This window comes from Enterobacter sp. N18-03635 (genome assembly GCF_004006055.1).
In the GTDB taxonomy this organism is placed as follows: Bacteria; Pseudomonadota; Gammaproteobacteria; order Enterobacterales; family Enterobacteriaceae; genus Enterobacter; species Enterobacter vonholyi.
In genome coordinates, this window is the sequence record NZ_CP034769.1 from 802821 (window position 1) to 860491 (window position 57671).

The 57671-nt window shown below is 55.6% G+C and carries 51 protein-coding genes (2 of these 51 cut by a window edge); 33 read left to right on the forward strand and 18 right to left on the reverse strand.

Annotated features, from left to right (window positions below; translation table 11 throughout):
* A protein-coding gene (hpt, locus tag ELK40_RS04490; protein WP_008501948.1) for a hypoxanthine phosphoribosyltransferase crosses the window boundary here: on the forward strand, nt 1–226 show its 3' portion. The gene continues 311 nt to the left of window position 1, outside the view; 226 of the gene's 537 nt are visible here — the last part of the coding sequence; its start codon lies off the left edge, out of view; it ends in the stop codon at nt 224–226.
* Between the two features lie 61 nt (nt 227–287).
* On the opposite strand, the gene can is transcribed toward hpt, so the two are convergent.
* Nucleotides 288–950, reverse strand: coding sequence for a carbonate dehydratase (gene can / locus ELK40_RS04495; protein WP_008501947.1), 663 nt, complete (start codon nt 948–950; stop codon nt 288–290).
* A 107-nt stretch (nt 951–1057) separates the two neighbouring features.
* On the opposite strand from can, the gene ELK40_RS04500 reads away from it, so the two are divergent.
* From ELK40_RS04500 to ELK40_RS04515, 4 genes are all read left to right on the forward strand, one after another.
* Nucleotides 1058–1984, forward strand: a complete 927-nt coding sequence (locus tag ELK40_RS04500) for an ABC transporter ATP-binding protein (protein WP_008501946.1) — start codon at nt 1058–1060, stop codon at nt 1982–1984.
* Nucleotides 1981–2751: an ABC transporter permease gene (locus ELK40_RS04505; RefSeq protein ID WP_023334536.1), complete on the forward strand. Its 771-nt coding sequence runs from the start codon at nt 1981–1983 to the stop codon at nt 2749–2751. The genes ELK40_RS04500 and ELK40_RS04505 overlap by 4 nt, the downstream gene beginning before the upstream one ends.
* Nucleotides 2752–2855: 104 nt before the next feature.
* On the forward strand, nt 2856–3296 hold the full coding sequence (locus ELK40_RS04510) for a PTS sugar transporter subunit IIA (RefSeq protein WP_127729640.1): 441 nt from the start codon (nt 2856–2858) through the stop codon (nt 3294–3296).
* 62 nt (nt 3297–3358) lie between these two features.
* Entirely contained in the window at nt 3359–4606 is a 1248-nt protein-coding gene (locus tag ELK40_RS04515) for a polysaccharide deacetylase family protein (RefSeq protein WP_115876423.1), read from the forward strand.
* A gap of 3 nt (nt 4607–4609) precedes the next feature.
* Here ELK40_RS04515 and panD read toward each other — a convergent pair whose 3' ends face one another.
* The 9 genes from panD to thpR all read right to left on the reverse strand — a co-directional run bounded on the left by panD (nt 4610) and on the right by thpR (nt 11547).
* On the reverse strand, nt 4610–4990 hold the full coding sequence (panD, locus tag ELK40_RS04520) for an aspartate 1-decarboxylase (protein ID WP_006810068.1): 381 nt from the start codon (nt 4988–4990) through the stop codon (nt 4610–4612).
* Between the two features lie 33 nt (nt 4991–5023).
* Complete coding sequence (gene panC, locus ELK40_RS04525; protein ID WP_111964013.1) at nt 5024–5875, reverse strand: pantoate--beta-alanine ligase; 852 nt, start codon at nt 5873–5875, stop codon at nt 5024–5026.
* Nucleotides 5876–5886: 11 nt separating this feature from the next.
* Entirely contained in the window at nt 5887–6678 is a 792-nt protein-coding gene (gene panB / locus ELK40_RS04530) for a 3-methyl-2-oxobutanoate hydroxymethyltransferase (RefSeq protein ID WP_045401071.1), read from the reverse strand.
* Nucleotides 6679–6800: 122 nt separating this feature from the next.
* A complete protein-coding gene (gene folK, locus ELK40_RS04535) occupies nt 6801–7280 on the reverse strand; it encodes a 2-amino-4-hydroxy-6-hydroxymethyldihydropteridine diphosphokinase (protein WP_127729642.1) in 480 nt (159 codons plus the stop codon).
* Entirely contained in the window at nt 7277–8674 is a 1398-nt protein-coding gene (gene pcnB, locus ELK40_RS04540; RefSeq protein WP_072254544.1) for a polynucleotide adenylyltransferase PcnB, read from the reverse strand. The genes folK and pcnB overlap by 4 nt, the downstream gene beginning before the upstream one ends.
* Before the next feature lie 42 nt (nt 8675–8716).
* Nucleotides 8717–9607 (reverse strand): tRNA glutamyl-Q(34) synthetase GluQRS, encoded by an 891-nt coding sequence (gene gluQRS / locus ELK40_RS04545; RefSeq protein ID WP_127729644.1) that lies wholly within the window; start codon nt 9605–9607, stop codon nt 8717–8719.
* 59 nt (nt 9608–9666) lie between these two features.
* Entirely contained in the window at nt 9667–10122 is a 456-nt protein-coding gene (gene dksA / locus ELK40_RS04550; protein WP_001155232.1) for an RNA polymerase-binding protein DksA, read from the reverse strand.
* A 176-nt stretch (nt 10123–10298) separates the two neighbouring features.
* A complete protein-coding gene (sfsA, locus tag ELK40_RS04555) occupies nt 10299–11003 on the reverse strand; it encodes a DNA/RNA nuclease SfsA (RefSeq protein WP_023310436.1) in 705 nt (234 codons plus the stop codon).
* Nucleotides 10993–11547, reverse strand: a complete 555-nt coding sequence (thpR, locus tag ELK40_RS04560; RefSeq protein WP_115876418.1) for an RNA 2',3'-cyclic phosphodiesterase — start codon at nt 11545–11547, stop codon at nt 10993–10995. The genes sfsA and thpR overlap by 11 nt, the downstream gene beginning before the upstream one ends.
* Before the next feature lie 73 nt (nt 11548–11620).
* On the opposite strand from thpR, the gene hrpB reads away from it, so the two are divergent.
* From hrpB to fhuB, 6 genes are all read left to right on the forward strand, one after another.
* A complete protein-coding gene (gene hrpB / locus ELK40_RS04565) occupies nt 11621–14050 on the forward strand; it encodes an ATP-dependent helicase HrpB (protein ID WP_127729646.1) in 2430 nt (809 codons plus the stop codon).
* 144 nt (nt 14051–14194) lie between these two features.
* Nucleotides 14195–16720, forward strand: a complete 2526-nt coding sequence (mrcB, locus tag ELK40_RS04570; RefSeq protein ID WP_127729648.1) for a bifunctional glycosyl transferase/transpeptidase — start codon at nt 14195–14197, stop codon at nt 16718–16720.
* Between the two features lie 235 nt (nt 16721–16955).
* Nucleotides 16956–19211 carry a ferrichrome porin FhuA gene (gene fhuA / locus ELK40_RS04575; RefSeq protein WP_111964006.1) on the forward strand — a complete coding sequence of 752 codons (2256 nt, stop codon included), beginning with the start codon at nt 16956–16958 and terminating at the stop codon, nt 19209–19211.
* A gap of 50 nt (nt 19212–19261) precedes the next feature.
* Nucleotides 19262–20059 (forward strand): Fe3+-hydroxamate ABC transporter ATP-binding protein FhuC, encoded by a 798-nt coding sequence (gene fhuC / locus ELK40_RS04580; RefSeq protein WP_127729650.1) that lies wholly within the window; start codon nt 19262–19264, stop codon nt 20057–20059.
* Nucleotides 20059–20949 carry a Fe(3+)-hydroxamate ABC transporter substrate-binding protein FhuD gene (gene fhuD / locus ELK40_RS04585; protein WP_127729652.1) on the forward strand — a complete coding sequence of 297 codons (891 nt, stop codon included), beginning with the start codon at nt 20059–20061 and terminating at the stop codon, nt 20947–20949. The genes fhuC and fhuD overlap by 1 nt, the downstream gene beginning before the upstream one ends.
* Nucleotides 20946–22928, forward strand: coding sequence for a Fe(3+)-hydroxamate ABC transporter permease FhuB (gene fhuB, locus ELK40_RS04590; RefSeq protein ID WP_127729654.1), 1983 nt, complete (start codon nt 20946–20948; stop codon nt 22926–22928). The genes fhuD and fhuB overlap by 4 nt, the downstream gene beginning before the upstream one ends.
* A 93-nt stretch (nt 22929–23021) precedes the next feature.
* Here the strand turns inward: fhuB and hemL are convergent, their stop codons facing one another.
* Complete coding sequence (gene hemL / locus ELK40_RS04595; RefSeq protein WP_127729656.1) at nt 23022–24302, reverse strand: glutamate-1-semialdehyde 2,1-aminomutase; 1281 nt, start codon at nt 24300–24302, stop codon at nt 23022–23024.
* Nucleotides 24303–24478: 176 nt separating this feature from the next.
* Here hemL and clcA point away from each other — a divergent pair, with 176 nt between their 5' ends.
* Together clcA and erpA are read left to right on the forward strand one after the other, a co-directional pair.
* Complete coding sequence (clcA, locus tag ELK40_RS04600; RefSeq protein WP_127729658.1) at nt 24479–25879, forward strand: H(+)/Cl(-) exchange transporter ClcA; 1401 nt, start codon at nt 24479–24481, stop codon at nt 25877–25879.
* Between the two features lie 79 nt (nt 25880–25958).
* Nucleotides 25959–26303: an iron-sulfur cluster insertion protein ErpA gene (gene erpA, locus ELK40_RS04605; protein ID WP_008501923.1), complete on the forward strand. Its 345-nt coding sequence runs from the start codon at nt 25959–25961 to the stop codon at nt 26301–26303.
* A 92-nt stretch (nt 26304–26395) separates the two neighbouring features.
* On the opposite strand, the gene ELK40_RS04610 is transcribed toward erpA, so the two are convergent.
* The 3 genes from ELK40_RS04610 to mtnN are packed head-to-tail and all read right to left on the reverse strand — an operon-like array spanning nt 26396 to nt 28538.
* Complete coding sequence (locus ELK40_RS04610; protein WP_115876409.1) at nt 26396–27019, reverse strand: TRIC cation channel family protein; 624 nt, start codon at nt 27017–27019, stop codon at nt 26396–26398.
* 27 nt (nt 27020–27046) lie between these two features.
* Nucleotides 27047–27847 carry a vitamin B12 ABC transporter substrate-binding protein BtuF gene (gene btuF, locus ELK40_RS04615; RefSeq protein WP_111963999.1) on the reverse strand — a complete coding sequence of 267 codons (801 nt, stop codon included), beginning with the start codon at nt 27845–27847 and terminating at the stop codon, nt 27047–27049.
* Nucleotides 27840–28538: a 5'-methylthioadenosine/S-adenosylhomocysteine nucleosidase gene (mtnN, locus tag ELK40_RS04620; protein ID WP_115876408.1), complete on the reverse strand. Its 699-nt coding sequence runs from the start codon at nt 28536–28538 to the stop codon at nt 27840–27842. Before mtnN ends, btuF begins: the two co-directional genes overlap by 8 nt.
* Nucleotides 28539–28620: 82 nt before the next feature.
* Between mtnN and dgt the strand changes: the two genes are divergently transcribed.
* From dgt to cdaR, 3 genes are all read left to right on the forward strand, one after another.
* Nucleotides 28621–30135, forward strand: coding sequence for a dGTPase (dgt, locus tag ELK40_RS04625; protein ID WP_127729660.1), 1515 nt, complete (start codon nt 28621–28623; stop codon nt 30133–30135).
* Between the two features lie 131 nt (nt 30136–30266).
* Entirely contained in the window at nt 30267–31703 is a 1437-nt protein-coding gene (degP, locus tag ELK40_RS04630) for a serine endoprotease DegP (protein WP_024907518.1), read from the forward strand.
* Nucleotides 31704–31849: 146 nt separating this feature from the next.
* Complete coding sequence (cdaR, locus tag ELK40_RS04635; protein ID WP_127729662.1) at nt 31850–33007, forward strand: DNA-binding transcriptional regulator CdaR; 1158 nt, start codon at nt 31850–31852, stop codon at nt 33005–33007.
* 93 nt (nt 33008–33100) lie between these two features.
* Here the strand turns inward: cdaR and ELK40_RS04640 are convergent, their stop codons facing one another.
* The 4 genes from ELK40_RS04640 to map all read right to left on the reverse strand — a co-directional run bounded on the left by ELK40_RS04640 (nt 33101) and on the right by map (nt 37989).
* Entirely contained in the window at nt 33101–33487 is a 387-nt protein-coding gene (locus ELK40_RS04640; protein WP_014168696.1) for a DUF3461 family protein, read from the reverse strand.
* Nucleotides 33488–33598: 111 nt separating this feature from the next.
* Entirely contained in the window at nt 33599–34423 is an 825-nt protein-coding gene (gene dapD / locus ELK40_RS04645) for a 2,3,4,5-tetrahydropyridine-2,6-dicarboxylate N-succinyltransferase (protein WP_008501915.1), read from the reverse strand.
* 32 nt (nt 34424–34455) lie between these two features.
* Nucleotides 34456–37131 carry a bifunctional uridylyltransferase/uridylyl-removing protein GlnD gene (gene glnD, locus ELK40_RS04650; protein ID WP_115876405.1) on the reverse strand — a complete coding sequence of 892 codons (2676 nt, stop codon included), beginning with the start codon at nt 37129–37131 and terminating at the stop codon, nt 34456–34458.
* Nucleotides 37132–37194: 63 nt separating this feature from the next.
* Nucleotides 37195–37989: a type I methionyl aminopeptidase gene (map, locus tag ELK40_RS04655; protein ID WP_023310454.1), complete on the reverse strand. Its 795-nt coding sequence runs from the start codon at nt 37987–37989 to the stop codon at nt 37195–37197.
* Between the two features lie 321 nt (nt 37990–38310).
* Here map and rpsB point away from each other — a divergent pair, with 321 nt between their 5' ends.
* From rpsB to accA, 17 genes are all read left to right on the forward strand, one after another.
* On the forward strand, nt 38311–39036 hold the full coding sequence (gene rpsB / locus ELK40_RS04660; RefSeq protein WP_003856207.1) for a 30S ribosomal protein S2: 726 nt from the start codon (nt 38311–38313) through the stop codon (nt 39034–39036).
* A 117-nt stretch (nt 39037–39153) separates the two neighbouring features.
* Nucleotides 39154–40005 carry a translation elongation factor Ts gene (gene tsf / locus ELK40_RS04665; protein WP_014882627.1) on the forward strand — a complete coding sequence of 284 codons (852 nt, stop codon included), beginning with the start codon at nt 39154–39156 and terminating at the stop codon, nt 40003–40005.
* A 150-nt stretch (nt 40006–40155) separates the two neighbouring features.
* Nucleotides 40156–40881, forward strand: a complete 726-nt coding sequence (gene pyrH, locus ELK40_RS04670) for a UMP kinase (protein ID WP_008501910.1) — start codon at nt 40156–40158, stop codon at nt 40879–40881.
* A gap of 167 nt (nt 40882–41048) precedes the next feature.
* On the forward strand, nt 41049–41606 hold the full coding sequence (gene frr, locus ELK40_RS04675) for a ribosome recycling factor (RefSeq protein ID WP_008501909.1): 558 nt from the start codon (nt 41049–41051) through the stop codon (nt 41604–41606).
* Between the two features lie 95 nt (nt 41607–41701).
* Nucleotides 41702–42901 (forward strand): 1-deoxy-D-xylulose-5-phosphate reductoisomerase, encoded by a 1200-nt coding sequence (gene ispC, locus ELK40_RS04680; protein WP_127729664.1) that lies wholly within the window; start codon nt 41702–41704, stop codon nt 42899–42901.
* Nucleotides 42902–43087: 186 nt separating this feature from the next.
* The gene (gene ispU, locus ELK40_RS04685; RefSeq protein ID WP_024907522.1) at nt 43088–43846 is read left to right on the forward strand and encodes a (2E,6E)-farnesyl-diphosphate-specific ditrans,polycis-undecaprenyl-diphosphate synthase; all 759 of its coding nucleotides are present in this window, start codon (nt 43088–43090) and stop codon (nt 43844–43846) included.
* A 12-nt stretch (nt 43847–43858) separates the two neighbouring features.
* Complete coding sequence (gene cdsA, locus ELK40_RS04690; protein ID WP_023310457.1) at nt 43859–44716, forward strand: phosphatidate cytidylyltransferase; 858 nt, start codon at nt 43859–43861, stop codon at nt 44714–44716.
* 11 nt (nt 44717–44727) lie between these two features.
* Nucleotides 44728–46080, forward strand: coding sequence for a sigma E protease regulator RseP (rseP, locus tag ELK40_RS04695; protein WP_111963994.1), 1353 nt, complete (start codon nt 44728–44730; stop codon nt 46078–46080).
* 29 nt (nt 46081–46109) lie between these two features.
* Nucleotides 46110–48527, forward strand: a complete 2418-nt coding sequence (gene bamA / locus ELK40_RS04700) for an outer membrane protein assembly factor BamA (protein ID WP_111963993.1) — start codon at nt 46110–46112, stop codon at nt 48525–48527.
* Between the two features lie 122 nt (nt 48528–48649).
* Nucleotides 48650–49144, forward strand: a complete 495-nt coding sequence (gene skp, locus ELK40_RS04705; protein ID WP_045907838.1) for a molecular chaperone Skp — start codon at nt 48650–48652, stop codon at nt 49142–49144.
* 3 nt (nt 49145–49147) lie between these two features.
* On the forward strand, nt 49148–50173 hold the full coding sequence (gene lpxD, locus ELK40_RS04710; protein ID WP_111963991.1) for a UDP-3-O-(3-hydroxymyristoyl)glucosamine N-acyltransferase: 1026 nt from the start codon (nt 49148–49150) through the stop codon (nt 50171–50173).
* Nucleotides 50174–50275: 102 nt separating this feature from the next.
* Nucleotides 50276–50731 (forward strand): 3-hydroxyacyl-ACP dehydratase FabZ, encoded by a 456-nt coding sequence (fabZ, locus tag ELK40_RS04715; RefSeq protein ID WP_010426706.1) that lies wholly within the window; start codon nt 50276–50278, stop codon nt 50729–50731.
* Between the two features lie 3 nt (nt 50732–50734).
* Nucleotides 50735–51523 carry an acyl-ACP--UDP-N-acetylglucosamine O-acyltransferase gene (lpxA, locus tag ELK40_RS04720; protein WP_023310462.1) on the forward strand — a complete coding sequence of 263 codons (789 nt, stop codon included), beginning with the start codon at nt 50735–50737 and terminating at the stop codon, nt 51521–51523.
* The gene (lpxB, locus tag ELK40_RS04725; protein WP_127729666.1) at nt 51523–52671 is read left to right on the forward strand and encodes a lipid-A-disaccharide synthase; all 1149 of its coding nucleotides are present in this window, start codon (nt 51523–51525) and stop codon (nt 52669–52671) included. The genes lpxA and lpxB overlap by 1 nt, the downstream gene beginning before the upstream one ends.
* A complete protein-coding gene (rnhB, locus tag ELK40_RS04730) occupies nt 52668–53264 on the forward strand; it encodes a ribonuclease HII (RefSeq protein ID WP_008501897.1) in 597 nt (198 codons plus the stop codon). The genes lpxB and rnhB overlap by 4 nt, the downstream gene beginning before the upstream one ends.
* 38 nt (nt 53265–53302) lie before the next feature.
* Nucleotides 53303–56785, forward strand: coding sequence for a DNA polymerase III subunit alpha (gene dnaE, locus ELK40_RS04735; protein WP_111963989.1), 3483 nt, complete (start codon nt 53303–53305; stop codon nt 56783–56785).
* Nucleotides 56786–56797: 12 nt separating this feature from the next.
* Nucleotides 56798–57671, forward strand: the 5' portion of a protein-coding gene (accA, locus tag ELK40_RS04740) for an acetyl-CoA carboxylase carboxyl transferase subunit alpha (RefSeq protein WP_008501895.1). 86 nt of this gene lie beyond the right edge of the window; only the first 874 of its 960 coding nucleotides appear in the window; the start codon lies at nt 56798–56800; the stop codon falls past the right edge of the window.

The window sequence follows — 57671 nt, forward strand, 5'->3', positions numbered from 1 at the left end:
CGGCAATACGCTGTCAAAAGTGCGCGAGATCCTGAGCCTGCGTGAGCCAAAATCGCTGGCGATTTGCACCCTGCTGGATAAGCCTGACCGCCGTGAAGTGCAGGTGCCGGTAGAGTTCGTGGGTTTCTCAATTCCTGACGAATTCGTCGTCGGTTACGGCATTGACTACGCGCAGCGTTATCGCCATCTGCCGTATGTTGGGAAAGTGGTATTGCTGGACGAGTAATTGCGGGCTGATGCCCTCACCCCGGCCCTCTCCCGCAGGGAGAGGGAGAACATCCCCGGCTTTATTTATGATTCACATGCTTAAGCTGAAGGTTGGCAATCCCCGAACGGTAACGCTGCTCCAGCGTTTCGCGGTTGGTGGCGGTCACTTCCAGATTGCGCAGCAGACCATCGTGAATTCCGTACGCCCAGCCGTGGATAGAGACCTTCTGCCCGCGTTTCCAGGCTGATTGCATGATCGTTGAGTGGCCCAGGTTATACACCTGCTCCATCACGTTGAGTTCGCAAAGGGTATCCATGCGACGCTCCTGCGGCATTTCACCCAGCAGTGAGCTATGTTTGAACCAGATATCGCGGATGTGCAGTAGCCAGTTATCAATGAGCCCCAGCTCCGTGTTTTCAACCGCCGCCTGCACGCCGCCGCAGCCGTAATGGCCGCAAATGATGATGTGCTCGACTTGCAGAACGTCAACGGCATACTGAACAACAGAAAGACAGTTGAGATCGGTGTGAATCACCAGATTGGCAACGTTGCGGTGAACGAACAGTTCGCCGGGCTCAAGGCCGGTCAGGCGCTCCGCCGGTACGCGGCTGTCGGAGCATCCAATCCAGAGAAAGCGTGGGTTTTGCGCCTGCGCGAGTTTTCCAAAAAATCCGGGGTCTTCCTCCACCAGCATTTTTGACCATAGTGCATTGTTGCTGATGAGTGTATCTATGTTGTTCATGGAGGTTAGCGACCTGTAACCGAGTAATTGCGTTGCGCTACTATAGGGTAACCCGACTTTTAATGAAACCACACAACGTGTGTCAGAACTGAAGGTAAGTTAATTTCATGGCAATTGCACTGGAGCTTGAGCAGCTTAAAAAAACCTATCCGGGCGGCGTTCAGGCGCTACGCGGAATAGATCTAAAAGTAGAGGCCGGTGATTTTTACGCGCTTTTGGGGCCGAACGGCGCGGGGAAATCGACCACCATTGGGATTATCAGCTCGCTGGTCAATAAAACGTCCGGCCGGGTGAGCGTCTTTGGTTACGACCTGCAAAAAGATGTGGTCAACGCCAAGCGCCAGCTGGGTCTGGTACCGCAGGAGTTCAACTTCAACCCGTTCGAGACGGTGCAGCAGATCGTCGTTAACCAGGCTGGCTATTACGGCGTCGAGCGTAAAGAAGCCCTTGAACGGAGCGAAAAATACCTCAAGCAGCTCGACCTGTGGGAAAAGCGTAACGAACGCGCACGGATGTTATCCGGCGGGATGAAGCGCCGCCTGATGATTGCCCGCGCGCTCATGCACGAGCCAAAACTGCTGATTCTTGATGAGCCAACGGCGGGTGTCGATATTGAACTGCGCCGCTCCATGTGGGGCTTCCTGAAGGATCTCAACGATAAAGGCACCACCATTATTCTGACCACCCACTACCTTGAAGAGGCGGAAATGCTCTGCCGCAACATCGGCATCATCCAGCACGGTGAGCTGGTGGAGAACACCTCGATGAAGAATCTGCTCTCCAAGCTGAAATCAGAAACCTTCATCCTCGATCTGGCGGCTAAAAGCCCGCTGCCGAAGCTTGAAGGGTATCAGTATCGCCTCGTCGATACCTCGACGCTGGAGGTGGAAGTGCTGCGCGAGCAGGGGATTAACAGTGTGTTCTCGCAGCTGAGCGCGCAGGGGATTCAGGTCTTAAGTATGCGTAACAAAGCGAACCGACTGGAAGAGCTGTTTGTCTCTCTGGTACAGGACAAACAAGGAGACAAGGCATGACGCATCTTTACTGGGTCGCGCTGAAAAGCATCTGGGCGAAAGAGATTAACCGCTTTATGCGTATCTGGGTGCAAACCCTGGTGCCACCGGTCATCACGATGACGCTCTATTTCATCATCTTCGGTAACCTGATTGGTTCCCGGATTGGTGAAATGCACGGCTTTACCTATATGCAGTTTATCGTGCCGGGACTGATTATGATGGCGGTGATTACTAACGCCTACGCCAACGTAGCGTCGTCATTCTTCAGCGCTAAGTTCCAGCGCAATATTGAAGAGCTGCTGGTTGCGCCTGTGCCGACGCACGTCATTATCGCGGGCTATGTTGGCGGCGGCGTAGCGCGCGGGCTGTGCGTGGGGATCCTGGTCACGGCGATTTCGCTGTTCTTCGTGCCGTTCCAGGTCCACTCGTGGCTGTTCGTCGCGCTGACGCTGCTCCTGACGGCAATCCTCTTCTCGCTGGCCGGATTACTGAACGCTGTGTTCGCTAAGACGTTTGACGATATCAGCCTGATTCCGACCTTCGTGCTGACGCCGCTGACCTATCTCGGCGGGGTGTTCTACTCCCTGACGCTGCTGCCACCGTTCTGGCAGGCGCTGTCGCACCTGAACCCGATTGTCTACATGATCAGCGGTTTTCGCTTTGGCTTCCTCGGTATTACCGATGTGCCGCTGTTTACCACGGTTGCGGTGCTGGTGGTGTTCATCATCGCCTTCTACCTGCTCTGCTGGTATCTGATCCAGCGTGGACGCGGTCTGCGCAGCTAATCTTTTGCCCGGCGACGTTTAGTTTGCCGGGCACTTTCTTTGACAGTTATCACCGAAAGCTAACCTTCACTTCGCTAAACTACTTGCCTGCTAAGGAGAGAGTTATGCTGGGATGGGTTATCACCTGCCACGATGAACAGGCGCAGGAAATGCTGGATAAGCTCGAAGCCAGATTTGGCCCGCTGGTGCAATGCCGGGCGGTAAACTACTGGCGGGGGTTGAGCACCAACATGCTTAGCCGCATGATGTGCGATGCCCTGTATGAAACGGACACCGGTGATGGTGTGATTTTCCTTACCGATAAATCGGGCGCGGCGCCTTACCGCGCAGCCGCTTTGCTCAGCCATAAGCACGCCTGCTGTGAAGTGATCTCGGGTATTAACCTCTCCCTGCTGACGTTAATGTATCCGCAGCGTGGATCCTTAAGCAGCGCTGAGTTTCGCCAGGCCATCGTGGCACAGGGCGTTCCGGGCGTCAGCAGCTTGTGGCATCAGCAGCAAAAAAATCCTCCTTTCGTCCTGCTCCACGATTTGTATAAGAATTAAACGTTGGTATTGATGTCTCATTTGTTACAATAGCGGCAGTTTTCCGCACCGATTAAGACACCATGCTACCGCGCATTCTTTTCCTGCTATTGATGCTCATTTCCGGCGTCAGCTCAGCCAGTTTACTCAGTCAGCAAACGCTGCCTGCCCAGTACATGCAAACCACCGAAGACGCGGCGATCTGGGCACAGGTGGGAAACAGCGTGATCAACGTCGGTAACGTGCGCGCCGGGCAGATCCTCGCCGTTGTGCCCGCGGCGGCGGACTACTATGAATTTCGCTTCGGTTTTGGCACGGGTTTTATCGATAAAGGGCACCTGGAGCCGGTTCAGGGGAAACAGCGCGTTGAGGACAGCCTCGGGGATCTCAATAAACCCCTGAGCAATCAGAATCTCATTACCTGGAAAGACACGCCGGTCTATAACGCGCCGTCGAGCGGTAGCGCGCCGTTCGGCACATTAAGCGCCAATCTTCGCTATCCCATATTAAACAAACTGAAAGACCGCCTGAATCAGACCTGGTTTCAGATCCGCATCGGCAATCGTCTGGCGTGGATCAGCAGCCTGGATGCGCAGGAAGATAATGGACTTCCGGTTCTGACCTACCATCATATTTTGCGTGATGAAGAAAACACGCGCTTTCGACATACGTCCACGACCACCAGCGTACGTGCGTTTAACAACCAGATGGCCTGGTTACGCGATCAAGGCTATACCACCCTGACGATGTACCAGCTGGAAGGGTACGTGCGTAACAAAATGAACCTGCCTGCAAAATCGGTGGTAATAACCTTTGACGACGGCCTGAAATCTGTCAGCCGCTATGCCTATCCTGTGCTGAAAGAATACGGCTTCAAGGCTACCGCATTTATTATCTCTTCCCGCATTAAAGGCCACCCGCAGAAATGGGACCCCAAATCGCTGCAGTTTATGAGCGTGCAGGAGATAAAGGGCATTCAGGATGTGTTTGATATTCAGTCACATACCCACTTCCTGCACCGCGTGGATGGGTATAAGCACCCGATTTTACTGAGCCGCAGCTATCACGTGATTTTGTTTGATTTTGAACGCTCGCGTCGCGCGCTGGCGCAGTTTAACCCGCGCGTGCTCTATCTTTCCTATCCGTTTGGCGGCTACGACAATAAAGCGATAAAGGCGGCAAATGATGCCGGTTTCCATCTGGCAGTGACGACGGTGAAAGGGAAGGTGAAGCCGGGGGATAATCCGTTCTTACTGAAACGCCTGTACATCTTAAGAACGGATTCGCTGGAAACAATGTCGCGGCTGATCAGCAATCAGCCGCAGGGATAATGCTTAAGCAACCTGAACCGGAATCGCCTTCGCGGTACGTTTCATGTCGTTGTCGCCTTCAAAATAGGCGACTTTCGGCTGCCAGCGGCGTGCCTCTTCATCAGACATCATCACGAAGCTGGCGATAATCACAATATCGCCCACGTCAGCGCAGTGCGCTGCCGCGCCGTTAACGGAGATGATTTTAGACCCGCGCTCGGCGGCGATGGCATAGGTTGAGAAACGTTTGCCGTTGTTAACGTTCCAGATATCAATCGCTTCGTTTTCAAGGATGCCCGCGGCATCAAGGAAATCCTGGTCGATGGCGCAGGAGCCTTCATAGTGCAGGTCGGCCTGGGTGACTTTCACACGGTGAAGCTTACCTTGCAGCATTTTGCGAATCATTACGTTTACCTTTCATCTTCAGGGTAGAGAAACCTACGCCAGTTCAACCACTTTGTTGTCGATTAGGCGGGCCTGACCAAGCCATGCCGCCACCAGAATGACCGCACGTTTGCTGGTCTGTGTAAGCTCCAGAAGCGTGTCGGCATCGCGAATTTGAATATCATCAGCGCGGAAGCCTTTATCGTTCAGCGCCTGTTCAGCCAGAGCAATAATCTCTTCGGCAGTTAACTCTTTCGCCAGAAGCTGTTCTGCCATGGTATTCATGACCTTGCTTAAGCCCGGCGCGATTTTACGCTGGTCGGCGGTCAGGTAGCCATTTCGCGAGCTGAGCGCCAGACCGTCTTTGGCGCGTACAATCGGTACGCCGACAATCTCGATATCGTAACCCATATCCGCAACCATCTTGCGGATCAGCGCCAGCTGTTGGAAATCTTTCTCACCGAAGCAGGCAACGTCCGGCTGCACCAGGTTGAACAGCTTGCTGACGATGGTCGATACGCCGCGGAAATGACCCGGGCGGCTCGCGCCTTCGAGCATTGTGGAAATGCCCGGGACGTCAACGTAGGTTGCCTCTTCAGTACCCTGCGGGTAAACATCCGCCGGTGCAGGTGAGAAGACGATATCCGCATGGCGTTTTTTGAGCTTCTCGCAATCTTCCTGCAGGGTGCGCGGATAGCGTGCCAGATCGTCGGCGCGGTCAAACTGCATTGGGTTAACGAAGATACTGACCACCACGATATCTGCACGGGCTCTTGCTTCGTCAACCAGCTTCATATGGCCGTCATGCAGGTTGCCCATGGTCGGGACCAGTGCGATACGTTTACCTTCCTGACGCGCACGACGGATATGCTGGCGAAGCAGCGGCAGGGTTTCAATGATTAGCACAACGAGACTCCTTAATGGAAACTGTGTTCTTCACCCGGGTAAACACCGGATTCAACGTCGGCAATATACTGCCTGACCGCAGCGCGCATGTCGCCCGCTTCGGTGAGGAAATTTTTGGCAAATTTTGGAATATGTCCGCCAGTGATGCCAAAGGCGTCGTGCATCACCAGAATCTGACCGTCAGTCACGTTGCCCGCACCAATACCAATCACCGGAATCGACAGAGCTTCAGTAATGCGCTTCGCCAGCTCAACCGGCACGCACTCCAGCACCAGCAGTTGGGCACCTGCGGCTTCCAGCGCCAGGGCATCATCCAGCAGCGTCTGGGCTGCATCACCACGGCCCTGCACTTTATATCCACCAAAGATGTTGACGGATTGCGGCGTCAAACCCAAATGGCCGCACACCGGCACGGCACGCTCGGTGAGCATCTTCACCGTATCCACCAGCCATGCGCCGCCTTCAACTTTGACCATATTAGCGCCCGCACGCATCACCGCTGCCGCGTTTTCAAATGCCTGCTCCGGCGTGGCGTAGGCCATAAACGGCAGATCGGAAAGCAGCAGGCAGGCTGGGGCGCCACGGCGCACGGCGCGGGTATGGTAAGCGATATCCTCAACCGTCACCGGCAGGGTGGAATCATGTCCTTGTACCGTCATCCCTAACGAATCTCCGACCAGCATGACGTTGATCCCCTCTTCGGCAAACAGTTTGGCGAAGCTGTAGTCATACGCGGTGATGGTGGCGAAGCGTTTTTTTTCCTGTTTGCATTTCTGCAGTAAGGAGATGGTGGTTGGTTTCATACTGTTTCCTGATAGCCCAAAGCGAATCTTTGCGCATTCTAACAGTAACATTCGAGGGAACAATGATTTTAGGTAATCGATTAGCCACAATTATTTTGAGGCTAATCAGCAGGGGAACCCGATCACCAGCGAGCGGGTCTTTCCGCATTGAGGCAGTCCAGAATGGACTTAAGTGGGGTGCCATCCGGGAAGATAAGATCGGGGGCGACTTCAAACAGCGGCCAGAGCATAAACCCGCGATTTTTCATGTCGTAATGCGGAACGGTGAGACGTTCAGTGTTAATGGTCTCGTGACCAAACAGCATAATGTCGAGGTCCAGCGTGCGCGGTCCCCAGCGCTCGGCTTTGCGAACGCGGCCCTGCTGCAGTTCGATGCGCTGGGTATTGTCCAGCAGCTCTTCTGGGCCCAGTTCAGTCTCAAGGATCACGGCGGCGTTCAGATAATCAGGCTGATCCTGCGGACCCAACGGCGGAGTGCGGTAGAACGAGGAGACAGCCACAATCTTGCTTTGCGGGATCTCACCCAGCGCCTTTGCGGCAGCATTCACCTGCTCCAGCGGAGAGGCTAAATTGCTGCCGATGGCGATATACGCGAGGGTCATGCTGTTCCTTCACGACGCGGCGCGCGTTTGCGCGGGCGACGATGACGGCGACGCGGTTCCGGCTCTTCATCCAGCCCGGTCAACATATCTTTCTGCTCTGGCGGGGCGGAGACCTGGAATTCAGCCCACCACTGCGCCAGACGCTGCAGCTCCTGGTTGCGTTCAATTTCCGCGCGCAGCGACAGGAGATCGAAGGCAGCGCGGAATTTAGGATGCTCCATCAGCTTCCAGGCGCGTTTGCCCTGACGACGGGACATGCGCAGCTGAAGCTGCCAGATGTCGCGCACCAGAGTGGTAATACGTTTCGGAATGGCGAGCGTGCGGCAGCCTTCGTCGAGCACGTCGTTGGCGGCCAGCGCGAACGCATCGTAATAGGCGAGTCCGCTCTCCTGGGTAATGCGCTGGGCCGTTTCCAGCAGCGGATACCAGAACATCGCGGCAAACAGGAACGCCGGGTTCACGCGCATGTCGTTGCGAATGCGGGTATCGGTATTTTTCAGCACCTGCGCAATCATCCGCTCCATTGGGCTGTCACCGTTTTCGGTGAAGTAGCGGGTAATGGTCGGGAATAGCGGCTGGAACAGGTTGTATTCGCGCAGCAGATTGTAGGTTTCAAAGCCGTGGCCGGCCTGCAGCAGCTTCAGGGCCTCTTCGAACAGGCGGGCAGGGGGCACGTCGTTAATCAGCGTCGCCAGACGCGGAATAGGCTCTGCCGTTTCCGGGCTGATGCGCATGTTCAGCTTGGCGGCGAAACGCACGGCGCGCAGCATACGCACGGGATCTTCACGGTAGCGCGTTTCCGGCGTGCCGATCAGACGGATCAGACCTTCTTTCAGGTCCTGCATGCCGCCGACGTAATCGCGCACGGTGAAATCCGCCACGCTGTAATAAAGGCTGTTGATGGTGAAGTCGCGACGCTGGGCATCTTCTTCGATGGACCCGAAGATATTGTCACGCAGCAGCATACCGTTCTGGCCGCGCTGTGACGTCGTGCGATCGGACGCGCCGGCTTCGTGGTGGCCGCGGAAGGTTGCCACTTCGATAATTTCTGGCCCAAACATCACGTGAGCCAGACGGAAACGGCGGCCAACGAGACGGCAGTTACGGAATAGTTTGCGCACCTGCTCAGGCGTGGCGCTGGTCGTCACGTCGAAATCTTTCGGTTTTTTGCCCAGCAGTAAATCACGCACCCCACCGCCCACGAGATAGGCCTCGTAGCCCGCTTTATTCAGACGATAGAGCACCTTGAGGGCATTTTCACTGATATCTTTGCGGGAAATTGTGTGCTGCTCACGCGGAATAACCGACATGTGTGGCTGTGCAATAGCATCGTTCGCCATGCTCTCTTCGCGGCTTAGCACTTTACGGCAAAAATTAGCGACTCGGGTAAAAATGGTACACCTCGTAGTGTGTTTTGTTATGAAAAAAGCGGCTAATCATAGCTCAGCGCAACGCATTTGAGAATGCTGGATTTTTGGCACTGCCGCGAGCGTCCAGTTGGCAACGGCCATTTTCAGCAGTTCGTCAATACGCAGATCCTGCCATTCGTTGGTTACATTCTGGTTGAGAAACCGCAGCGCGTCGATCAAAACAGGACGCGGATCGCCCTCTGGCAGGGCCGGGGCGTGGTTCTGCTTTGACAATTTTAAGCCCTGCGCATTAACCGCCAGCGGCAGATGGATGTAATCCGGGGCCGTCCAGCCAAACTGGTGATATAGCGAAATTTGTCGCACGGTGGGCTCGACCAGATCCGCCCCGCGCACAATCTCCGTCACGCCCTGAAAACGATCGTCGACGACCACGGCCAGGTTGTAGGCGAAAAGGCCGTCACGACGGTGAATAATAAAATCCTCACGCGCCAGACGTTCATCGGCATGAATCTCACCGGAGAGGAGATCGTTAAAGCGCGTCACCGGGGTGCGCTGCTTGATGCGCACGGCGGCATTTTCCGGGGGGAGATTGAGCGTACGACAGTGGCCATCATAGACCCCTCCTACGCTCTGGATACGGGCGCGGGTGCAGGTGCAGTTATAGGAAAGCCCCCGATCGCGAAGCCAGGCCAGACGTTCCCGATAAGCATCGTGACGTTTTGACTGCCAGAGCACCTCGTCATCCCAGTGAAGACCGTAATGTTCCAGCTGACGCAGAATAGTCTCTGCTGCACCGGGAACTTCACGCGGAGGGTCAATATCTTCAATGCGGACAAGCCATTTTCCCCGGCGGGCGCGAGCCTGCAGGTAGCTGCCGAGCGCGGCAATTAATGAGCCGAAGTGTAATTCACCGGAAGGAGATGGCGCGAAGCGCCCAATATAGTGTGATTCAGACATATCAACAGTAACAAGGCGGGAGAGACTCCCGCCTTTGGAGTGTGTAAACAGCGCTGGTGTTAACCGGCCATCTGTTTTTCGCGGATTTCGGCCAGCGTTTTACAGTCGATGCACAGATCGGCGGTTGGACGCGCTTCCAGGCGACGAATACCGATTTCAACACCGCAGGATTCGCAGTAGCCAAAATCTTCGTCTTCGACTTTTTTCAGCGTTTTCTCGATCTTTTTGATCAGTTTGCGTTCGCGGTCACGGTTACGCAGTTCGAGGCTGAACTCTTCTTCCTGAGCGGCACGGTCTACCGGATCCGGGAAGTTGGCAGCTTCATCCTGCATATGAGTAACGGTGCGATCGACTTCATCCCTGAGTTGATTACGCCATGCTTCAAGAATACGCTTGAAGTGCGACAGCTGGGCTTCGTTCATATACTCTTCGCCCGGCTTCTCTTGATACGGCTCCACCCCAGCGATGGCGAGAATACTCAGGGACGATGTTTTACGGTTTTGCCCTTCTTGCATGTTGCTTCTCCTTAACACGCACTATCGATCCCCGTGTTGGGGGAAAAATCAGGTCGCTATAAATAGCAGATGCTTTTCCGTATGGCAATTATCTAAACGTAACACTTGACAAGCCTGTGAGGAAAAGCGTATTTGCGCACGCGGCCAGAACACTTATTCGTCAATCGTCTAATCCCTTATAAGACAATGGGAAGAGAGGATCTCAGAGTCATATTATCGGCAGAAAGTTCCGCTTTATAAGCGAAAACCTCTACCCCCTGCTTTTGTGCCTCATTCAACAATTGCGCGTATTTAGGGTCAATATGGCGGGCAGGGGAGAAACGTTCAATGGCTGAATGCAACACCGCAAACAGCAATACGGCGCGTTTGCCCGCCGCCGCAACACTCATTAGCTCTCGCAGATGCTTCTGGCCACGTAGCGTTACCGCATCCGGGAAGTAGCCATTTTCCTGTTCCGCTAACGTCACTGATTTCACTTCAATATAGCACTCCGGCCTGTCTTCCGCCTGTAACATGAAGTCAATTCTGCTGCCCTCATCGCCATATTTCACTTCACTTTTATGCGTGCCATATCCCACCAGTTCGGGAATTGTGCCAAGGGTCAGCGCTTCCTTAACCAGCTGATTGGCGCGCTGGGTATTAACGCAAATAAATGCCCCGTTTTGAGTTTCGGTCATTTCCCAGGTATGGGCATATTTCCGTTTACTATTTTCTGATGTGGAATACCAGACCCTGTCACCCGGCGTCGCACATCCCGTCATGGCACCGGTATTGGGGCAGTGCAGGGTGAGCTGAACCCCTTCGGGGGTAATCACGTCGGCGAGGAAGCGTTTGTAGCGTTGGATTAACGTGGCGTGCTGCAGAGGAGGACTAAACTTCATCAGAATTCCTTTCGGTGTTGCCCAGCGTCCAGCGCTGTAGCGGCGTATAGCGGGTGCGTCCCTGTGCAAAGACGGATTCATAAAGCGCGAATGTGTTGACCGGAAACGCCCAGTGAAAACCCGGCGGCGGGATGGCAACGGCCTGACCGGCATCGCGCAGCAGAGTGATATGCGGATGAAACGGCTGTGGGCTCTGATAACAGCCGCTGCGCGCCGCCTGCGCGCGCAGCATGTTCGCCAGCTGCAATAATCCGCGCGGCGGCTGGCGCGTTCCCAGCCAGACCACGCGCGAACGCAGCCACTGACCCGCGTCGTCAAGTTGCAGCGTAAATTCCGGCTGGGCAATACGCCCGGCCATTGCGGCTAATGCCCGCTGTTTTTCGGCGCTGACGTCGCCCAAAAAGGCCAGCGTCAGGTGCAGGTTAGCCGCCGCAACAGGACGGCCCGCTTCCGGCGCGAAGTTGTCAGCACGCCAGCGAACAATTTGACGCTGTATCGTGGTGGGCAATTCAATGGCAAAAAACAGCCGTTTCGACTCAGGCATACGGAGGACTCGGTAATGATATGCGCCGATGCTACAATGTACGCCGACTAATGTTAACCCTCTGGAGCTGTTAGTGTCCTCATTGCCGGTCGCCGTCGTTCTTCCTGACCTTCTCGCTGCCTTACGCCACTCCCCGCAGGTTTTGCTGAATGCCCCGACGGGGGCGGGTAAGTCCACCTGGCTGCCGCTGCAGATTCTGAAAGACGGGAACATCAGCGGGAAAATTATCCTGCTGGAGCCGCGCAGGCTGGCCGCGCGCAACGTGGCGCAGCGCCTGGCGGAGCTGCTGAATGAAAAACCGGGCGAAACGGTAGGTTACAGGATGCGTGCCGAGACCTGCGTTGGCCCGACCACGCGTCTTGAAGTAGTCACCGAGGGCATTCTTACCCGCATGCTGCAAAACGATCCGGAGCTGAACGGCGTTGGGCTGGTGATCCTGGATGAATTCCACGAGCGCAGCCTGCAGGCCGATCTGGCCCTCGCGCTGTTGCTGGATGTTCAGCAGGGGCTGCGCGACGATCTCCGGCTTTTGATAATGTCGGCCACGCTGGACAATGAGCGGCTACGGCAGGCGCTACCCGATGCGCCTGTTATCAGCTCTGAAGGGCGGGCGTATCCCGTTGAACGCCGCTATCAACCGCTTCCGACCCACCAGCGTTTTGACGAAGCGGTCGCCATCGCAACCGCAGAACTGCTGCGTCAGGAACCCGGCTCGCTGCTTCTGTTTTTGCCGGGTGTCGGTGAGATCCAGCGCGTGCAGGAGCACCTTTCTACCCGCGTAGGCGGCGATGTGCTGCTTTGCCCGCTTTACGGCGCGCTGTCACTGCAGGAGCAGCGTAAAGCTATCCTTCCTGCCCCGGTGGGGCAGCGCAAGGTGGTGCTGGCAACCAACATTGCTGAAACCAGTTTGACCATTGAAGGTATTCGCCTGGTGGTGGATAGCGCGCAGGAGCGGGTGGCAAGCTTTGACCCGCGTACCGGGCTGACTAAACTCCTGACGCAGCGCATCAGCCAGGCGTCGATGGTGCAGCGCGCTGGCCGAGCGGGGCGTCTTGAGCCGGGTATCTGCCTGCATTTGACCAGCGCGGAACAGGCTGAACGTGCTGCACAGCAAAGCACGCCAGAAATTTTACAAAGTGATTTGTCTGGTCTGGTGATGGATCTGCTGCAGTGGGGCTGTCCGGATCCTGAACAGCTTACCTGGCTTGATTCTCCCCCTGTCGTTAACCTCGCCGCTGCGCGCACGTTGCTGACGCAGCTTGGCGCGCTGGAAGGCGAGCGTCTGACGGCGCGCGGCCAGAAAATGGCGGCGCTGGGCAACGATCCGCGTCTGGCCGCGATGCTGGTGGCTGCGCAAGGGGAAGATGAAATTGCCACGGCGGCAAAACTGGCGGCTATTCTTGAGGAGCCGCCGCGTGGAGGCAGCAGCGATCTGGGGCAGGCTTTTTCGCGCAATCAAGGAAACTGGCAGCAGCGGGCGCAGCAGTTGTGCAAACGCCTGAATAGCCGGGGAGGAGCGCCTGACAGCGATAAGATTGCCTTCCTGCTGGCCCAGGGCTTCCCTGACAGGATTGCGCGTCGGCGCGGGCTGGACGGTCGCTACCAGCTGGCAAACGGCATGGGTGCGATGCTGGACAGCGATGACGCCCTGACGCGTCATGAGTGGCTGATTGCGCCGCTCCTGCTGCAGGGCAGCCATTCTCCGGATGCGCGTATCCTGCAGGCGATAGCCGTAGATATTGACGCCCTGACGCGTACCTGTCCGCAACTGCTTCAGCAATCTGATACCGTGGAGTGGGATGACGCCCAGGGCACGCTTAAGGCGTTTCGTCGCAGCCGGATTGGAAAGCTGACGCTTGGAACGAAGCCGCTGGCGAAGCCGTCGGAAGAAGAGCTCCATCAGGCCATGCTGAACGGCATTCGGGAAAAAGGGCTGAACGCCCTGAACTGGACGCCGGAAGCGGATCAGTACCGCATTCGTCTGCACTGCGCCGCGAAGTGGCTGCCGGAATACGGTTGGCCTGCGGTGGATGACGAGACGCTGCTTGCTACGCTTGAGCGCTGGCTGCTGCCGCAAATGAGCGGCGTACACTCCCTGCGAGCCCTTAAGGCGCTTGATGTTAAGACCGCGTTACAGAATTTACTGGACTGGTCATTACGTCAACGTCTGGATAGTGAACTGCCAGGGCATTACACTGTGCCGACCGGAAGCCGGATTGCCATCCGTTATCATGAGGATAATCCGCCGGCGCTGGCGGTTCGGATGCAGGAAATGTTTGGTGAAGCCACCACGCCGTCCATTGCGGAAGGGCGCATGCCGTTAGTGCTTGAGCTGCTGTCCCCTGCGCATCGTCCATTGCAAATCACCCGAGATTTGGGGGCGTTCTGGGCGGGAAGCTACCGTGAAGTGCAGAAAGAGATGAAGGGGCGATACCCCAAACATGTCTGGCCGGACGATCCGGCGAATACGGCGCCGACGCGGCGAACAAAGAAATATTCGTGAAAGGGGAGTGCGGCCTGATGCCCTCACCCCGCCCCTCTCCTGCGGGGAGAGGGAGAAAACACATTTTGAGAGATTTCTTCTTTCACAGGCCTGTGAAAGAAAAGAAAATCTGGCCTTTGCGCCTGAAAGTTGCGGAGAAAAAGCATGGCGGGGAATGACCGCGAGCCAATAGGACGTAAGGGAAAACCAGCGCGTCCGGCGAAAGAAAAGGTAAGCCGTCGTCGCCTCAGAGATGAGGACTATGACGATGACTATGAAGACGATTATGAGGATGAAGAACCGATGCCGCGTAATGGAAAAGGCAAAGGGCGTAAGCCTCGGGGCAAGCGCGGCTGGTTCTGGCTGCTGCTGAAGCTGTTTATTGTTTTTGTCGTGCTGATGGCGATTTACGGCGTGTATCTCGATCAGAAGATCCGCAGCCGTATCGACGGTAAAGTCTGGCAGCTACCTGCGGCAGTGTATGGCCGTATGGTGAACCTTGAGCCAGATATGTCCATCACTAAGAACGAGATGGTTAAACTGCTGGAAGCCACCCAGTATCGTCAGGTGTCAAAAATGACGCGCCCTGGCGAATTTACCGTGCAGGCGAACAGCATTGAGATGATCCGTCGTCCGTTTGATTTCCCGGACAGCAAAGAGGGTCAGGTGCGCGCGCGTCTGACCTTTGACGGCGATCGTCTGGATACCATCGAGAACATGGATAACAACCGTCAGTTCGGTTTCTTCCGTCTCGATCCGCGTCTGATCACCATGCTTTCGTCAGCAAACGGCGAGCAGCGTCTGTTCGTGGCGCGTAATGGCTTCCCGGATCTGCTGGTCGATACCCTGCTGGCAACCGAAGACCGTCACTTCTACGAGCACGATGGCATCAGCCTCTACTCGATTGGTCGTGCGGTGCTGGCTAACCTGACTGCCGGTCGGACCGTGCAGGGGGCGAGTACGCTGACCCAGCAGCTGGTGAAGAACTTGTTCCTCTCCAGCGAACGCTCTTACTGGCGCAAAGCGAACGAAGCCTACATGGCCGTGCTGATGGATGCGCGCTACAGCAAGGATCGTATCCTTGAGCTGTATATGAACGAGGTGTATCTCGGTCAGAGCGGCGATAACGAAATCCGCGGCTTCCCGCTGGCGAGCCTGTACTACTTTGGTCGTCCGGTGGAAGAGCTGAGCCTGGACCAGCAGGCGCTGCTGGTGGGCATGGTGAAAGGGGCGTCCATTTATAACCCGTGGCGTAACCCGAAACTTGCGCTGGAGCGTCGTAACCTGGTGCTGCGTCTGCTGCAACAACAGCAGGTGATCGACCAGGAGCTGTACGACATGCTGAGCGCACGTCCACTCGGGGTTCAGCCGCGCGGTGGGGTGATCTCGCCTCAGCCTGCGTTTATGCAGCTGGTGCGTCAGGAGCTGCAAAGCAAGCTTGGCGATAAGGTCAAAGATCTCTCCGGCGTGAAGATCTTCACCACCTTTGACTCCGTGGCGCAGGATGCGGCAGAAAAAGCAGCGGTAGAAGGCATTCCGGCGCTGAAGAAACAGCGTAAGCTCTCCGATCTGGAAACCGCGATGGTGGTGGTTGACCGTAACACTGGCGAAGTTCGCGCGATGGTGGGCGGTGCCGAGCCGCAGTTTGCTGGCTATAACCGCGCCATGCAGGCGCGTCGCTCAATCGGTTCTCTGGCAAAACCAGCAACCTATCTCACTGCCCTGAGTCAGCCAAATCAGTATCGCCTGAATACCTGGATTGCGGATGCGCCGATCTCCCTGCGCCAGCCCAACGGCCAGGTCTGGTCACCGCAGAACGACGATAAACAGTTCAGCGGGCAGGTCATGCTGGTGGATGCGTTGACCCGTTCCATGAACGTGCCAACGGTGAACCTGGGCATGTCGCTGGGACTGCCGGCCATTGTCGATACCTGGCAAAAACTTGGCGTGGCGAAAGATCAGCTGCACCCGGTACCGGCGATGATCCTGGGCGCGCTTAACCTGACGCCGATCGAAGTGGCGCAGGCGTTCCAGACCATTGCCAGCGGGGGTAACCGCGCGCCGCTGTCTGCCCTGCGTTCGGTGATTGCCGAAGATGGCTCCGTACTGTATCAGAGCTTCCCTCAGGCGGAGCGTGCAGTTCCTGCTCAGGCCGCCTATATGACGCTGTGGACGATGCAGCAGGTAGTGCAGCGCGGTACCGGGCGTCAGCTGGGTGCGAAGTATCCGGGCCTGCATCTGGCAGGTAAGACCGGGACCACCAACAATAACGTCGATACCTGGTTTGCCGGGATTGATGGCCGTGAAGTGGTGATCACCTGGGTAGGCCGCGATAACAACCAGCCGACCAAGCTGTACGGGGCGAGCGGGGCGATGTCGATTTACCAGCGCTATCTGGCAAATCAGTCTCCGGTGCCGCTGAACCTTGTCGCGCCGGAAGATATCGTCGATATGGGCGTGGACAGCTCCGGTAACTTCGTCTGCGGCGGCGGGATGCGTACGCTCCCGGTCTGGACAACCAACCCGGATTCCCTGTGCCAGCAGAGCCAGCCTGAACAGCCGACCGGTAACCCGTTCGACCAGTCTTCTCAGCCACAGCAGCCGCAGCAGCAACAGCCGCAGCAGCAGAATGAGAAGAAAGACAGCGACGGCGTAGCCGGCTGGATTAAAGACATGTTCGGCGGTAACTAACCTTGTAAAGCCCTCTTCCCCGGAAGGGGGCTTTTTTTACCCGTAGACCTCATTTCGTTAACCCTCGTTTTAACTCTGATTAACCCTTCGTTTTCTCTTGATGATTTCTTAAACCCTTAATTCTCATAGGGCCGCTTACTGCTTGCTATGCAACCAGCGTTTCGCATATTATTCTGGCGCTCATAATAATAATTCTCGTTTACGTTATCATTCACTTTCACATCAGAGATTCAACATGGCGCTTTCCAATACTGCTCAGCCAATGAACACGTCGCTGCGTAAACTCGCGGTCGTCGTCGCTACAGCGGTTGCCGGCATGTCAACTTATGCACATGCTGCCGAAACCCCGAAAAAAGAAGAAACCATTACGGTAACAGCAGCTCCTGCGGCACAGGAAAGTGCCTGGGGCCCTGCTGCTACCATCGCCGCAAGGCAATCCGCGACCGGAACCAAAACGGATACCCCTATTCAAAAGGTTCCGCAGTCTATTTCTGTCGTCACTGCCGAAGAGATGGCGCTGCATCAGCCGCGCTCGGTGAAAGAAGCCCTGAGCTATACGCCGGGCGTTGCGGTAGGCACTCGCGGTGCGTCTAACACCTATGACTATCTGATTATTCGCGGCTTCGCAGCCGATGGTCAGACGCAGAATAACTACCTCGACGGCATGAAAATGCAGGGGAACTTCTATAACGACGCGGTGATTGATCCTTATATGCTGGAGCGCGCCGAGATCATGCGCGGTCCGGTTTCCGTTCTGTACGGTAAAAGCAGCCCTGGCGGGTTGCTGAACATGGTCAGTAAGCGCCCAACAACCGAGCCCCTGAAAGAGATCCAGTTCAAAGTCGGCACGGACAGCCTGTTCCAGACCGGGTTCGACTTTAGCGATGCAATCGACGATGACGGCGTTTACTCTTACCGTTTAACGGGCGTTGCGCGTTCTAATAATTCCCAGCAGGAAGGTAAGGGCGAGCAGCGTTACGCCATCGCGCCATCGTTCTCCTGGCGTCCGGATGATAAAACCACCTTCACGTTCCTCTCCTATTTCCAGAACGAACCTGAAACGGGCTACTACGGCTGGCTGCCAAAAGAGGGAACGGTTGATCCGCTGCCGAACGGCGATCGTCTGCCGACGAACTTCAACGAAGGCGCGAAGAACAATACCTATTCCCGTAACCAGAAAATGGTGGGATACAGCTTCGACCACGAGTTCAACGATACCTTTACCGTGCGTCAGAACCTGCGCTATGCGCAGAATAAAACTTCCCAAAACAGCGTCTACGGCTACGGCATGTGTTCCGATCCGCTCTACTCGAGTAATCCGGCATCCAGCCCTTGCGCGAGCGTTCCTCAGTCGCAGTGGGGTCATACGCTGACTCGCCAGTATGTGATCGATAACGAGAAGCTGGAAAACTTCACTGTTGATACGCAGTTGCAGAGCAAGTTCGCGACAGGTTCACTCGATCATACTCTGCTGACTGGGGTGGATTTCATGCGCATGCGTAATGACATCGACTCGTGGTTCGGCTATGCCGGTTCCGTTGCGCCATCTGATATCTATAACCTCGATCGTAGCGATTTCGATTTCGGTTCACATCCTGGACCGTCAGGTGCCTATCAGGTGTTGAACAAGCAAAAACAGACCGGCGTTTACGCTCAGGATCAAATTGAGTGGGACAAAGTCCTGGTAACCCTGGGCGGTCGTTATGACTGGGCCGATCAGGAATCCTACAACCGCGTGACGAACACCACCTCCAAACGTGATGATACCCAGTTCACCTGGCGCGGTGGCGTTAACTACCTGTTTGATAACGGTGTAACCCCGTACTTTAGCTATAGCGAGTCGTTTGAACCGGCTTCTCAGACCGGAGCGAACGGCAACGTCTTTGCACCGTCTAAAGGCAAACAGTACGAAGCGGGCGTGAAATACGTGCCGAACGATCGTCCGATCGTCGTCACCGGTGCGTTGTACCAGTTGACCAAAACCAACAACCTGATGGCGGACCCGGCGGGCTCCTTCTTCTCGGTACAGGGCGGTGAAATCCGCGCGCGTGGCGTAGAGGTGGAAGCGAAAGCGGCCCTGTCTGCAAGCGTTAACCTGGTGGGTTCTTATACCTATACCGATGCCGAATACACCACAGACACCACTTATAAAGGCAACACGCCTGCTCAGGTTCCAAAACACATGGCATCGCTGTGGGGTGATTACACGCTGTTTGACGGTGCGCTGTCTGGCCTGACGCTGGGTACCGGCGTGCGTTACACGGGTTCAAGCTATGGCGATCCGGCGAACTCCTTTAAAGTAGGCAGCTACACCGTTGTCGATGCGCTGGTCAGATACGATCTGGCACGCGTTGGCATGGCTGGCTCAAACGTCGCGCTACACGTGAACAACCTGTTCGATCGTGAGTACGTTGCCAGCTGCTTTAATACTTACGGCTGCTTCTGGGGTGCTGAACGTCAGGTTGTTGCCACCGCGACCTTCCGCTTCTAATCTCTCTTCGGGCACGGTTCGCCGTGCCCTTTTTATTTAAGTTGGCTGATATGCAGGATAATCAAACGCAACCCGACACCACCTTTACGCTTAACCATCTCTCCTTTCGCGTACCCGGGCGCACCTTGCTGCATCCGCTCTCTTTGACGTTTCCCGCAGGTAAAGTCACTGGCCTGATTGGTCATAACGGTTCCGGTAAATCTACGCTGCTCAAGATGCTGGGGCGCCATCAGCCGCCTTCTGAAGGCGATATTCTGCTGGATGACCAGCCGCTGGAGAGCTGGAGCAGCAAAGCGTTTGCCCGCAAAGTGGCCTATCTGCCGCAGCAGCTGCCGCAGGCGGAAGGGATGACGGTGCGTGAGCTGGTGGCAATTGGGCGTTATCCCTGGCACGGGGCGCTTGGGCGCTTTGGCGTTGCTGACAGAGAGAAAGTGGAAGAGGCGATTGCGCTGGTCGGGCTGAAACCGCTGGCGCACCGTCTGGTGGATAGCCTGTCCGGCGGCGAACGCCAGCGCGCGTGGATTGCGATGCTGGTGGCGCAGGACAGCCGCTGCCTGCTGCTGGATGAGCCAACCTCCGCGCTGGATATTGCCCATCAGGTCGACGTGCTGGCGCTGGTGCACCGCTTAAGCCAGGAACGTGGTCTGACGGTCATTGCGGTCCTGCACGATATCAACATGGCGGCACGCTACTGTGACTACCTTGTTGCGCTGCGCGGTGGCGAAATGATTGCGCAGGGTACACCATCCGAGCTGATGCGCAGCGAAACGCTGGAACATATTTACGGTATTCCGATGGGTATTCTGCCTCACCCGGCCGGGGCTGCACCGGTGAGCTTTGTCTACTGATGCTGAATAACACACGCATTAGCCGCCGTCGCCTGCTGACGGCGATGGCCCTTTCACCGCTGCTGTTAAAAATGAATACGGCGCGTGCTGCCACCGTCGATCCGCACCGTATTGTGGCCCTGGAGTGGCTGCCGGTCGAACTGATGATGGCGCTCGGCGTCACGCCCTACGGCGTCGCGGACATTCCCAACTATAACCTCTGGGTGAACGAGCCGAAGCTGCCGGACTCGGTAATCGACGTCGGCCTGCGAACGGAGCCAAACCTTGAGCTGCTCACCCAGATGAAACCCTCGTTCCTGTTCTGGTCTGCGGGCTACGGTCCCTCAGAGGAGGTCATGGCGCGCATTGCGCCCGGGCGCGGATTCGCTTTCAGCGACGGTAAAAAACCGCTGGCCGTAGCGAAAAATTCGATTAACGAGATGGCGCATTTCCTCAACCGCGAGGTGGAGGCCAAAAAACACCTCGACGAATTTGATGCCCTGCTCGACTCCCTGAAGCCGCGCTTTGCTCACCGGGGCGATCGTCCGCTGCTGATGGTGACGCTGCTGGATGCCCGCCATATGCTGGTCTTCGGTAAAAACTGTCTTTTCCAGGAGGTGCTGGACAGCTTCGGCATTCGTAATGCCTGGGAAGGGGAGATGACGTTCTGGGGCAGTACCGCCGTGGGTATCGACCGTCTGGCGGCGTTTCGCGACGTGGACGTGCTGTGTTTCGACCACGGCAACGAACGCGACATGCAAACTCTGATGGCGACTCCGCTCTGGCAGGCGATGCCGTTTGTGCGCGAGAAGCGCTTCCAGCGCGCTCCGGCGGTCTGGTTCTACGGCGCGACGCTGTCGGCCATGCATTTTGCCCGCGTGCTTGATAACGCTCTGGGAGGTAAAGCATGAGTACGCGTATCGCCCGCTTCCCGGCGCTGCTGTTATCCCTGCTTTTTCTGGTTGCGCTGGTATTAACCGGGTTCAACCTCTCTGCGGCCTTACCACGCGCACAGTGGGGGACCGCTCTGGCCTCGCCGGATATCGACAATATTCAGCAGATGCTGTTCCACTACAGCCTGCTGCCGCGTCTGGCAATCTCCCTGTTAGTCGGTGCCGGTTTAGGGCTGGTGGGCGTGCTGTTCCAGCAGGTTTTACGTAACCCGCTGGCAGAGCCAACCACGCTCGGCGTCGCGACCGGCGCACAGCTTGGGATCACCATCACCACGCTGTGGACGCTGCCGGGAGCGTTAACCTCGCAGTTTGCGGCACTCGCGGGGGCGTGCGTGGTGGGCGCGCTGGTCTTTGGCGTGGCCTGGGGCAAACGCCTTTCTCCCGTGACGCTTATCCTGGCCGGGCTGGTGGTGAGCCTGTACTGCGGGGCGATTAACCAGCTGCTGGTGTTGTTCCATCACGATCGGCTGCAAAGCATGTTCCTGTGGAGTACCGGCACGCTCACCCAGACCGACTGGAGCGTTGTAGAGCATCTCTGGCCGCAGCTGGCTGGCGGCGTCGTGCTGACGCTGCTGCTCCTGCGTCCCCTGACGCTCATGGGGCTGGACGATGGCGTGGCCCGTAACCTGGGGCTGGCCCTGTCGCTGGCTCGCCTGGCGGCGCTGACGCTGGCGATCGTATTGAGCGCCCTGCTGGTGAACGCGGTCGGCATCATCGGGTTTATCGGCCTGTTTGCGCCGCTGCTGGCGAAAATGCTCGGCGCGCGTCGCCTGCTGGCGCGTCTGATGCTGGCGCCGCTGATTGGGGCGCTGATCCTCTGGCTTTCCGATCAGCTTATTCTCTGGTTGGCGCAGGTATGGAGGGAAGTGTCTACTGGCTCTGTGACCGCGCTTATCGGGGCGCCGCTGCTGCTGTGGCTGCTCCCGCGCCTGCGCAGCATGAGCGCACCGGCGATGGACGCTGGCGACAAAGTCTACGCTGAACGTCAGTCGGTGCTGTGGTTTAGCCTTGCCGGTCTGGCGGTGCTGATTATCGCCTCGTTCGCGGCGCTTTCATTCGGACGCGATGCCTCGGGCTGGCACTGGGCAACGGGCGATTTACTCAACGACCTGCTGCAGTGGCGCTGGCCGCGTATCCTCGCTGCGCTGATCGCAGGCGTGATGCTAGCGGTGGCAGGATGCATTATTCAGCGTCTTACCGGCAACCCGATGGCGAGCCCGGAAGTGCTTGGGATCAGCTCCGGCGCCGCCTTTGGCGTGGTGCTGATGCTGTTCTTCGTGCCGGGGAATGCGTTTGGCTGGCTGATGCCTGCCGGCAGTCTCGGTGCGGCAGTTACGCTGCTGATTATCCTGATTGCCGCCGGTCGCGGCGGGTTTTCACCGCACCGCATGCTGCTGGCGGGGATGGCGCTCAGCACCGCGTTCACGATGCTGCTGATGATGCTTCAGGCGAGCGGCGATCCGCGTATGGCGAAGATCCTGACCTGGATTTCCGGCTCAACGTACGGCGCCACCGGCAGCCAGGTAATCTGGTCCGGGATGGTGATGCTCGTGCTGCTGGCGTTTGTGCCGCTGTGCCGCCGCTGGATGACCATTCTGCCGCTCGGCGGCGAAACCGCGCGCGCGGTGGGAATGGCGCTGACGCCAGCGCGTGTGGCCCTGCTGCTGCTGGCTGCGTGCCTGACGGCTGTGGCAACCCTGACGATTGGACCGCTGAGCTTTGTCGGGTTAATGGCGCCGCACATTGCCAGAATGATGGGATTCCGCCGGACGATGCCGCATATTGTTATGTCGGCCCTGACGGGCGGGGTGATGCTGGTGTTTGCGGACTGGTGCGGAAGAATGGTGCTGTTCCCGTATCAGATCCCGGCGGGTCTGCTGTCGACCTTTATCGGTGCGCCGTACTTTATTTATCTGTTGAGAAAGCAGAGTAGGTAATAAAAGTAAACGGCAATCCTTTGATTGCCGTTTTAGTGTTTGCTCCCTCTCCCCGTGGGAGAGGGTTGGGGTGAGGGCATCAAGCCGCACATCTTACAGTTTCGCAAACACCTTACGCGCCGCGTCAATGGTATTATTGATATCTTCTTCGCTGTGCGCCACGGACATAAAGCCCGCTTCGAACGCTGACGGCGCGAAGTAGACGCCTTCTTCCAGCATCAGATGGAAGAAGCGCTTGAAGCGTTCAACATCGCACTTCACCACGTCCTGATAACAGGTCACGGTTTTCGCGTCGGTGAAGAAAATCCCGAACATCCCGCCTACGTGGTTAACCACCAGCGGAATGCCGGCCTCTTCTGCCGCTTCCAGCAGGCCGTTTGCCAGCTGCGTGGTACGGTCGGTCAGGGTTTCGTGAATGCCTGGCTGAGCCACTTCGGTCAGGCAGGCAAAGCCCGCCGCCATGGCGATTGGGTTACCGGAGAGCGTGCCCGCCTGGTAAACCGGACCGGTTGGCGCCAGGGCTTCCATCACGTCCTTACGCCCACCGAATGCACCAACAGGCATGCCGCCGCCGATGATTTTACCGAGGCAGGTCAGGTCCGGCTCAACGCCGTAGTAAGACTGGGCACCCGCCAGCGCCACGCGGAAGCCGGTCATGACTTCATCGATGATCAGCAGCGCGCCGAACTCGTCGCACAGGGCACGCAGGCCCGGCAGGAAATCAGGCTGCGGTGGAATGCAGTTCATGTTGCCCGCAACTGGCTCAACGATGATGCAGGCGATCTCCTGCGGATACTGCTCGAACGCCGCGCGAACGGTAGCAAGATCGTTGTAGGTGCAGGTCAGGGTGTGCTTCGCGAAATCTGCCGGTACGCCCGGGGAGTTCGGCTGGCCGAGCGTCAGCGCGCCGGAACCCGCTTTCACCAGCAGGCAGTCCGCATGACCGTGGTAGCAACCCTCAAACTTGATAATCTTGTCGCGGCCGGTAAAACCGCGCGCCAGGCGGATGGCGCTCATGGTGGCTTCGGTACCGGAGTTCACCATACGCACCATGTCCATGGTAGGCACCAGTTCAGTCACCAGCTCCGCCATTTTCACTTCCATTTCGGTTGGCGCGCCGAAGCTCAGGCCGCGCTGGGCGGCTTCAATTACCGCGTTACGAATAGCCGGGTGGTTGTGACCCAGCACCATCGGGCCCCAGGAGCCGACGTAATCGATATAGGCTTTGCCATCGACATCATACAGATACGCGCCGTCAGCACGTTCGATAAACAGCGGCGTACCGCCCACGCCGGTGAAGGCGCGCACAGGTGAGTTCACGCCACCCGGAATAAGCTCGCGGGCTGCACTGTAGAGGTTTTCAGACTTGCTCATGGCGTCGTTCCTGGTTCGTATAAAATGGTTAAGCCCACTATTCTAAGTGATTCGGGGATGGTTATGAAATTTTTAGCCGGGTAATGCTTTAAGATTTGTTAAGTAATTTTCAGGAGACGGTAGGGCAGTCTCTGGTAAAATCCACGCGGCTTTTGTATGACGAATAAGAACAGGACATGAAATCAGATTCTCCGTCTTTTGAAGAACAACAGTTTACGCGCGCTCAGCACCGAATCAGCATTCGGCGGCTGCTTAACCGCGATAAAACGCCGCTGGCGATCCTTCTGGCTGCCGCCGTGGTGGGAACACTCGCCGGGCTGGTGGGCGTGGCGTTTGAAAAAGCGGTTAATGCCGTGCTCAACTGGCGAGTGGGCACCGTGGCCGGTTTCGCCAATAGCGAATGGCTGGTCTGGGTGTGGGCATTCGGGCTGTCTGCGCTGTTTGCCATGGTGGGGTATTTTCTGGTGCGTAAATTCGCGCCGGAAGCGGGGGGATCGGGCATCCCGGAAATTGAAGGCGCGCTGGAGGAGCTGCGTCCGGTGCGCTGGTGGCGGGTGATTCCGGTTAAATTCATCGGCGGCATGGGAACTCTGGGCGCGGGAATGGTACTCGGACGGGAAGGACCCACGGTTCAGCTGGGCGGGAACCTCGGCCGCATGGTGGGCGATCTCTTTCGGATGCGCAGCGCCGAAGCGCGCCATACGCTGCTGGCGACCGGCGCGGCGGCGGGGCTGTCGGCGGCGTTTAACGCGCCGCTGGCGGGCATTTTGTTCATCATCGAAGAGATGCGCGCGCAGTTTCGCTACAACCTGATCTCCATTAAAGCGGTGTTTACCGGCGTCATTATGTCGAGCATTGTCTTCCGCCTTTTTAATGGCGAAGGGGCGGTAATTGAAGTGGGGAAACTGACCAATGCGCCGGTCAACACCCTGTGGCTTTATCTGATCCTCGGCATGATTTTTGGCGTGGTGGGGCCGCTGTTTAACACCTTTATCCTGCGCGCTCAGGATATGTTTCAGCGCATTCACGGCGGCAACACGACGAAATGGGTGCTGATGGGCGGCCTGCTGGGCGGCATGTGCGGCGTGCTTGGGTTCATCGAGCCGAATGCCGCGGGCGGTGGCTTCGGGCTGATACCCATTGCGGCTGCGGGGAATTTCAGCGTAGGCCTGCTGCTGTTTATGTTTATCTCCCGCGTCATTACCACGGTATTGTGCTTCTCCTCGGGCGCGCCGGGAGGGATTTTCGCCCCGATGCTGGCGCTGGGTACGCTGCTCGGCACCGCGTTTGGTATGGCGGCTGAAGCGGGGTTTCCCGCCTATCATCTTGACGCCGGGACGTTTGCCGTCGCCGGAATGGGGGCGCTGCTGGCCGCGTCCCTTCGTGCGCCGTTGACCGGGATCGTGCTGGTGCTGGAGATGACGGACAATTACCAGCTCATTTTGCCAATGATCATTACCTGTCTCGGCGCGACACTATTAGCCCAGTTCCTGGGTGGAAAACCGCTATACTCCACCATCCTTGCGCGTACTCTGGCAAAACAAGAGGCGGAGCGGGCCGCCGCGCAGAATACTTGAATGAATTACCAGGGTATTAGATAATGACGAAAAGAATTGGGTGAATTTTACCCAATAGCAGTATTCATGGGAGCATAAGATGAGTGATGACGTAGCTGTGCCGCTGGAATTTACCGAAGCAGCAGCCAATAAAGTGAAAACCCTGATTGCCGACGAAGACAATCCGGATCTGAAACTGCGTGTTTATATTACCGGTGGTGGCTGCAGCGGCTTCCAGTATGGTTTTACCTTTGACGACCAGGTTAACGACGGCGATATGACTATCGAGAAACAAGGCGTCGCGCTGGTGGTTGACCCGATGAGCCTGCAATATCTGGTGGGCGGTTCGGTGGATTACACCGAGGGTCTGGAAGGTTCGCGCTTTGTGGTGACCAACCCGAACGCCACAAGCACCTGCGGGTGTGGGTCTTCGTTCAGCATCTAAGAGAGTGCGGGCTGATGCCCTCACTCCGGCCCTCTCTCACAGGGAGAGGGAGAAATACTAAAAACGGTAACCTGACGGTTACCGTTTTGCTTTTATCTTGCATTATCATCCAGCGCAAACGTCGGCAGCTTCAGGTGCCAGCGTATCGCCGCTAAACGTATCACCAGCGTCACGACCATCCCCAGCATTGCGGCGTTTTCCAGCGGAATTGCAAAGGTGTAGTACGCGGTCGCGTGGACAATGCCGCCCGCAATACAGGCCGTCGCGTAAATTTCAGTACGCAGGATCATCGGCACTTCACGCGCCAGAATGTCGCGAATGATGCCGCCGCCCACGCCGGTTAATACGCCCATGCAGATTGCCACCATCGGACCGGTGCCCGCATTAAACGCCTTATTGACGCCAATACCGACAAACACGGCCAGACCGACGGCATCCAGTACCGGCAATATCCATTTTGGTAATCGGCGGGGCTGGCGAACCAGCACAATGGTTAACAGGCAGGTGACCATTGCGACCACCAGATCGGTCGGATCTTTCACCCAAAACACCGGCCCATTCGCCAGCGCCATATCGCGGATAGTCCCGCCGCCGACGGCGGTCACGACGCCCAGCACCAGCACGCCAAACGGATCCATGCGCAGTTTTCCGGCGAGCAGGACGCCGGAGATAGCAAAAACGGCTGTGCCAAGAATATCCAGCCAATAAACGAGCATCGTTAAATCCTCGAAAAGGGTCTTATGTTAGTGACTCTCTGCCAGCGCGGCACAGAGCTGTTTTGCGGCGAGGATAATACGCGGGCTGGCGCGTTCAAACCAGTCGCTGTTGAGGGGGATCACCGGTATTTTTAGCTGTCTTTGCCAGAATTGCTCAATTTTGGGAATTTCGCTCGCATTTCCGACCACGACGATGGCCTGTGGCTGGCGCGCCAGAACCTGCTCACGGCTTACCTGAGGCCACGGCACCCGGCTGGCTGCAAAGATGTTTTCACCGCCACAGACTTCAAGCACCTGGTTCTGAATCGACCCTTTCCCGGTGGTGAACAGCGGCTGGCTGCCAAACTGAAGGAAGATGCGCTTTTTAACAGGGGTATCGTATCGGGATTTCAGCGCCGCATAGTCGCTCAGCATCTGTTTTGCCGCGGCCTCTGCTTTTTTGGGCGTAGGGCTATAGGGTGCCAGGGCGCGGAGCGCCTGAGCGACCTGCTCAATGCTGACGGCATCTATCCACATCACCTTTATGCCAAGGGAAGTGAGCTGGTTGACCTGCCGCTCGGCGTTGCCGCCACGCCAGGCCAGCACGAGATCCGGTTTAAGCGCCACTATGCGCTCAAGGTTCATCCCCTGCCAGGTTGCCACTTGTTCAATACCCGCGGCCTGCGGTGGGTAATCCGAAAAGCTGCTCACGCCAACGGGGGTGATCCCGGCGGCAAATGCCAGTTCCGTATTCGCGGGAGAGAGGGTAATTACGCGCGGTAGCGCATAAAGCCACAGCGGTGCGAAAAGAAGCAGGGCGGCAAGCGCCCTGAGGGTATGTTTAGCCACGTGCCAGATTCTGCACCAGGCGTTCCACCATCACGGTGGACTGTTTTGCCGCAACGGTCAGGAACTCGTCGAAGCTGATGTGGGACTGCTGGTCTGCCACGTCAGAGATGGCGCGAACCACCACAAACGGTACGCTGAAGTTATGGCAAACGTGAGCAATCGCGGTCGCTTCCATCTCAACGGCTACCGCCTGAGGGAAGTTATGACGGATTTTCGCCAGACCCACGGAACCATTGATGAACGCATCACCGCTGACAATCAGACCGCGTACCGCGTTGAGGTTGAGCTCCGCAATGCAGGTCTCTGCCGCCGCAATCAGTTTGTCGTCAGCCTTAAATCCTGCCGGGCAGCCAGGAAGCTGGCCGTACTCGTAACCGAACGCGGTGACGTCCGCATCGTGATAGCGCGCTTCGTCGGAAACAACGATATCACCCACCTTCAGCGTCGGCGCCAGGCCGCCCGCAGAGCCGGTATTAATGATTACGTCCGGCTTGCAGCGCTCAAGCAGCAGGGTGGCACCCAGCGCCGCAGCGACTTTACCGATGCCTGATTTCAGCAGAGCCACGTCAACACCGTTTAGCTGACCGGTATAGATCTCACAACCACCCAGAGAGAGGGTCTGACGGTTCTCAATTTTGTCACGCAGGAGCGTAACTTCTTCTTCCATTGCACCAATAATGCCGATTTTCATAGATTTACTCGCGATGTGCCTTGTTAAGATGCATAGTCTATCATGCGGTTAAGGGGAAACGCATTCTCAGGCGGGGGAGCACATGTCACCAATCGATTTTCGCACCAAAATTAACTGGCACCGACGTTTCCGTTCGCCGCAGGGCGACAAGAGCGAACATGAGATCCTGCGTATCTTTGAAAGCGATCGCGGGCGGATCGTTAACTCGCCCGCCATCCGCCGTCTGCAGCAAAAGACCCAGGTCTTTCCGCTGGAACGTAACGCCGCGGTGCGCACGCGTTTAACCCACTCCATGGAGGTGCAGCAGGTCGGGCGCTACATTGCCAAGGAGGTTTTGAGCCGTCTCAAAGAGCAGCGTTTACTGGAAACCTATGGTCTGGACGAGCTGACGGGGCCTTTTGAGAGCATCGTTGAGATGGCCTGCCTGATGCATGACATCGGCAACCCGCCTTTCGGTCACTTTGGTGAGGCGGCTATCAATGACTGGTTTAAACAACGGCTTTACCCTTCGGATGCGGTGAGCCAGCCGCTGAGCGACGATCGCTGCATCGTACGCGATTTACGCCTGCGTGAAGGCGAAGAGGGGCTGAACGATCTGCGCCGCAAGGTACGTCAGGATCTCTGTCATTTTGAAGGCAACGCGCAGGGGATCCGTCTGGTCCACTCCCTGATGCGCATGAACCTGACCTGGGCACAGGTCGGCTGCATTCTAAAATATACGCGCCCCGCGTGGTGGATGGGGGATCCCCCCGCGTCCCACAGTTATTTAATGAAAAAACCGGGCTATTACCTTTCCGAAGAGGCCTATATTGAGAGGCTGCGTAAAGAACTTTCATTGACGCCAAACGGTCGTTTTCCATTGACCTGGATTATGGAAGCCGCCGATGATATCTCCTATTGCGTGGCCGATCTGGAAGATGCCGTTGAGAAAAGAATTTTCAGCGTCGAGGAGCTTTATCAGCATCTTTATGCGGCCTGGGGTACTCACGAAAAAGGCTCGCTGTTTGCGCAGGTTGTCGAAAATGCCTGGGAAAAATCGCGCTCAAATACATTAAGCCGCAGTACGGAAGACCAGTTCTTTATGTATTTGCGGGTCAATACATTAAATAAACTGGTGCCATACGCGGCGTCGCGCTTTATTGATAATTTGCCGCTCATTTTCAGCGGGGAATTCAACCACGCGCTGCTGGAAGATGACAGCAGTTTCAGCCAGCTCCTTGAACTTTATAAACATGTTGCGATGCGGCATGTATTCAGCCATCCGGATGTCGAGCAGCTAGAGCTGCAGGGCTATCGGGTAATCAGTGGGTTACTGGAAATTTATTCCCCATTGCTCCAGCTTTCGGTCGACGAATTCAGCGAGCTGGTGGAACACGAGCGCGTGCGCAGAATACCCATCGAATCGCGGCTTTATCAAAAACTCTCTACCCGGCATCGTCTGGCGTATGTCGAAGCGATTGGCAAGCTGGAACGCAACTCTCCCGAATGGCCGGTAATGGAATATTATTATCGCTGCCGTCTTATCCAGGACTATATCAGCGGTATGACGGATTTGTATGCCTGGGATGAATACCGCAAGCTGATGGCGGTGGAATAATCCCGGAGTTTTGTAAAGACGGCCAATAAATTTTTACCTTTTCCATAAACTTATCGCCGGAACTAAGCGGTATAAAACGAATCTGAGTTACACAGCAATTTTGCGTTACCTGTAAATCGAGATTGAGAAACATGAAAAAAACCACATTAGCAATGAGTGCACTGGCTCTGAGTTTAGGTTTAGCGCTGTCTCCTCTGACTGCTACTGCAGCCGAGACCGCGTCGTCGGCAGCAACCGCGCAGCAGATGCCAAGCCTGGCACCGATGCTCGAAAAAGTGATGCCATCGGTGGTGAGTATTAACGTTGAGGGCAGCACGACCGTCAATACGCCGCGTATGCCGCGTAACTTCCAGCAGTTCTTCGGCGACAACTCGCCGTTCTGCCAGGACGGTTCGCCATTCCAGAGCTCTCCGTTCTGTCAGGGCGGCGGTGCCGGGGATGACAGCCAGGGCGGCGGCCAGCAGCAGAAATTCATGGCGCTTGGCTCGGGGGTAATCATTGATGCAGCGAAAGGCTACGTCGTTACCAACAACCACGTTGTCGATAACGCTAACAGCATTAAGGTTCAGCTGAGCGATGGCCGTAAGTTTGACGCCAAAGTGGTCGGCAAAGACCCGCGCTCCGACATCGCGCTGATCCAGATTCAGGATCCGAAAAACCTGACGGCAATTAAAATTGCCGACTCCGACGCGCTGCGCGTGGGTGACTACACCGTGGCGATCGGTAACCCGTTCGGCCTGGGTGAAACCGTGACATCCGGTATCGTCTCTGCGCTGGGTCGTAGCGGCCTTAACGCGGAAAACTACGAAAACTTCATCCAGACGGATGCAGCGATCAACCGCGGTAACTCCGGCGGTGCGCTTGTGAACCTGAACGGTGAGCTGATCGGTATCAACACCGCGATCCTGGCACCGGACGGCGGCAACATCGGGATCGGCTTTGCTATCCCAAGTAACATGGTGAAAAACCTGACCGCGCAGATGGTGCAGTATGGCCAGGTGAAACGCGGCGAGCTGGGTATCCTCGGTACGGAGCTGAACTCCGAACTGGCGAAGGCAATGAAAGTTGACGCCCAGCGCGGGGCATTCGTCAGCCAGGTGATGCCGAATTCCTCTGCGGCGAAAGCGGGCATTAAAGCAGGGGATGTGATCACCTCCCTGAACGGTAAGCCGATCAGCAGCTTTGCCGCCCTGCGCGCCGAAGTGGGCTCAATGCCGATTGGCAGTAAAGTGACCCTCGGCCTGCTGCGCGACGGTAAGCCGGTTAACGTGAGCCTGGAGCTGCAGCAGAGCAGCCAGAATCAGGTGGATTCCAGCACCATCTTCAGCGGGATTGAAGGTGCCGAGATGAGCAATAAAGGCGCAGACAAAGGCGTGGTGGTGAATAACGTGAAAGCGAATTCACCGGCAGCCCGTATCGGCCTGAAAAAAGGCGATGTGATCATGGGCGCTAACCAGCAGCCGGTTAAAAACATCGCTGAACTGCGCAAAATTCTCGACAGCAAGCCTTCCGTGCTGGCGCTGAATATCCAGCGTGGTGATACCTCTCTTTATCTGCTGATGCAGTAATCCTCTGAAGCCCCTGTTCGCAGGGGCTTTCTCGTTTCTGTGACTGTAACCACAACTCCATACTTTTCCCTCTCTCTTTGTGCATTTGCACAATGCAGCCGCAGCTGAACTTCCCTATGCTTGAGCTCTGCTCACGGGAGGGTTGCATGGCTGGCTGGCATCTTGATACCAAAATGGCGCAGGATATCGTGGCGCGCACCATGCGCATCATTGATACCAATATCAACGTGATGGATGCTCGCGGGCGCATTATCGGCAGCGGCGATCGCGAGCGTATTGGGGAATTGCACGAAGGTGCGCTGCTCGTGCTTTCTCAGGGGCGGGTAGTGGATATCGACGATGCGGTAGCGAAACACCTGCACGGCGTCCGTCAGGGCATCAATTTACCGCTGCGCCTTGAAGGTGAGATTGTGGGGGTCATCGGCCTCACCGGCGAGCCCGAGTCGCTGCGAAAATACGGTGAGCTGGTCTGCATGACGGCAGAGATGATGCTGGAACAGTCGCGCCTGATGCACCTGCTCGCTCAGGACAGCCGCCTGCGCGAAGAGCTGGTGATGAACCTTATTCAGGCGGAAGAGCATACGCCTGCACTGAGTGAATGGGCCCAGCGTCTGGGGATCGATCTAAACCAGCCGCGCGTGGTGGCGGTGATTGAGGTCGATAGCGGCCAGCTTGGCGTGGACAGCGCGATGGCCGAGCTGCAGCAGCTGCAAAATGCGCTGGCGACGCCGGAGCGCGATAACCTGGTGGCGATCGTTTCTCTGACGGAAATGGTGGTGCTCAAACCGGCGCTCAATGCGTTTGGCCGCTGGGATGCGGACGATCATCGTCGTCGCGTGGAGCTGCTGATCTCCCGGATGAAGGAGAATGGTCAGCTGCGTTTTCGCGTTGCGCTGGGCAACTACTTTACCGGGCCGGGCAGTATCGCCCGCTCCTGGCGTACCGCGCGAACCACCATGATGGTGGGCAAGCAGCGGATGCCGGAGAGCCGCTGTTATTTCTATCAGGATCTGATGCTGCCGGTGCTGCTCGACAGCCTGCGCGGGGGCTGGCAGGCCAATGAGCTGGCGCGGCCATTAGCGCGTCTGAAAGCCATGGACAACAACGGCCTGCTGCGCCGGACGCTGCAGGCATGGTTCCGCCATAACGTGCAGCCGCTGGCAACCTCGAAGGCGCTGTTTATTCACCGCAATACACTGGAGTATCGGTTAAACCGGATTTCGGAGCTGACGGGGCTGGACCTGGGGAATTTCGACGACAGGCTGCTGCTGTATGTGGCGCTGCAGCTGGACGAGCAGAGATGACTGAGTGTGGTCTGGTGCCCTCACCCCATCCCTCTCCCACGGGGAGAGGGCGCAAACACTATAAAACGGCAATCAAGGATTGCCGTTTTGCTTTTATTTCCGGGTTAATTTCTCAAGATCCGCTTCAATCTCGCTGATCTTGTTAGTCACAACACTTTCCAGGTGACGCAGATCGTCAAGGATCTTACGCTTGAGATCGACTTCGGTGCGGTCGCGCTGGCAGATCTGATCGAGTTCATCGATCACATAGCGCAGGTTAGGGCTGATTTCCTGTACTTCTTTGTATCCCTGACCTACGCCGTCAGCAACAACGGTCTTACGCTGGCGTGGGTATTTAAACTTCACGCTTTTGGCGAAAAACTCTCCTTTGTCCTTGTGAAAATAGATTTTCAAAATATCGTTGTTGGCTTCCTGGCGGAGGCTGTAACGATCAATTTCATCAGGATTGGTAATGCCCAGACTTTTCAGATTATCGTACATAGCGGTACCCTTGATCTCAACATAACCTTTGAATAATTAACGAAAAAATCTATTTTCGCCACCCTCAGATATAAAAAAAGCGGGGTTGCCCCCGCTTTTTGTTATACCCGATTAATCGATGGTGCGCAGCAATTCATTGATGCCCACTTTACCGCGCGTTTTCGCATCCACTTTCTTCACGATAACCGCACAGTAGAGGCTGTATTTGCCATCTTTTGACGGCAGGTTACCGGAAACCACCACGGAGCCCGCCGGAACGCGACCGTAGTGAACTTCGCCGGTTTCACGGTCATAAATACGGGTGCTCTGACCGATGTAAACGCCCATGGAGATCACGGAGCCTTCTTCAACGATCACGCCTTCTACCACTTCAGAGCGGGCGCCGATGAAGCAGTTGTCTTCGATGATGGTCGGGTTAGCCTGCAGTGGCTCCAGAACGCCACCGATGCCCACGCCGCCGGACAGGTGAACGTTTTTACCGATCTGCGCGCAGGAACCGACGGTTGCCCATGTGTCAACCATCGTGCCTTCGTCAACGTAGGCACCGATGTTCACGTAGGATGGCATCAGCACGGTATTGCGTGCGATGAATGCGCCCTGACGTACTGCCGCAGGCGGTACCACGCGGAAACCTTCTTTCTGGAAACGCGCTTCGTCGTAGTCAGCGAATTTCATTGGCACTTTATCGAAGTAGCGGCTTTCAGCTCCGTCGATAACCTGGTTATCGTTGATGCGGAAAGAGAGCAGCACGGCTTTCTTCAGCCATTGATGAGTGACCCACTGACCGTCGATTTTTTCTGCCACGCGCAGCGCGCCGGAATCCAGAAGGGAAATCACCTGGTTTACCGCTTCACGGGTCACGGTATCCACATTTGCCGGGGTAATCTCGGCGCGACGCTCAAAAGCGGACTCAATAACGTTCTGTAACTGCTGCATTGTTTACTCTTTCCATTTCACTAAAAAACATATCACCCTTTATCGTTTGGATTGAGGGCTGCTGTCAACCGTTGTTGCACTTCAAGCTGCAGGTCATTATTAAGGGCACGCCGGTCGGCGGTGGCGATTATAAATAAATCTTCTACTCGCTCGCCAATGGTTGTAATACGGGCCCCATGAAGCGAAATTCCCAGATCGGCAAAAACCTGGCCGACGCGGGCAAGCAGCCCTGGCTGGTCGAGCGCGATCAGCTCCAGGAACGATTTTCGGTCGGTGTGAGTCGGCAGGAAATTGACCTCGGTATCGACGGTAAAGTGGCGCAATTTCGCAGGCTGGCGACGCGGCTGCGGAGGCTGCCAGCTGCGCTGGGTAATCGCCTGCTCCAGACCAAAACGTATCCCTTCATGCCTGTCCGCCGAGAGCGGGCTCCCGTCCGGCTCAAGCACGATAAAGGTGTCCATGGCCATGCCGTCGCGGGTGGTGAAAATCTGCGCGTCGTGAACGCTCAGGTTACGTCTGTCCAGCTCGGCGCAGACGGCAGCAAACAGATAAGGCCGGTCCGGGCTCCAGATGAAAATCTCCGTTCCGCCGCGCGTGGCCTGCGGGCTTAGCAGGATCATCGGCTGGGACAGATCGTGCTTGAGCAGGTGCCGCGCGTGCCACGCCAGCTGGTTTGGGCTGTGGCGGACAAAATAGTTGGCGCGGCAGCGGGCCCAAATCTGATGTAGCGCCTCTTCATCAATGTTATCCATCCGCAGCAGCGCCAGCGCCTGCAGCTGGTGATGACGTACGCGCTCGCGCATGTCCGGCGTGTTCTGCATCCCGCGACGCAGCTGTTTTTCTGTGGCGAAGTACAGCTCGCGCAGCAGGCTCTGCTTCCAGCTGTTCCACAGGGTTTCGTTGGTGGCGCAAATATCCGCCACCGTCAGGCAGACCAGATAGCGCAGACGGTTTTCAGTCTGAACTTCTTCGGCGAACTGCTTAATGACTTCCGGGTCCTGAATATCCCGACGCTGCGCGGTGACCGACATCAGCAGGTGATGGCGCACCAGCCAGGCCACCAGCTGCGTTTCACGCGAGTTCAGGCCGTGCAGTTCGGCAAATTTCAGTACGTCCTGCGCGCCCAGCACCGAATGGTCACCGCCGCGACCTTTGGCGATATCGTGGAACAGGGCGGCAATCAGGATCAGTTCCGGATGGGTCAGGCGCGGCCACAGCTCCACGCACAGCGGGTGGCGGGAGCGCGTCTCTTCTTTCGCAAAGCTCTCCAGCTTGAGCATCACGCGGATGGTGTGTTCATCCACCGTGTAGGCGTGGAACAGATCGAACTGCATTTGGCCGACAATGTGCGACCACTGCGGCATATAGGCCCACAGCACGCTGTGGCGGTGCATCGGCAGCAGGCCGCGGCTTACGGCACCCGGGTGGCGGAGCATGCTCAGGAACAGCGAACGCGCTTCCGGGATATAGCACAGCGGCTGCGTCAGATGACGGCGCGCATGGCGCAGATGGCGCAGGGTGGTGGAGTAGATCCCGGTGATGGTGCTGTTGCGCACCATGGTATAGAACATCCGCAGGATCGCTTCCGGCTCGCGAATAAACAGCGTTTCGTCGCGCAGATCGATAAGCGTGCCGCGCAGCTGGAATTCGTCATCAATCGGGCGCGGCTTTTCGTCGGCCGTCAGGGCCAGAATGGCCTCGTCGAACAGCTGCAACAGCATCTGGTTCAGCTCGGTCACCCGTCGGGTGACGCGGAAGAAATCCTTCATCATCTGCTCAACCGGCTCGTTACCTTCACCCTGGTAATTCAGGCGCTGAGCCACGCTGAGCTGGCGGTCAAACAGCAGACGGTTATCGTAGCGCGTAACTTCCAGATGCAGGGCAAAGCGGATGCGCCAGAGCAGGTGCAGACACTCGTTTAGTTCGTTACGCTCGGCCTCGGTTAAAAAGCCGAAGCCGACCATCTCGTCCATCGAGGTGGCGCCAAAATGGCGGCGGGCGACCCACTGTAAAGTGTGGATGTCGCGCAGGCCGCCTGGGCTGCTTTTTATATCGGGTTCAAGATTATAGCTGGTGCCGTGATAGCGCTGGTGGCGCTGGTTTTGCTCCTCGACCTTCGCGGCGAAGAACTTTTCTGACGGCCAGAAGCCGTCGCTGAAGATGTGTTTTTGCAGCTCCAGGAACAGGGCAACGTCACCAATCAGCAGGCGGGTTTCAATCAGGTTGGTGGCGACGGTCAGGTCCGACAGCCCCTCCAGCAGACACTCTTCCAGGGTGCGCACGCTGTGGCCCACCTCCAGCTTCACGTCCCAAAGCAGCGTCAGCAGTTCGCCAATTTTTTGCGCCTGTTCGTCCGGCAGCTTTTTGCGGCTTAAGATCAGCAGATCGATATCGGAAAGCGGATGCAGCTCACCGCGGCCGTAGCCCCCGACGGCAACCAGCGCAACATCACTGATTTGCCCAAACCCATAATCGATCCACAGGCGCTGCAGCAGCTGGTCGATAAATTCGGTGCGCGCTTCAATGAGCTGCTCGGCCGACACGCCTGCGTCGAACGCGCTGCCCAGCCAGCGATGGAAAACATCCATATGGGCTTTAATATGCGCGCAGGTCAGCTCGTGCGACGGCCAGACGCCCGGGTTATCGGGCTGGTCGGGGAGGGTGGGAAGTGCTGTGTTAGCATACTGTTCGGGTAAAAGATTACTCATCGTGCGCCACCCATAAGAAAAAGCTATAGCCATTAAAAAAGCCGGCATTTGCCGGCTTTTTTATCATTCGTCGTGCGTCAGTATCGCCGGGATGGTGTCATCCTTGCGCAACGTCATAATTTCGCAGCCGTTGTCTGTTACCACAATAGTATGCTCGTACTGTGCAGACAAGCTTCTGTCTTTGGTTTTCACCGTCCAGCCGTCTTTCATGGTACGGATGCGGTAATCACCCGCGTTGACCATCGGTTCAATGGTAAAGGTCATGCCTTTTTGCAGCACCACGCCGCCGTCGTCTGCATCATAGTGCAGAACCTGCGGCTCTTCATGGAAGACGCGACCAATGCCGTGACCGCAGTACTCGCGAACCACGGAGAAACCTTCTGCTTCCACAAACTTCTGGATTGCCGCACCGATGGTACGCAGGCGAATACCCGGTTTAACCATTTTCAGCGCCAGATAGAGGCTCTCTTGCGTCACTTTGCACAGACGCTCGCCAAGAATAGTCGGCTTGCCAACGATGAACATTTTTGAGGTGTCACCGTGGTACTCGTCTTTAATGACGGTCACGTCGATGTTAACGATGTCGCCGTCTTTCAGCAGTTTTTCATCGTCCGGAATACCGTGACACACCACTTCATTAATAGAGATGCAGACGGATTTCGGGAAACCGTGGTAGCCGAGGCAGGCGGAAACCGCGTGCTGCTCGTTCACGATATAGTCGTTACAGATACGGTCCAGTTCACCGGTGCTGACGCCCGGCTTCACGAACGGCTCGATCATTTCCAGCACTTCCGCGGCCAGACGACCGGCGACGCGCATCTTTTCAATTTCTTCAGGTGTCTTAATAGAGATAGCCATGTAATCTGTCCATCGGTGTCGATTTTTTCGACAATACTAGTCTAAGTGTCGTCAATGGTATCAGTCAGGCACGCTCCGTGCCAAATTGAGAATCATTAACAGCACACTCCGCCAACAACTGTTGGTTTCTGGTCGTGTTTTGTGGTATAAAGCGCGCCGGACTTCCGATCCATCTCAGATACACAGGCTGGACGGAAGCGACAAATCTCACTTTGTGTAACAACACACACGTATCGGCACATATTCCGGGGTGCCCTTCGGGGTCGGTAATATGGGATACGTGGAGGCATAACCCCAACTTTCAATATAGAGGTTTTAAACATGGCAACTGTTTCCATGCGCGACATGCTCAAGGCTGGTGTTCACTTTGGTCACCAGACCCGTTACTGGAACCCGAAAATGAAGCCTTTCATCTTCGGCGCGCGTAACAAAGTTCACATCATCAACCTTGAGAAAACTGTACCAATGTTCAACGAAGCCCTGGCTGAGCTGAACAAGATCTCTTCCCGTAAAGGTAAGATTCTGTTCGTTGGTACTAAGCGCGCTGCAAGCGAAGCTGTGAAAGATGCTGCTAACAGCTGCGACCAGTTCTTCGTGAACCATCGCTGGTTGGGCGGCATGCTGACCAACTGGAAAACTGTTCGTCAGTCCATCAAGCGCCTGAAAGATCTGGAAACCCAGTCTCAGGACGGTACTTTCGACAAGCTGACTAAGAAAGAAGCGCTGATGCGCACTCGTGAACTGGACAAGCTGGAAAACAGCCTGGGCGGTATCAAAGATATGGGCGGCCTGCCAGACGCGCTGTTCGTAATCGATGCAGACCACGAGCACATCGCTATCAAAGAAGCTAACAACCTGGGTATCCCGGTATTCGCTATCGTTGATACCAACTCCGATCCGGACGGTGTTGACTTCGTTATCCCGGGTAACGACGACGCAATCCGTGCTGTTAGCCTGTACCTGAGCGCTGTAGCTGCTACCGTTCGTGAAGGCCGTTCCCAGGATCTGGCTTCTCAGGCGGAAGAAAGCTTCGTAGAAGCTGAATAATAAGGTTTTACCCCTTATTAGTACCGTGTATGAATAGGGGCCCATTACCGGCCCCTTTTTTCAATTTACACTGTTTGGCCCCCGGCCGGGCAGTTCACATCTCCCGAGGATTTAAGAATGGCTGAAATTACCGCATCCCTGGTAAAAGAGCTGCGCGAGCGTACTGGCGCAGGCATGATGGATTGCAAAAAAGCGCTGACTGAAGCGAACGGCGACATCGAGCTGGCAATCGAAAACATGCGTAAATCCGGTGCGATCAAAGCAGCTAAAAAAGCAGGCAACGTTGCTGCTGACGGCGTGATCATCACTAAGATCGACGGCAACTACGGCATCATTCTGGAAGTTAACTGCCAGACTGACTTCGTTGCTAAAGATGGCGGTTTCCAGGCATTTGCTAACAAAGTTCTGGACGCAGCTGTTGCTGGTAAAATCACTGACGTTGAAGTTCTGAAAGCACAGTTCGAAGAAGAACGTGTTGCGCTGGTTGCTAAAATCGGTGAGAACATCAACATCCGTCGCGTATCTTCTCTGGAAGGTGACGTTCTGGGCTCTTACCAGCACGGTGCACGTATCGGTGTTCTGGTTGCGGCTAAAGGCGCTGACGAAGAGCTGGTTAAACAGCTGGCAATGCACATCGCTGCAAGCAAGCCAGAATTCGTTAAGCCAGAAGACGTGTCTGCTGAAGTGGTTGAGAAAGAGTACCAGGTTCAGCTGGACATCGCGATGCAGTCTGGTAAACCAAAAGAAATCGCAGAGAAAATGGTTGAAGGCCGCATGAAGAAATTCACCGGCGAAGTTTCTCTGACTGGCCAGCCATTCGTAATGGACCCAAGCAAGTCTGTTGCTCAGCTGCTGAAAGAGCACAACGCTGACGTAACTGGCTTCATCCGCTTCGAAGTGGGCGAAGGCATCGAGAAAGTTGAGACTGACTTCGCAGCAGAAGTTGCTGCAATGTCCAAGCAGTCTTAATGATTGAAAAGGAGCCGCCTGAGGGCGGCTTCTTTTTGTCACCCGTCACAGGAAATCAGACAGGCTCCAGTATCGCTGTACTGATTTGCGGCATATCATGTCGCCAGAATTAACCCCCATCTTAATCGTTGACAGTCTCAGGAAAGAAACATGGCTACCAATGCAAAACCCGTGTACAAACGCATTCTGCTTAAGCTGAGTGGCGAAGCGCTGCAGGGATCGGAAGGCTTCGGTATTGACGCAAGCATCCTTGATCGCATGGCACAGGAAATCAAAGAACTGGTCGAACTGGGTATCCAGGTTGGCGTGGTCATTGGCGGTGGCAACCTTTTCCGTGGTGCTGGTCTGGCGAAAGCGGGGATGAACCGCGTTGTGGGCGACCACATGGGTATGCTGGCAACCGTGATGAATGGCCTGGCGATGCGTGATGCGCTCCATCGCGCCTATGTGAACGCCCGCCTGATGTCCGCTATTCCACTGAATGGCGTATGCGATAATTACAGCTGGGCAGAAGCCATCAGCCTGCTGCGCAACAACCGCGTGGTGATCCTCTCCGCCGGTACGGGTAACCCGTTCTTTACGACCGATTCCGCTGCCTGCCTGCGCGGTATCGAGATCGAAGCCGATGTGGTACTGAAAGCGACCAAAGTTGACGGCGTGTTTACTGCCGACCCGGCAAAAGATCCTTCTGCCACCATGTACGATCAGCTGAGCTACAGCGAAGTGCTGGATAAAGAGCTGAAAGTGATGGATCTTGCCGCCTTCACGCTGGCTCGCGACCACAAACTGCCGATCCGTGTCTTCAACATGAACAAACCAGGCGCACTGCGTCGCGTGGTCATGGGCGAAAAAGAAGGCACTTTGATCACGGAATAATTTCCGTCGACGATAAATACAGGTAAGATTCCGCTTTATTTTGTAGTGGTATCTTACCCGGGCACGCCTTTGGCGTTGTCATGAATTAAACGCGACTATACTTAGCACACCTGTAGCGCTGTGCTGGCGGATAGTCTGCCTGAGACAAGTTTTCAAGGATTCGTAACGTGATTAACGACATCAGAAAAGATGCTGAAGTACGCATGGAAAAATGCGTAGAAGCGTTCAAAACCCAAATCAGCAAAATCCGTACTGGCCGTGCTTCTCCAAGCCTGCTGGATGGCATCATTGTTGAGTACTACGGTACGCCAACTCCTCTGCGTCAGCTGGCGAGCGTAACGGTAGAAGATACCCGTACGCTGAAAATCAACGTGTTCGATCGTTCTATGGGCCCGGCGGTTGAGAAAGCGATCATGGCGTCTGACCTTGGTCTGAACCCAAGCTCTGCGGGTGCTGACATCCGCGTTCCACTGCCACCGCTGACCGAAGAGCGTCGTAAAGATCTGATCAAAGTGGTTCGTGGCGAAGCTGAGCAGGGTCGTGTATCCGTGCGTAACGTCCGTCGCGACGCGAACGATAAAGTAAAAGCGCTGCTGAAAGAAAAAGAGATCAGTGAAGATGACGATCGTCGTTCTCAGGACGACATTCAGAAAATGACCGACGCTGCCATCAAGAAAATTGATGCGGCGCTGGCAGATAAAGAAGCGGAACTGATGCAGTTCTGATTTCTGTCGTACACTGATAAACGCCGTTCAGAGGGACTTCGGGTCTTGCTGGCGGCGTTTTGCTTTTATCTGGTCTAACTTTTTTCGGGCATCTCATGAAGCATTTAACACTCCTCGGCTCAACTGGTTCCATCGGTTGCAGCACTCTCGACGTTGTTCGCCATAATCCTGAACTTTACACCGTGACAGCGCTGGTGGCCGGTAAGAATGTGCAGCGAATGGTTGAGCAGTGCCTGGAGTTTACGCCCCGCTATGCGGTGATGGATGACGAAGAGAGCGCGCGTCTGCTCAGAGCACGGCTGATTGAACAGGGCTGCCGAACCGAGGTGCTGAGTGGCCAACAGGCGGCCTGCGAGATGGCGGCGCTGGATGAGGTGGATCAGGTGATGGCGGCCATTGTCGGGGCGGCAGGATTATTGCCGACGCTTGCCGCGATTGATGCCGGTAAGGACGTTCTGCTGGCCAATAAAGAGTCGCTAGTCACCTGCGGACGCCTGTTTATGGACGCGGTGAAGCAGCGCGGCGCGCGTCTTCTACCGGTCGACAGCGAGCACAACGCGATTTTTCAGAGTTTACCGCAACCTTTTCAACAGAACCTGGGGTACGCTGACCTGGAGCAGAATGGCGTCGTGTCGATTCTGCTTACCGGGTCTGGTGGCCCGTTCCGTGAAACGCCACTGTCTGAACTGCGCGCCATGACGCCGGATCAGGCGTGCCGTCATCCGAACTGGTCGATGGGGCGTAAAATCTCCGTTGACTCTGCCACCATGATGAACAAAGGTCTGGAATACATTGAAGCGCGCTGGTTGTTTAATGCGTCAGCGAAACAGATGGAAGTACTGATTCACCCGCAATCGGTCATTCATTCGATGGTGCGTTATCAGGATGGCAGCGTGCTGGCGCAGTTGGGCGAGCCGGACATGCGTACGCCGATTGCCCATTCAATGGCGTGGCCAAATCGAGTGAAATCCGGCGTGAAGCCGCTTGATTTCTGCAAGCTAAGTTCCCTGACGTTCAGTGAACCAGATTACGATCGCTATCCTTGTCTGAAGCTTGCGATGACTGCCTTTGACCAGGGGCAGGCGGCGACAACGGCACTTAATGCAGCCAATGAAATTACCGTTGAGGCATTTCTGAATCAGCAAATTCGTTTTACCGATATCGCGTCGTTAAATTTATCGGTACTGGAGATGATGGATTTGCGCGAACCACAAAGCGTGGAAGAGGTGCTGGCGGTGGATGCAGCTGCGCGTAATATTGCGCGCCAACAGGTGACACGTCTCGCAAGCTGGTGATAAAGCAAGCACTAGTCGTCGTGCTATTTGTTAGCGTTGGGCTTCAGTGATATAGTCTGCGCCACCTGATCGCAGGTATTTGACTTAATGTGGTCAGGTGAGCCGTGGTTTGACACGGCTTTTTTATGTATAGGCTTCAGTATTCCTGAGTACCGTTAAATCCTTTTCAGGGACAAAAAACGCGTTATGTTGTCTGCGAATCAACCAATAAGCGAAAATTTGCCAGCTCATGGCTGCCGTCATGTAGCAATCATTATGGATGGCAATGGCCGCTGGGCGAAAAGACAAGGGAAGATACGAGCCTTTGGGCATAAAGCGGGGGCGAAATCCGTTCGTCGCGCCGTTTCTTTTGCCGCCAACAACGGCATTGATGCGTTAACGCTCTATGCTTTTAGCAGTGAAAACTGGAATCGGCCTCTGCAGGAAGTGACTGCGTTGATGGAATTGTTTGTGTGGGCGCTAGACAGCGAAGTAAAAAGCCTGCACCGCCACAACGTCCGCCTGCGTATCATTGGCGATACCAGTCGTTTTAACTCACGTTTGCAGGAACGGATTCGTAAAGCAGAAGCGCTGACGGAAAATAATACCGGTCTTACGCTGAATATTGCGGCGAATTACGGCGGACGCTGGGATATTATCCAGGGCGTTCGGCATCTGGCCGAACAGGTTCAGGAAGGGCTGTTGAGACCCGACCAAATTGATGAAGAGGCGCTGAGCAAGCAAATCTGCATGAATGAACAGGCTCCCGTGGATTTGGTAATTAGGACAGGGGGGGAACATCGCATAAGTAACTTTTTGATATGGCAAATTGCCTATGCCGAACTTTACTTTACGGATGTTCTTTGGCCCGATTTTGATGAACAAGACTTTGAAGGTGCGCTGCATGCCTTTGCCAATCGAGAGCGTCGTTTCGGCGGCACCGAGCCTGGTGGCGACAAAGCCTGATGGGGGTAGCTTTTGCTGAAGTATCGCCTGATTTCCGCTTTTGTATTAATACCCATTGTCATTGCGGCGCTGTTTTTACTGCCCCCGGTGGGATTCGCTATTGTCACGCTGGTGGTGTGTATGCTCGCCGCGTGGGAATGGGGACAGTTTAGCGGCTTTACCTCGCGCACTCAGCGAGTATGGCTTGCGGTACTTTGTGGCTTTATCCTGGCCATAATGCTGTTTACGTTGCCTGAATATCACCATGATATTCATCAGCCACTGGTTGCCGGTTCCTTGTGGATATCGTTGGCCTGGTGGGTTGCCGCGCTGTTGCTGGTTCTTTTTTATCCAGGTTCTGCGGCATTATGGCGTAATTCAAAAGTGCTGCGACTGATTTTTGGTTTGCTCACAATTATTCCTTTTTTCTGGGGTATGGTTGCGCTGCGAGCCTGGCACTACGACGAAAACCACTACAGCGGTGCGATCTGGCTGCTTTATGTAATGATTCTGGTCTGGGGTGCTGACTCCGGGGCCTATATGTTTGGTAAACTGTTTGGCAAACATAAGCTGGCACCGAAGGTTTCTCCGGGCAAAACCTGGCAAGGATTCATCGGCGGCCTGTTTACGGCAGCGATCATCTCCTGGGGCTACGGCGTCTGGGCGAATCTTGAAGTGGCACCGTCAATACTGCTGGTGTGCTCGATTTTTGCTGCGCTTGCCTCCGTGCTCGGTGATTTGACCGAAAGTATGTTTAAGCGCGAAGCAGGGATTAAGGATAGCGGACACCTGATTCCAGGGCATGGCGGTATACTGGATCGCATTGATAGCCTGACAGCGGCTGTTCCAGTGTTTGCGTGTTTGCTTTTACTGGTATTCGGGACGATTTAACGGAAGGTTTTATGCTGAGCATTCTCTGGAATCTGGCGGCGTTCATTGTTGCACTGGGTGTACTGATTACCGTGCATGAATTTGGCCATTTCTGGGTTGCTCGCCGCTGTGGCGTGCGCGTAGAGCGGTTTTCCATCGGTTTTGGTAAATCACTCTGGACGCGCACAGACCGTCATGGCACAGAATTTGTCATCGCCCTTATTCCGCTGGGCGGCTACGTCAAAATGCTCGACGAACGCGTCGAGCCTGTCGCTCCTGAGCTGCGACACAGCGCATTCAACAATAAAACCGTTGGACAACGCGCCGCCATCATTGCTGCCGGACCGGTAGCCAACTTCATCTTTGCGATTTTCGCTTACTGGCTGGTGTTCATCATCGGCGTTCCTGGCGTGCGTCCTGTGGTAGGTGAAATTGCCCCCAACTCCATCGCGGCGAGTGCGCAAATTACATCCGGGATGGAACTTAAAGCGATTGATGGCATCGAAACCCCTGATTGGGATGCCGTGCGACTGCAGCTGGTAGCCAAAATTGGCGATCCGCAGACCACCATCAGCGTATCGCCGTTTGGTTCTGATACGCGTCAGGACAAAGTACTTGATTTACGCCACTGGCGTTTCGAGCCAGACAAAGAGGATCCCGTCGCTGCGCTGGGCATTCGTCCGCGCGGTCCGCAGATCGAGCCGGTATTAGCCGAAGTACAGGCAAATTCGGCAGCGAGCAAAGCGGGTTTGCAAGCGGGCGACAGGATCGTTAAAGTCGATGGTCAACCATTAACAGAGTGGATGACCTTTGTTACTCTGGTGCGCGATAATCCGGGAACGTCTCTCGCGCTGGAAGTTGAAAGGCAGGGTAGTCCGCTTTCGCTGACGCTGATTCCGGATACGAAGTCGGTCGGCAAAAAGGCAGAAGGGTTTGCAGGCGTTGTGCCAAAGGTGATCCCGCTGCCAGATGAGTACAAGACAATACGCCAGTATGGGCCGTTCAGCGCCATCCTTGAAGCCACGGATAAAACATGGCAACTGATGAAGCTGACGGTCAACATGTTGGGGAAATTGATAACCGGTGATGTGAAACTGAACAACCTCAGTGGGCCAATTTCGATTGCTCAGGGGGCTGGGATGTCAGCGGAATTCGGGGTGATTTACTATCTCATGTTCCTCGCGCTCATTAGCGTGAACCTTGGGATAATCAACCTGTTCCCGCTTCCCGTTTTAGACGGGGGTCATCTGCTGTTTTTAGCGATTGAAAAGCTAAAAGGCGGACCGGTATCCGAGCGAGTTCAAGACTTTAGTTATCGCATTGGCTCGATTCTGCTGGTGCTGTTAATGGGGCTTGCACTTTTCAATGATTTCTCTCGGTTGTAAGAGAGTGTTAGGAAGAACGCATAATAACGATGGCGATGAAAAAGTTGCTCATAGCGTCGCTGCTGTTTAGCAGCGCCACCGTATACGGTGCTGACGGGTTCGTAGTGAAAGACATTCATTTCGAAGGCCTCCAGCGTGTCGCCGTTGGTGCGGCCCTCCTCAGTATGCCTGTACGCCCCGGCGATACGGTTAATGATGATGATATCAGTAACACCATCCGTGCTCTGTTTGCCACCGGCAACTTTGAGGACGTTCGCGTCCTGCGCGATGGTGATACGCTGCTGGTACAGGTAAAAGAACGTCCAACGATCGCCAGTATCACTTTCTCCGGCAACAAGTCGGTGAAAGATGACATGCTCAAGCAAAACCTTGAAGCATCGGGTGTTCGTGTGGGGGAATCTCTGGACCGCACAACCCTTTCAGACATTGAAAAAGGTCTGGAAGACTTCTACTACAGCGTCGGTAAATACAGCGCCAGCGTGAAAGCGGTTGTTACTCCGCTGCCACGTAACCGTGTTGACCTGAAGCTGGTCTTCCAGGAAGGTGTTTCTGCGAAGATCCAGCAGATCAACATTGTCGGCAACCATGCGTTCAGCACCGACGAACTGATCTCCACCTTCCAGCTGCGCGATGAAGTGCCATGGTGGAACGTGGTAGGCGATCGCAAATACCAGAAACAGAAACTGGCGGGCGACCTTGAAACCCTGCGCAGCTACTATCTCGATCGTGGCTATGCGCGTTTCAACATCGACTCGACTCAGGTCAGTCTGACTCCGGACAAGAAAGGCATCTACATTACGGTTAACATTACTGAAGGCGAGCAGTACAAGCTTTCTGGTGTTGAAGTGAGTGGTAATCTGGCGGGGCATTCTGCTGAAATCGAATCGCTGACCAAAATTCAGCCGGGCGACCTGTATAGCGGTTCCAAAGTAACCAAAATGGAAGACAGCATTAAGAAGCTGCTCGGCCGCTATGGTTATGCCTATCCGCGCGTACAGACTCAGCCTGAAATCAATGACGCGGATAAAACCGTTAAGCTGCATGTGAATGTTGATGCGGGCAACCGTTTCTACGTGCGTAAGATCCGCTTTGTCGGTAACGACACCTCCAAAGATTCCGTTCTGCGTCGCGAAATGCGTCAGATGGAAGGCGCATGGTTGGGTAGCGACCTCGTTGATCAGGGTAAAGAGCGTCTGAACCGTCTGGGTTATTTTGAAACGGTGGATACCGATACCCAGCGCGTACCGGGCAGCCCGGATCAGGTTGATGTCGTTTATAAAGTGAAAGAGCGCAACACCGGTAGCTTCAACTTCGGTGTGGGCTACGGTACTGAAAGCGGCGTCAGCTTCCAGGTCGGCGTGCAGCAGGATAACTGGCTGGGTACAGGTTACTCTGTCGGTATTAACGGCACCAAAAACGACTACCAGACCTACTCTGAGTTCTCTGTAACTAACCCATACTTCACCGTAGACGGTGTGAGCCTGGGCGGTCGTATTTTCTATAACGACTTTAAAGCAGACGACGCGGATCTGTCTTCTTACACCAACAAGAGTTACGGTGTAGACGGTACGCTTGGCTTCCCGGTTAACGAATACAACACCCTGCGTGCGGGCTTAGGTTACGTGCATAACGACCTGTCCAACATGCAACCTCAGGTGGCGATGTGGCGTTATCTGGACTCTATCGGCCAGTCAACCAGCAAAACTGGTCATGACAATGGCTTCGCGGCGGATGACTTCACCTTTAACTACGGTTGGACCTATAACCGTCTCGACCGCGGCTACTTCCCAACGGAAGGTTCTCGCGTCAACCTGAACGGTAAAGTTACAGTTCCGGGTTCCGATAACGAGTTCTATAAGGTCACGCTTGATACCGCATCCTACTTCCCGATCGATGACGATCATAAGTGGGTGGTTCTGGGTCGTACCCGTTGGGGCTATGGCGATGGTCTGGGTGGCAAAGAACTGCCGTTCTATGAAAACTTCTATGCGGGTGGCTCCAGCACCGTTCGTGGTTTCCAGTCCAACAACATTGGTCCGAAAGCGGTTTACTACGGCGGGAACGACAAAGATAACTGTAATAAGTCTTCCTCTTCCGAAGTCTGTAGCTCTGATGACGCGGTGGGCGGTAACGCCATGGCCGTTGCCAGCCTGGAGTTCATCACGCCAACGCCGTTTATCAGTGATAAATACGCGAACTCGGTCCGTACGTCCTTCTTCTGGGATGCAGGTACCGTGTGGGATACCAACTGGCAGAATACTGCCCAGATGCGCGCAGAGGGCGTTCCAGACTACAGCGATCCGAGCAATATTCGCATGTCTGCCGGTATCGCATTACAATGGATGTCACCGCTGGGGCCGTTGGTCTTCTCTTACGCCCAGCCGTTTAAGAAATACGATGGAGACAAAGCGGAGCAATTCCAGTTTAACATTGGTAAAACCTGGTAATAATCCGCTGCAAAGGAATGCGTTGGCAGTGTAGCGCTGACAACTGGCGATCGGTAACACGGTCGCCTTGCCACGCAAAGAACGGTACCTTCTGGTGCCAATGGGATGGTAAGGAGTTAATTGTGAAAAAGTGGTTATTAGCTGCAGGTCTCGGTTTAGCGATGGCAACTTCTGCTCAGGCAGCAGACAAAATTGCAATCGTCAACATGGGTAATTTGTTCCAGCAGGTTGCACAGAAAACAGGTGTTTCTGCGACTCTGGAAAACGAATTCAAAGGCCGTGCAAGCGAACTGCAGGGTATGGAAAACGATCTTCAGTCCAAAATGCAGCGTCTGCAGCGTGATGGTTCTACCATGAAAGCAAGCGACCGCAGCAAGCTGGAAAAAGACGTAATGGCTCAGCGCCAGACGTTCTCCCAGAAAGCGCAGGCTTTCGAGCAGGATCGTCAGCGTCGTTCTAACGAAGAACGCGGCAAGCTGGTGACTCGCATTCAGACCGCTGTTAAAGCAGTGGCTGCCGATCAGAGCATCGATCTGGTTGTTGATGCGAACGCCGTTGCTTTCAACAGCAAAGATGTTAAAGACATCACTGCTGATGTTCTGAAACAGGTTAAATAAGTAATGCCTTCAATTCGACTGGCTGATTTAGCTCAGCAGTTGGATGCAGAATTACACGGTGATGGCGATATCGTCATCACCGCTGTTGCGTCCATGCAATCTGCTAAAGCTGGCACGATTACCTTCATGGTAAGCCCTAAGTACCGTGAGCAACTGGCTCAATGCCAGGCGTCAGCTGTTGTACTGACGCAGGACGATCTTCCATTTGCCACTGTAAGCGCGCTGGTAGTGAAAAACCCCTACCTGACGTATGCACGCATGGCTCAAATTCTCGATACCACGCCGCAGCCGGCCCAGAACATTGCTGCCAGTGCAGCGATTGATGCGACGGCCAGGCTTGGTAACAACGTCGCCGTTGGCGCGAATGCGGTTATCGAATCCGGCGTTGTGCTGGGCGATAACGTCGTCATTGGCCCAGGTTGCTTCGTTGGGAAAAATACGAAAATCGGCGCCGGGACCCGTTTATGGGCCAACGTGTCCGTTTATCATGACGTTGAAATTGGCGAAAATTGCCTCGTCCAGTCCAGCACCGTGATTGGTTCTGATGGCTTTGGTTACGCTAACGATCGCGGTAACTGGGTTAAGATCCCGCAGCTTGGTCGCGTTATTATTGGCGATCGCGTAGAGATCGGCGCCTGTACCACCATTGACCGTGGCGCGCTTGACGACACGATCATTGGCAATGGTGTTATCATCGATAACCAGTGCCAGATTGCGCATAACGTTGTGATTGGCGACAATACCGCGGTTGCGGGTGGCGTCATCATGGCAGGCAGCCTGAAAATTGGCCGTTATTGCATGATTGGCGGCGCGAGCGTGATTAATGGCCATATGGAAATATGCGACAAGGTCACCGTGACGGGAATGGGCATGGTAATGCGTCCTATCACTGAACCTGGCGTCTATTCCTCGGGCATTCCGCTACAACCCAACAAGGTATGGCGTAAAACAGCAGCTCTGGTGATGAACATTGATGATATGAACAAGCGCCTCAAGTCTCTTGAGCGTAAGATCGATCAACAAGATTAAGCGTCATCCGTTTAACGCTATTTTTCCCGGCCTGTCGGCTTTCTAATAAACCGGCAGGCCGTGTTATTATTGTTATCAGTACATTTTGACAGGAAGAGTATTTTGACTACTGACACTCATACTCTGCATATTGAAGAGATTTTAGAACTTCTGCCGCACCGCTACCCGTTTCTGCTGGTAGACCGTGTGCTGGATTTTGAAGAAGGTCGTTTTCTGCGCGCAGTGAAAAATGTTTCCGTGAACGAGCCGTTCTTCCAGGGGCACTTCCCTGGGAAGCCTATCTTCCCGGGTGTGTTGATTCTGGAAGCGATGGCTCAGGCTACCGGTATCCTGGCGTTTAAAAGCGTCGGTAAACTGGAGCCAGGTGAGCTGTATTACTTCGCGGGTATTGATGAAGCGCGCTTTAAGCGCCCTGTCGTGCCTGGTGATCAGATGATCATGGAAGTCACTTTTGAAAAAACGCGTCGTGGCCTGACTCGCTTCAAAGGCGTAGCGCTGGTTGACGGCAAAGTTGTTTGCGAAGCGACGATGATGTGTGCTCGTAGCCGGGAGTCCTGATACGTGATTGATAAATCCGCCTTTATTCATCCTACCGCTATTGTGGAAACCGGTGCCATCATTGGCGCTAACGTCCATATTGGCCCGTTTTGTATTGTTGGACCCCATGTCGAAATTGGTGAGGGTACAGTACTGAAATCTCACGTTGTCGTGAACGGTCACACGACCATTGGCTGCAATAACGAGATCTATCAGTTCGCTTCCATCGGCGAAGTTAACCAGGATCTGAAATATGCTGGTGAGTCGACCCGTCTGGAAATTGGCGATCGTAACCGTATTCGCGAAAGCGTCACCATTCATCGTGGAACAGTACAGGGTGGTGGGTTGACGAAGGTGGGCAGCGATAACCTGTTTATGGTTAATGCGCATATCGCGCACGACTGTACCGTAGGTGACCGCTGTATTCTTGCCAACAACGCAACGCTGGCAGGACACGTATCGGTTGATGACTTCGCAATTATTGGCGGCATGACCGCTGTCCATCAGTTCTGCATCATTGGTGCGCACGTGATGGTTGGCGGATGCTCCGGTGTGGCGCAGGACGTCCCACCGTATGTGATTGCGCAGGGCAACCATGCCACGCCGTTTGGCGTGAACATCGAAGGCCTCAAGCGTCGTGGTTTTAGTCGCGAAGCGATTACTGCCATCCGCAACGCGTACAAACTGCTGTACCGTAGCGGTAAAACGCTGGAAGAGGCGAAGCCGGAAATTGCCGAGCTGGCGAATAAGCACCCGGAAGTGAACGCGTTCATGGAATTCTTTGACCGTTCCACAAGGGGTCTGATTCGTTAATGGTCGACAGTCGTCCGCTTACGATAGCCCTGGTCGCCGGAGAAACCTCCGGCGATATTCTTGGTGCCGGTCTCATCCGCGCGCTTAAGGCGCGTGTACCCAATGCTCGCTTTGTCGGCGTTGCTGGCCCGCTAATGCAGGCCGAAGGCTGTGAAGCCTGGTATGAAATGGAAGAGCTCGCCGTGATGGGCATCGTTGAGGTGCTGGGGCGGCTACGCCGTTTGCTGCACATCCGCGCCGATCTCACCCGTCGTTTTACCGAACTCAAACCCGATGTGTTTGTCGGTATCGATGCGCCTGATTTCAACATTACCCTCGAAGGGAATCTGAAAAAGCAGGGTATCAAAACGATTCACTACGTCAGTCCGTCCGTCTGGGCGTGGCGACAGAAACGCGTTTTCAAAATCGGACGGTCCACCAACCTGGTGCTGGCTTTTCTGCCTTTCGAAAAAGCGTTTTACGACAGATTTAATGTTCCGTGCCGTTTTATCGGTCATACCATGGCGGATGCGATGCCCTTGGATCCGGATAAAAACGCGGCGCGCGACGTGCTGGGCATTCCCCATGATGTGCACTGTCTGGCCTTGCTGCCGGGCAGCCGTGGCGCAGAAGTGGAGATGCTGAGCTCCGATTTCCTCAAAACAGCGCAAATTCTTCGCCAGACGTACCCCGATCTCGAAGTGGTCGTGCCGCTGGTGAATGCCAAACGCCGCGAGCAGTTTGAGCGTATCAAAGCGGAAGTCGCCCCGGATCTACACGTCCGTCTTCTGGACGGGAAAGGGAGGGAAGCGATGTATGCGAGCGATGCCGCGCTGCTGGCCTCCGGCACGGCGGCGCTGGAATGCATGCTGGCGAAATGTCCGATGGTGGTCGGTTATCGCATGAAGCCGTTCACTTTCTGGCTGGCAAAACGTCTGGTGAAAACGGATTATGTCTCCCTGCCGAACCTGCTTGCCGGGCGCGAGCTGGTGAAAGAACTGCTGCAGGATGAGTGCCAGCCGCAGGCGCTTGCCGATGCGCTGCTGCCGCTGCTCGCCAACGGCAAGACCAGCCACCAGATGCACGATACCTTCCGCGAACTGCATCAACTGATCCGCTGTAATGCTGATGAGCAAGCGGCCGATGCGGTGCTGGAGTTAGCAAAATGATGGAATTTGTTTATCCTCACACCCATCTTGTGGCGGGCGTGGACGAAGTGGGTCGTGGTCCGTTAGTCGGGGCAGTGGTGACCGCTGCGGTGATCCTCGATCCGGCTCGGCCGATCGTCGGGCTGAACGACTCTAAAAAATTGTCTGAAAAGCGCCGGCTGGCGCTGTTTAGTGAGATTCAGGAGAAGGCGCTGGCCTGGAGCCTGGGGCGCGCTGAACCGCATGAAATAGATGAACTGAATATTTTGCACGCCACGATGCTGGCGATGCAGCGTGCGGTAGCGGGCCTGAAAATTTCCCCGGAATATGTCCTGATTGACGGCAACCGCTGTCCGGCATTGCCCATGCCTTCAATGGCGGTCGTCAAAGGCGATAGCCGGGTCGCAGAAATTAGCGCAGCTTCTATTATTGCCAAAGTGACGCGCGACGCCGAAATGGCCGCGCTGGACCTCACTTACCCTCAGTACGGTTTCGCCCAGCACAAGGGGTATCCCACACCTTTCCACCTGGAGAGGCTGGCTGAACATGGCGCAACCGAACACCACCGGCGCAGTTTCGGCCCGGTGAAACGCGCGCTGGGACGGGTGTCCTGAATCAATACGCAAGCAATTAAGTAACGCGGAATCTGAAGATGGCTGAACCACGTTTCGTACACCTGCGGGTGCATAGCGACTACTCCATGATCGATGGGCTGGCGAAGACCGGGCCGCTGGTAAAAAAGGCGGCCTCCCTTGGCATGCCTGCGCTGGCGATCACCGATTTTACCAACCTGTGTGGCCTGGTGAAGTTCTACGGAACAGCGCACGGCGCGGGGATAAAGCCCATCGTCGGCGCGGATTTCCACGTACAGAGCGACCTCATCGGGGATGAACTGACGCAAATCTCCGTGCTGGCGATGAACAACACGGGTTACCAAAACCTCACGCTGCTTATCTCAAAAGCCTATCAGCGCGGATATGGTGCGCTGGGCCCGTGGATCGACCGCGACTGGCTGGCCGAGCTCAACGAAGGGCTGCTGCTGATCTCCGGTGGCCGTATGGGTGACGTCGGCAAATCACTGCTGCGCGGTAACAGCGCGCTGGTGGATCAATGCGTCTCGTTCTACGAAGAGTATTTCCCGGATCGTTATTATCTGGAGTTGATCCGCACCGGTCGCCAGGACGAAGAGAGCTATCTTCATGCGGCGGTCGCACTTGCGGAAGAACGCGGTCTGCCCGTCGTCGCGACAAACGATGTACGCTTTCTCGAACCGGGAGATTTTGACGCGCACGAAATTCGCGTGGCGATCCACGATGGCTTTACGCTCGACGATCCGAAGCGGCCGCGTAATTACTCCGCTCAACAGTACATGCGCAGCGAGGAGGAGATGTGTGAACTCTTCTCCGATATTCCCGAAGCGCTGGAAAACAGCGTAGAGATCGCCAAGCGCTGCAACGTTACCGTCCGCCTCGGCGAATACTTCCTGCCGCAGTTCCCGACGGGTGACATGACCACGGAAGATTTCCTGGTCGCGAAATCAAAAGAAGGTCTGGAAGAGCGTCTGGAATTCCTGTTCCCGGATGAAGAAGAGCGTAAAAAGCGTCGTCCTGAGTATGACGAACGCCTGGACATTGAACTCCAGGTGATCAACCAGATGGGCTTCCCGGGCTACTTCCTGATCGTTATGGAGTTTATCCAGTGGTCGAAAGATAACGGCGTGCCGGTCGGGCCAGGGCGTGGCTCCGGTGCAGGTTCGCTGGTGGCGTATGCGCTGAAAATTACCGACCTCGATCCGCTGGAATTCGACCTGCTGTTCGAACGTTTCCTCAACCCGGAACGTGTCTCGATGCCCGACTTCGACGTCGACTTCTGCATGGAGAAACGCGACCAGGTGATTGAGCACGTCGCCGATATGTACGGCCGTGACGCGGTATCGCAGATCATTACCTTCGGTACGATGGCGGCAAAAGCGGTTATCCGCGACGTGGGCCGCGTGCTGGGCCACCCGTACGGGTTTGTCGATCGCATTTCTAAGCTGGTGCCGCCCGATCCGGGCATGACGCTGGCAAAAGCGTTTGAAGCCGAGCCGCAGCTGCCGGAAATCTACGAGGCGGACGAAGAGGTCAAAGCGCTGATCGACATGGCGCGCAAGCTTGAAGGCGTCACGCGTAACGCCGGTAAGCATGCGGGGGGCGTGGTTATTGCGCCGACCAAAATTACCGACTTCGCGCCGCTCTACTGCGATGAAGCTGGTGAGCATCCGGTTACTCAGTTTGATAAGAACGACGTGGAATACGCCGGGCTGGTGAAGTTTGACTTCCTCGGCCTGCGTACGCTGACGATCATCGACTGGGCGCTGAAGATGATCAACCCGCGCCGGGAAAAGCAGGGTCTTGAGCCGATAGACATTGCCGCCATCCCGCTGGATGACAAGAAAAGTTTCGACATGCTGCAGCGCTCGGAGACGACAGCCGTCTTCCAGCTTGAATCCCGCGGCATGAAAGATCTGATTAAACGTCTGCAGCCTGACTGCTTTGAAGATATGATCGCACTGGTCGCCCTGTTCCGTCCGGGCCCACTGCAATCAGGGATGGTAGATAACTTTATCGACCGTAAGCACGGTCGCGAAGAGATTTCTTACCCGGACGTTCAGTGGCAGCACGAAAGCCTGAAGCCGGTACTGGAACCAACATACGGCATCATCCTGTATCAGGAACAGGTCATGCAGATTGCCCAGGTGCTTTCCGGCTATACGCTCGGCGGCGCGGACATGCTGCGTCGTGCGATGGGTAAGAAAAAGCCGGAAGAGATGGCCAAGCAGCGCTCCATTTTTGAAGACGGGGCGAAGAAAAACGGCGTTGACGGCGAGCTGGCGATGAAAATCTTCGACCTGGTGGAGAAATTCGCCGGGTACGGATTTAACAAATCTCACTCCGCCGCCTATGCTTTGGTGTCGTATCAAACGCTGTGGCTGAAGGCGCACTATCCTGCTGAATTTATGGCGGCGGTAATGACGGCCGATATGGATAACACCGAGAAGGTGGTTGGCCTGGTGGACGAGTGCTGGCGCATGGGACTCAAGATCCTGCCGCCGGATATTAACTCAGGGCTCTACCACTTCCACGTCAACGATGACGGAGAGATCGTTTACGGGATCGGCGCGATCAAAGGCGTAGGTGAAGGTCCGATCGAGGCGATCATCGAGGCGCGTAACAACGGCGGGTATTTCCGCGAGCTGTTCGATCTTTGCGCCCGTACCGATACCAAAAAACTGAACCGTCGCGTGCTGGAAAAACTGATCATGTCCGGCGCGTTTGACAGGCTGGGGCCGCACCGCGCCGCGCTGATGAATTCCCTCGGCGACGCCCTGAAAGCGGCGGATCAGCACGCAAAAGCGGAAGCCATTGGTCAGGCGGATATGTTCGGTGTGCTGGCGGAAGAGCCAGAGCAGATCGAGCAATCTTATTCCAACTGCCAGCCGTGGCCAGAACAGGTGGTACTGGATGGGGAGCGTGAAACGTTAGGCTTGTACCTGACGGGGCACCCGATCAACCAGTACATTAAAGAAATTGAGCGCTATGTCGGCGGCCACAGGCTTAAAGACATGCATCCGACAGAACGTGGTAAAATCACCACGGCTGCGGGGCTCGTGATTGCTGCAAGGGTTATGGTCACCAAGCGCGGCAATCGTATCGGCATCTGTACGTTGGATGACCGTTCCGGGCGTCTGGAGGTGATGCTGTTCACCGACGCGTTGGATAAATACCAGCAATTGCTGGAAAAAGACCGCATACTTATCGTCAGCGGACAGGTCAGCTTTGATGACTTCAGTGGGGGGCTTAAAATGACCGCCCGCGAAGTGATGGACATTGACGAAGCCCGGGAAAAATATGCTCGCGGGCTTGCTATCTCGCTGACGGACAGGCAAATTGATGACCAGCTTTTAAACCGACTCCGTCAGTCTCTGGAACCCCACCGCTCGGGGACAATTCCAGTACATCTCTACTATCAGAGGGCGGATGCACGTGCGCGGTTGCGCTTTGGTGCAACGTGGCGTGTCTCTCCGAGCGATCGTTTACTGAACGATCTCCGTGGCCTCATTGGTTCGGAGCAGGTGGAACTGGAGTTTGACTAATACAGGAATACTATGAGTCTGAATTTCCTTGATTTCGAACAGCCGATTGCTGAGCTGGAAGCGAAAATCGATTCTCTGACAGCGGTAAGCCGTCAGGATGAAAAACTGGATATTAACATCGACGAAGAAGTGCATCGTCTGCGCGAGAAAAGCGTAGAGCTGACGCGCAAAATCTTTGCCGATCTCGGCGCATGGCAGGTGGCCCAGCTGGCCCGCCATCCACAGCGTCCGTACACCCTGGATTATGTCCGCCTGGCGTTTGACGAATTTGACGAACTGGCAGGCGATCGCGCATACGCTGACGATAAAGCTATCGTTGGCGGTATCGCGCGTCTGGACGGACGCCCGGTGATGATCATTGGTCATCAGAAGGGTCGTGAAACCAAAGAGAAAATCCGTCGTAACTTCGGTATGCCAGCACCGGAAGGCTACCGTAAAGCCCTGCGTCTGATGGAGATGGCTGAGCGTTTCAACATGCCAATCATCACCTTCATCGACACCCCGGGGGCTTACCCTGGCGTGGGCGCGGAAGAGCGCGGTCAGTCTGAAGCCATCGCGCGCAACCTGCGCGAGATGTCTCGTCTGAAGGTGCCGGTCATCTGTACCGTTATCGGTGAAGGTGGCTCCGGCGGTGCGCTGGCAATTGGCGTGGGCGATAAAGTGAATATGCTGCAGTACAGTACCTATTCCGTTATCTCCCCGGAAGGCTGTGCGTCCATTCTGTGGAAAAGCGCCGACAAAGCGCCGCTGGCTGCAGAAGCAATGGGCATCATTGCGCCACGCCTGAAAGAGCTGAAGCTGATCGATTCCATCATCCCGGAACCGCTGGGTGGTGCACATCGTAAGCCGGAAGTGATGGCAGCGTCTCTGAAAGCGCAGCTGCTGG

Excerpts from the sequence above, each read along its gene's own strand:
- rpsB (WP_003856207.1), top strand. The coding sequence starts at position 38,311 with ATGGCAACTGTTTCCATGCGCGACATGCTCAAGGCTGGTGTTCACTTT.
- panD (WP_006810068.1), bottom strand. The coding sequence starts at position 4,990 with ATGATTCGCAAAATGCTGCAAGGTAAGCTTCACCGTGTGAAAGTCACC.
- degP (WP_024907518.1), top strand. The coding sequence starts at position 30,267 with ATGAAAAAAACCACATTAGCAATGAGTGCACTGGCTCTGAGTTTAGGT.
- ELK40_RS04510 (WP_127729640.1), top strand. The coding sequence starts at position 2,856 with ATGCTGGGATGGGTTATCACCTGCCACGATGAACAGGCGCAGGAAATG.
- panB (WP_045401071.1), bottom strand. The coding sequence starts at position 6,678 with ATGAAACCAACCACCATCTCCTTACTGCAGAAATGCAAACAGGAAAAA.
- pyrH (WP_008501910.1), top strand. The coding sequence starts at position 40,156 with ATGGCTACCAATGCAAAACCCGTGTACAAACGCATTCTGCTTAAGCTG.
- cdaR (WP_127729662.1), top strand. The coding sequence starts at position 31,850 with ATGGCTGGCTGGCATCTTGATACCAAAATGGCGCAGGATATCGTGGCG.
- map (WP_023310454.1), bottom strand. The coding sequence starts at position 37,989 with ATGGCTATCTCTATTAAGACACCTGAAGAAATTGAAAAGATGCGCGTC.
- glnD (WP_115876405.1), bottom strand. The coding sequence starts at position 37,131 with ATGAGTAATCTTTTACCCGAACAGTATGCTAACACAGCACTTCCCACC.
- fhuB (WP_127729654.1), top strand. The coding sequence starts at position 20,946 with ATGAGTACGCGTATCGCCCGCTTCCCGGCGCTGCTGTTATCCCTGCTT.
- dapD (WP_008501915.1), bottom strand. The coding sequence starts at position 34,423 with ATGCAGCAGTTACAGAACGTTATTGAGTCCGCTTTTGAGCGTCGCGCC.
- clcA (WP_127729658.1), top strand. The coding sequence starts at position 24,479 with ATGAAATCAGATTCTCCGTCTTTTGAAGAACAACAGTTTACGCGCGCT.
- fhuC (WP_127729650.1), top strand. The coding sequence starts at position 19,262 with ATGCAGGATAATCAAACGCAACCCGACACCACCTTTACGCTTAACCAT.
- bamA (WP_111963993.1), top strand. The coding sequence starts at position 46,110 with ATGGCGATGAAAAAGTTGCTCATAGCGTCGCTGCTGTTTAGCAGCGCC.
- folK (WP_127729642.1), bottom strand. The coding sequence starts at position 7,280 with ATGACCCTCGCGTATATCGCCATCGGCAGCAATTTAGCCTCTCCGCTG.
- lpxB (WP_127729666.1), top strand. The coding sequence starts at position 51,523 with ATGGTCGACAGTCGTCCGCTTACGATAGCCCTGGTCGCCGGAGAAACC.
- hemL (WP_127729656.1), bottom strand. The coding sequence starts at position 24,302 with ATGAGCAAGTCTGAAAACCTCTACAGTGCAGCCCGCGAGCTTATTCCG.
- lpxD (WP_111963991.1), top strand. The coding sequence starts at position 49,148 with ATGCCTTCAATTCGACTGGCTGATTTAGCTCAGCAGTTGGATGCAGAA.
- rnhB (WP_008501897.1), top strand. The coding sequence starts at position 52,668 with ATGATGGAATTTGTTTATCCTCACACCCATCTTGTGGCGGGCGTGGAC.
- fhuA (WP_111964006.1), top strand. The coding sequence starts at position 16,956 with ATGGCGCTTTCCAATACTGCTCAGCCAATGAACACGTCGCTGCGTAAA.
- mtnN (WP_115876408.1), bottom strand. The coding sequence starts at position 28,538 with ATGAAAATCGGCATTATTGGTGCAATGGAAGAAGAAGTTACGCTCCTG.
- ELK40_RS04515 (WP_115876423.1), top strand. The coding sequence starts at position 3,359 with ATGCTACCGCGCATTCTTTTCCTGCTATTGATGCTCATTTCCGGCGTC.
- ELK40_RS04610 (WP_115876409.1), bottom strand. The coding sequence starts at position 27,019 with ATGCTCGTTTATTGGCTGGATATTCTTGGCACAGCCGTTTTTGCTATC.
- sfsA (WP_023310436.1), bottom strand. The coding sequence starts at position 11,003 with ATGAAGTTTAGTCCTCCTCTGCAGCACGCCACGTTAATCCAACGCTAC.
- mrcB (WP_127729648.1), top strand. The coding sequence starts at position 14,195 with ATGGCGGGGAATGACCGCGAGCCAATAGGACGTAAGGGAAAACCAGCG.
- dgt (WP_127729660.1), top strand. The coding sequence starts at position 28,621 with ATGTCACCAATCGATTTTCGCACCAAAATTAACTGGCACCGACGTTTC.
- ELK40_RS04505 (WP_023334536.1), top strand. The coding sequence starts at position 1,981 with ATGACGCATCTTTACTGGGTCGCGCTGAAAAGCATCTGGGCGAAAGAG.
- tsf (WP_014882627.1), top strand. The coding sequence starts at position 39,154 with ATGGCTGAAATTACCGCATCCCTGGTAAAAGAGCTGCGCGAGCGTACT.
- rseP (WP_111963994.1), top strand. The coding sequence starts at position 44,728 with ATGCTGAGCATTCTCTGGAATCTGGCGGCGTTCATTGTTGCACTGGGT.
- can (WP_008501947.1), bottom strand. The coding sequence starts at position 950 with ATGAACAACATAGATACACTCATCAGCAACAATGCACTATGGTCAAAA.
- ispU (WP_024907522.1), top strand. The coding sequence starts at position 43,088 with ATGTTGTCTGCGAATCAACCAATAAGCGAAAATTTGCCAGCTCATGGC.
- dksA (WP_001155232.1), bottom strand. The coding sequence starts at position 10,122 with ATGCAAGAAGGGCAAAACCGTAAAACATCGTCCCTGAGTATTCTCGCC.
- ELK40_RS04500 (WP_008501946.1), top strand. The coding sequence starts at position 1,058 with ATGGCAATTGCACTGGAGCTTGAGCAGCTTAAAAAAACCTATCCGGGC.
- thpR (WP_115876418.1), bottom strand. The coding sequence starts at position 11,547 with ATGCCTGAGTCGAAACGGCTGTTTTTTGCCATTGAATTGCCCACCACG.
- ELK40_RS04640 (WP_014168696.1), bottom strand. The coding sequence starts at position 33,487 with ATGTACGATAATCTGAAAAGTCTGGGCATTACCAATCCTGATGAAATT.
- ispC (WP_127729664.1), top strand. The coding sequence starts at position 41,702 with ATGAAGCATTTAACACTCCTCGGCTCAACTGGTTCCATCGGTTGCAGC.
- dnaE (WP_111963989.1), top strand. The coding sequence starts at position 53,303 with ATGGCTGAACCACGTTTCGTACACCTGCGGGTGCATAGCGACTACTCC.
- fhuD (WP_127729652.1), top strand. The coding sequence starts at position 20,059 with ATGCTGAATAACACACGCATTAGCCGCCGTCGCCTGCTGACGGCGATG.
- erpA (WP_008501923.1), top strand. The coding sequence starts at position 25,959 with ATGAGTGATGACGTAGCTGTGCCGCTGGAATTTACCGAAGCAGCAGCC.
- gluQRS (WP_127729644.1), bottom strand. The coding sequence starts at position 9,607 with ATGTCTGAATCACACTATATTGGGCGCTTCGCGCCATCTCCTTCCGGT.